This is a genomic window from Rouxiella silvae (genome assembly GCF_002093625.1).
Classification (GTDB): Bacteria; Pseudomonadota; Gammaproteobacteria; order Enterobacterales; family Enterobacteriaceae; genus Rouxiella; species Rouxiella silvae.
Genome location: NZ_MRWD01000025.1, coordinates 1 through 57,449 on the forward strand (window position 1 = coordinate 1; position 57,449 = coordinate 57,449).

The 57,449-nt window shown below is 51.8% G+C and carries 53 protein-coding genes, 1 tRNA gene and 1 pseudogene (1 of these 55 running past the window's edge); 31 read left to right on the forward strand and 24 right to left on the reverse strand.

From position 1 onward, the window contains the following. Positions 1 to 462: 462 nt before the first annotated feature. From cydA to nadA, 12 genes are all read left to right on the forward strand, one after another. Positions 463 to 2,031: a cytochrome ubiquinol oxidase subunit I gene (gene cydA / locus BS639_RS11715; RefSeq protein ID WP_055777332.1), complete on the forward strand. Its 1,569-nt coding sequence runs from the start codon at positions 463 to 465 to the stop codon at positions 2,029 to 2,031. Positions 2,032 to 2,045: 14 nt separating this feature from the next. Continuing rightward, positions 2,046 to 3,185, forward strand: a complete 1,140-nt coding sequence (gene cydB / locus BS639_RS11720) for a cytochrome d ubiquinol oxidase subunit II (protein WP_055777336.1) — start codon at positions 2,046 to 2,048, stop codon at positions 3,183 to 3,185. 27 nt (positions 3,186 to 3,212) lie between these two features. Then, the gene (cydX, locus tag BS639_RS11725; RefSeq protein WP_055777339.1) at positions 3,213 to 3,326 is read left to right on the forward strand and encodes a cytochrome bd-I oxidase subunit CydX; all 114 of its coding nucleotides are present in this window, start codon (positions 3,213 to 3,215) and stop codon (positions 3,324 to 3,326) included. A gap of 258 nt (positions 3,327 to 3,584) precedes the next feature. Then, complete coding sequence (gene ybgC, locus BS639_RS11730) at positions 3,585 to 3,989, forward strand: tol-pal system-associated acyl-CoA thioesterase (RefSeq protein WP_055777341.1); 405 nt, start codon at positions 3,585 to 3,587, stop codon at positions 3,987 to 3,989. Next, positions 3,986 to 4,672: a Tol-Pal system protein TolQ gene (gene tolQ, locus BS639_RS11735; protein WP_055777344.1), complete on the forward strand. Its 687-nt coding sequence runs from the start codon at positions 3,986 to 3,988 to the stop codon at positions 4,670 to 4,672. Before ybgC ends, tolQ begins: the two co-directional genes overlap by 4 nt. 11 nt (positions 4,673 to 4,683) lie before the next feature. Beyond that, on the forward strand, positions 4,684 to 5,112 hold the full coding sequence (gene tolR / locus BS639_RS11740; RefSeq protein WP_055777347.1) for a colicin uptake protein TolR: 429 nt from the start codon (positions 4,684 to 4,686) through the stop codon (positions 5,110 to 5,112). A 102-nt stretch (positions 5,113 to 5,214) separates the two neighbouring features. Then, on the forward strand, positions 5,215 to 6,570 hold the full coding sequence (gene tolA, locus BS639_RS11745; protein ID WP_084983154.1) for a cell envelope integrity protein TolA: 1,356 nt from the start codon (positions 5,215 to 5,217) through the stop codon (positions 6,568 to 6,570). A 315-nt stretch (positions 6,571 to 6,885) separates the two neighbouring features. Continuing rightward, positions 6,886 to 8,178, forward strand: coding sequence for a Tol-Pal system beta propeller repeat protein TolB (gene tolB, locus BS639_RS11750; RefSeq protein WP_084983155.1), 1,293 nt, complete (start codon positions 6,886 to 6,888; stop codon positions 8,176 to 8,178). A gap of 45 nt (positions 8,179 to 8,223) precedes the next feature. Beyond that, entirely contained in the window at positions 8,224 to 8,733 is a 510-nt protein-coding gene (gene pal, locus BS639_RS11755) for a peptidoglycan-associated lipoprotein Pal (protein ID WP_055777356.1), read from the forward strand. Positions 8,734 to 8,742: 9 nt separating this feature from the next. Further along, the gene (gene cpoB, locus BS639_RS11760) at positions 8,743 to 9,528 is read left to right on the forward strand and encodes a cell division protein CpoB (RefSeq protein WP_084983156.1); all 786 of its coding nucleotides are present in this window, start codon (positions 8,743 to 8,745) and stop codon (positions 9,526 to 9,528) included. Between the two features lie 186 nt (positions 9,529 to 9,714). Next, a tRNA-Lys gene (locus tag BS639_RS11765) sits at positions 9,715 to 9,790 on the forward strand. A 580-nt stretch (positions 9,791 to 10,370) separates the two neighbouring features. Beyond that, a complete protein-coding gene (gene nadA / locus BS639_RS11770) occupies positions 10,371 to 11,432 on the forward strand; it encodes a quinolinate synthase NadA (protein WP_084983157.1) in 1,062 nt (353 codons plus the stop codon). A gap of 42 nt (positions 11,433 to 11,474) precedes the next feature. Here nadA and zitB read toward each other — a convergent pair whose 3' ends face one another. The 4 genes from zitB to BS639_RS11790 all read right to left on the reverse strand — a co-directional run bounded on the left by zitB (position 11,475) and on the right by BS639_RS11790 (position 16,744). After that, on the reverse strand, positions 11,475 to 12,440 hold the full coding sequence (gene zitB / locus BS639_RS11775; protein ID WP_055777366.1) for a CDF family zinc transporter ZitB: 966 nt from the start codon (positions 12,438 to 12,440) through the stop codon (positions 11,475 to 11,477). A 23-nt stretch (positions 12,441 to 12,463) separates the two neighbouring features. Next, the gene (locus BS639_RS11780) at positions 12,464 to 15,652 is read right to left on the reverse strand and encodes an ATP-binding protein (protein ID WP_233427660.1); all 3,189 of its coding nucleotides are present in this window, start codon (positions 15,650 to 15,652) and stop codon (positions 12,464 to 12,466) included. Beyond that, a complete protein-coding gene (locus BS639_RS11785; RefSeq protein WP_055777374.1) occupies positions 15,652 to 16,263 on the reverse strand; it encodes a response regulator transcription factor in 612 nt (203 codons plus the stop codon). The genes BS639_RS11780 and BS639_RS11785 overlap by 1 nt, the downstream gene beginning before the upstream one ends. 148 nt (positions 16,264 to 16,411) lie before the next feature. Beyond that, positions 16,412 to 16,744 carry a protein YbgS gene (locus BS639_RS11790; protein ID WP_055777377.1) on the reverse strand — a complete coding sequence of 111 codons (333 nt, stop codon included), beginning with the start codon at positions 16,742 to 16,744 and terminating at the stop codon, positions 16,412 to 16,414. A gap of 233 nt (positions 16,745 to 16,977) precedes the next feature. On the opposite strand from BS639_RS11790, the gene aroG reads away from it, so the two are divergent. Beyond that, positions 16,978 to 18,030 carry a 3-deoxy-7-phosphoheptulonate synthase AroG gene (gene aroG / locus BS639_RS11795; RefSeq protein WP_055777380.1) on the forward strand — a complete coding sequence of 351 codons (1,053 nt, stop codon included), beginning with the start codon at positions 16,978 to 16,980 and terminating at the stop codon, positions 18,028 to 18,030. Positions 18,031 to 18,107: 77 nt separating this feature from the next. Here aroG and gpmA read toward each other — a convergent pair whose 3' ends face one another. Both gpmA and BS639_RS11805 read right to left on the reverse strand, forming a co-directional pair. Continuing rightward, complete coding sequence (gene gpmA / locus BS639_RS11800; RefSeq protein ID WP_055777383.1) at positions 18,108 to 18,860, reverse strand: 2,3-diphosphoglycerate-dependent phosphoglycerate mutase; 753 nt, start codon at positions 18,858 to 18,860, stop codon at positions 18,108 to 18,110. Positions 18,861 to 19,001: 141 nt separating this feature from the next. Next, positions 19,002 to 19,325 carry a PsiF family protein gene (locus tag BS639_RS11805; RefSeq protein ID WP_055777386.1) on the reverse strand — a complete coding sequence of 108 codons (324 nt, stop codon included), beginning with the start codon at positions 19,323 to 19,325 and terminating at the stop codon, positions 19,002 to 19,004. A 427-nt stretch (positions 19,326 to 19,752) separates the two neighbouring features. Between BS639_RS11805 and BS639_RS11810 the strand changes: the two genes are divergently transcribed. Next, positions 19,753 to 22,119, forward strand: coding sequence for a TonB-dependent receptor domain-containing protein (locus BS639_RS11810; protein WP_084983159.1), 2,367 nt, complete (start codon positions 19,753 to 19,755; stop codon positions 22,117 to 22,119). A gap of 225 nt (positions 22,120 to 22,344) precedes the next feature. Here the strand turns inward: BS639_RS11810 and BS639_RS11815 are convergent. Both BS639_RS11815 and BS639_RS25280 read right to left on the reverse strand, forming a co-directional pair. Beyond that, positions 22,345 to 22,428, reverse strand: a pseudogene (locus BS639_RS11815) (IS1 family transposase); the annotation flags it as partial. Then, the gene (locus BS639_RS25280) at positions 22,398 to 22,478 is read right to left on the reverse strand and encodes an IS1-like element transposase (protein WP_072156452.1); all 81 of its coding nucleotides are present in this window, start codon (positions 22,476 to 22,478) and stop codon (positions 22,398 to 22,400) included. The gene BS639_RS25280 and the pseudogene BS639_RS11815, both read right to left, overlap by 31 nt. Positions 22,479 to 22,716: 238 nt before the next feature. Here BS639_RS25280 and BS639_RS11820 point away from each other — a divergent pair, with 238 nt between their 5' ends. Together BS639_RS11820 and BS639_RS11825 are read left to right on the forward strand one after the other, a co-directional pair. Next, positions 22,717 to 23,688, forward strand: coding sequence for a lytic polysaccharide monooxygenase (locus BS639_RS11820; protein WP_055777395.1), 972 nt, complete (start codon positions 22,717 to 22,719; stop codon positions 23,686 to 23,688). Between the two features lie 37 nt (positions 23,689 to 23,725). Further along, a complete protein-coding gene (locus BS639_RS11825) occupies positions 23,726 to 25,264 on the forward strand; it encodes a lytic polysaccharide monooxygenase (RefSeq protein ID WP_084983160.1) in 1,539 nt (512 codons plus the stop codon). Positions 25,265 to 25,344: 80 nt separating this feature from the next. On the opposite strand, the gene galM is transcribed toward BS639_RS11825, so the two are convergent. The 4 genes from galM to galE are packed head-to-tail and all read right to left on the reverse strand — an operon-like array spanning position 25,345 to position 29,608. After that, positions 25,345 to 26,391: a galactose-1-epimerase gene (gene galM, locus BS639_RS11830; protein WP_084983161.1), complete on the reverse strand. Its 1,047-nt coding sequence runs from the start codon at positions 26,389 to 26,391 to the stop codon at positions 25,345 to 25,347. Continuing rightward, the gene (gene galK, locus BS639_RS11835; protein WP_055777415.1) at positions 26,385 to 27,533 is read right to left on the reverse strand and encodes a galactokinase; all 1,149 of its coding nucleotides are present in this window, start codon (positions 27,531 to 27,533) and stop codon (positions 26,385 to 26,387) included. Before galK ends, galM begins: the two co-directional genes overlap by 7 nt. Continuing rightward, complete coding sequence (gene galT, locus BS639_RS11840) at positions 27,533 to 28,582, reverse strand: galactose-1-phosphate uridylyltransferase (protein ID WP_055777420.1); 1,050 nt, start codon at positions 28,580 to 28,582, stop codon at positions 27,533 to 27,535. Before galT ends, galK begins: the two co-directional genes overlap by 1 nt. A 9-nt stretch (positions 28,583 to 28,591) precedes the next feature. Next, positions 28,592 to 29,608, reverse strand: coding sequence for a UDP-glucose 4-epimerase GalE (gene galE / locus BS639_RS11845; RefSeq protein ID WP_055777422.1), 1,017 nt, complete (start codon positions 29,606 to 29,608; stop codon positions 28,592 to 28,594). Between the two features lie 322 nt (positions 29,609 to 29,930). Between galE and gcvA the strand changes: the two genes are divergently transcribed. From gcvA to BS639_RS11860, 3 genes are all read left to right on the forward strand, one after another. Continuing rightward, complete coding sequence (gene gcvA / locus BS639_RS11850) at positions 29,931 to 30,836, forward strand: transcriptional regulator GcvA (protein WP_084983162.1); 906 nt, start codon at positions 29,931 to 29,933, stop codon at positions 30,834 to 30,836. A gap of 74 nt (positions 30,837 to 30,910) precedes the next feature. Beyond that, complete coding sequence (locus BS639_RS11855) at positions 30,911 to 31,738, forward strand: DMT family transporter (protein WP_084983163.1); 828 nt, start codon at positions 30,911 to 30,913, stop codon at positions 31,736 to 31,738. A 38-nt stretch (positions 31,739 to 31,776) separates the two neighbouring features. Continuing rightward, positions 31,777 to 32,670: an oxidoreductase gene (locus BS639_RS11860; RefSeq protein ID WP_084983164.1), complete on the forward strand. Its 894-nt coding sequence runs from the start codon at positions 31,777 to 31,779 to the stop codon at positions 32,668 to 32,670. On the opposite strand, the gene modF is transcribed toward BS639_RS11860, so the two are convergent. Together modF and modE are read right to left on the reverse strand one after the other, a co-directional pair. Beyond that, positions 32,667 to 34,187, reverse strand: a complete 1,521-nt coding sequence (gene modF / locus BS639_RS11865) for a molybdate ABC transporter ATP-binding protein ModF (RefSeq protein WP_084983165.1) — start codon at positions 34,185 to 34,187, stop codon at positions 32,667 to 32,669. The two genes, BS639_RS11860 and modF, sit on opposite strands and share 4 nt — an antisense overlap. A 179-nt stretch (positions 34,188 to 34,366) precedes the next feature. Then, positions 34,367 to 35,149, reverse strand: a complete 783-nt coding sequence (gene modE, locus BS639_RS11870; RefSeq protein ID WP_084983166.1) for a molybdenum-dependent transcriptional regulator — start codon at positions 35,147 to 35,149, stop codon at positions 34,367 to 34,369. A 233-nt stretch (positions 35,150 to 35,382) separates the two neighbouring features. Here modE and BS639_RS11875 point away from each other — a divergent pair, with 233 nt between their 5' ends. The 4 genes from BS639_RS11875 to modC all read left to right on the forward strand — a co-directional run bounded on the left by BS639_RS11875 (position 35,383) and on the right by modC (position 38,228). Beyond that, on the forward strand, positions 35,383 to 35,538 hold the full coding sequence (locus tag BS639_RS11875) for an AcrZ family multidrug efflux pump-associated protein (RefSeq protein ID WP_072156453.1): 156 nt from the start codon (positions 35,383 to 35,385) through the stop codon (positions 35,536 to 35,538). Positions 35,539 to 35,686: 148 nt separating this feature from the next. Beyond that, positions 35,687 to 36,463 (forward strand): molybdate ABC transporter substrate-binding protein, encoded by a 777-nt coding sequence (gene modA / locus BS639_RS11880; RefSeq protein ID WP_084983167.1) that lies wholly within the window; start codon positions 35,687 to 35,689, stop codon positions 36,461 to 36,463. Further along, entirely contained in the window at positions 36,463 to 37,152 is a 690-nt protein-coding gene (gene modB / locus BS639_RS11885) for a molybdate ABC transporter permease subunit (protein WP_084983168.1), read from the forward strand. The genes modA and modB overlap by 1 nt, the downstream gene beginning before the upstream one ends. Next, positions 37,152 to 38,228, forward strand: coding sequence for a molybdenum ABC transporter ATP-binding protein ModC (modC, locus tag BS639_RS11890; RefSeq protein ID WP_084983169.1), 1,077 nt, complete (start codon positions 37,152 to 37,154; stop codon positions 38,226 to 38,228). The genes modB and modC overlap by 1 nt, the downstream gene beginning before the upstream one ends. A 34-nt stretch (positions 38,229 to 38,262) precedes the next feature. On the opposite strand, the gene BS639_RS11895 is transcribed toward modC, so the two are convergent. Further along, positions 38,263 to 39,081, reverse strand: coding sequence for a pyridoxal phosphatase (locus BS639_RS11895; protein ID WP_055777448.1), 819 nt, complete (start codon positions 39,079 to 39,081; stop codon positions 38,263 to 38,265). A 197-nt stretch (positions 39,082 to 39,278) separates the two neighbouring features. Between BS639_RS11895 and pgl the strand changes: the two genes are divergently transcribed. Next, a complete protein-coding gene (gene pgl / locus BS639_RS11900) occupies positions 39,279 to 40,280 on the forward strand; it encodes a 6-phosphogluconolactonase (protein ID WP_055777450.1) in 1,002 nt (333 codons plus the stop codon). Positions 40,281 to 40,417: 137 nt separating this feature from the next. Here pgl and BS639_RS11905 read toward each other — a convergent pair whose 3' ends face one another. The 6 genes from BS639_RS11905 to BS639_RS11930 form a co-directional block, all read right to left on the reverse strand. After that, complete coding sequence (locus BS639_RS11905) at positions 40,418 to 41,722, reverse strand: putative acyl-CoA thioester hydrolase (RefSeq protein WP_055777453.1); 1,305 nt, start codon at positions 41,720 to 41,722, stop codon at positions 40,418 to 40,420. Positions 41,723 to 41,915: 193 nt separating this feature from the next. After that, positions 41,916 to 42,398, reverse strand: a complete 483-nt coding sequence (locus BS639_RS11910; protein WP_084983170.1) for a kinase inhibitor — start codon at positions 42,396 to 42,398, stop codon at positions 41,916 to 41,918. Between the two features lie 28 nt (positions 42,399 to 42,426). Continuing rightward, positions 42,427 to 43,107, reverse strand: coding sequence for a type 1 glutamine amidotransferase domain-containing protein (locus tag BS639_RS11915; RefSeq protein WP_055777460.1), 681 nt, complete (start codon positions 43,105 to 43,107; stop codon positions 42,427 to 42,429). A 43-nt stretch (positions 43,108 to 43,150) separates the two neighbouring features. Further along, positions 43,151 to 44,194, reverse strand: a complete 1,044-nt coding sequence (locus tag BS639_RS11920) for an NADP-dependent oxidoreductase (protein ID WP_084983171.1) — start codon at positions 44,192 to 44,194, stop codon at positions 43,151 to 43,153. Between the two features lie 209 nt (positions 44,195 to 44,403). Next, positions 44,404 to 45,183, reverse strand: coding sequence for an ABC transporter substrate-binding protein (locus BS639_RS11925; protein ID WP_055777465.1), 780 nt, complete (start codon positions 45,181 to 45,183; stop codon positions 44,404 to 44,406). A gap of 25 nt (positions 45,184 to 45,208) precedes the next feature. Then, on the reverse strand, positions 45,209 to 46,363 hold the full coding sequence (locus tag BS639_RS11930) for a methionine aminotransferase (protein ID WP_084983172.1): 1,155 nt from the start codon (positions 46,361 to 46,363) through the stop codon (positions 45,209 to 45,211). Between the two features lie 130 nt (positions 46,364 to 46,493). On the opposite strand from BS639_RS11930, the gene BS639_RS11935 reads away from it, so the two are divergent. Continuing rightward, a complete protein-coding gene (locus BS639_RS11935; protein WP_084983173.1) occupies positions 46,494 to 47,480 on the forward strand; it encodes a LysR substrate-binding domain-containing protein in 987 nt (328 codons plus the stop codon). Here BS639_RS11935 and bioA read toward each other — a convergent pair. Then, on the reverse strand, positions 47,474 to 48,751 hold the full coding sequence (gene bioA, locus BS639_RS11940; RefSeq protein ID WP_055777474.1) for an adenosylmethionine--8-amino-7-oxononanoate transaminase: 1,278 nt from the start codon (positions 48,749 to 48,751) through the stop codon (positions 47,474 to 47,476). The genes BS639_RS11935 and bioA overlap by 7 nt on opposite strands. A gap of 124 nt (positions 48,752 to 48,875) precedes the next feature. Between bioA and bioB the strand changes: the two genes are divergently transcribed. The 4 genes from bioB to bioD are packed head-to-tail and all read left to right on the forward strand — an operon-like array spanning position 48,876 to position 52,552. Further along, positions 48,876 to 49,913: a biotin synthase BioB gene (gene bioB, locus BS639_RS11945; protein ID WP_084983174.1), complete on the forward strand. Its 1,038-nt coding sequence runs from the start codon at positions 48,876 to 48,878 to the stop codon at positions 49,911 to 49,913. 24 nt (positions 49,914 to 49,937) lie between these two features. Continuing rightward, on the forward strand, positions 49,938 to 51,101 hold the full coding sequence (gene bioF, locus BS639_RS11950; protein ID WP_084983175.1) for an 8-amino-7-oxononanoate synthase: 1,164 nt from the start codon (positions 49,938 to 49,940) through the stop codon (positions 51,099 to 51,101). Further along, the gene (bioC, locus tag BS639_RS11955; protein WP_084983176.1) at positions 51,073 to 51,855 is read left to right on the forward strand and encodes a malonyl-ACP O-methyltransferase BioC; all 783 of its coding nucleotides are present in this window, start codon (positions 51,073 to 51,075) and stop codon (positions 51,853 to 51,855) included. The genes bioF and bioC overlap by 29 nt, the downstream gene beginning before the upstream one ends. 1 nt (position 51,856) lies before the next feature. Next, complete coding sequence (bioD, locus tag BS639_RS11960) at positions 51,857 to 52,552, forward strand: dethiobiotin synthase (RefSeq protein WP_084983177.1); 696 nt, start codon at positions 51,857 to 51,859, stop codon at positions 52,550 to 52,552. Positions 52,553 to 52,573: 21 nt separating this feature from the next. Here bioD and BS639_RS11965 read toward each other — a convergent pair whose 3' ends face one another. Continuing rightward, positions 52,574 to 53,284 carry an ABC transporter ATP-binding protein gene (locus BS639_RS11965; RefSeq protein WP_084983178.1) on the reverse strand — a complete coding sequence of 237 codons (711 nt, stop codon included), beginning with the start codon at positions 53,282 to 53,284 and terminating at the stop codon, positions 52,574 to 52,576. A gap of 1,097 nt (positions 53,285 to 54,381) precedes the next feature. On the opposite strand from BS639_RS11965, the gene uvrB reads away from it, so the two are divergent. After that, positions 54,382 to 56,388: an excinuclease ABC subunit UvrB gene (gene uvrB / locus BS639_RS11970; RefSeq protein ID WP_055777490.1), complete on the forward strand. Its 2,007-nt coding sequence runs from the start codon at positions 54,382 to 54,384 to the stop codon at positions 56,386 to 56,388. Between the two features lie 124 nt (positions 56,389 to 56,512). Then, a complete protein-coding gene (locus tag BS639_RS11975; RefSeq protein ID WP_055777492.1) occupies positions 56,513 to 56,908 on the forward strand; it encodes a VF530 family protein in 396 nt (131 codons plus the stop codon). A gap of 1 nt (position 56,909) precedes the next feature. Here BS639_RS11975 and BS639_RS11980 read toward each other — a convergent pair whose 3' ends face one another. After that, on the reverse strand, positions 56,910 to 57,449 hold the 3' portion of the coding sequence (locus tag BS639_RS11980) for a gluconeogenesis factor YvcK family protein (RefSeq protein WP_055777495.1). The gene runs 375 nt beyond the window's last position; the window shows 540 of its 915 coding nt (coding positions 376-915); the start codon falls outside the window, past its right edge; it ends in the stop codon at positions 56,910 to 56,912.

A 57,449-nucleotide genomic window follows, 5' to 3' on the forward strand; every position in this document is an offset into this window, starting at 1 on the left:
ATTAAACCTACAGTCAAGCTGAGTAATTTAACTTTTATAAAATTTATCTTAAATTACTAGAAATAAACCGAACAAAGCCTTAGATTGCTCGAGTTCAGGTAATGCTGTCTTGGTGTGTATGTGAAAAATTGATCTGCATTCAAAAAATGAGAATCAATTACCAAAAAGCCTATTTATTGTAGGGTTTTATTGGCGTAATATCATTTGAAGCACAAAGCATGCTTGATTTATTCAATTTGGAGCACCTTGTCTCCCCAAAGTTATGTGGGTTTTAGCTGGTTTATTTCAGTTCAATCATGACGTTAGAGGGCGGTAAGGTTCTGCTGCTTGACTGAGATATTAACACCTAATTAATTTGTGATGTTTTTAAAACGGAAAGTTAAATAACAGTAATTGTGAGGCGTATTTACCGGTACGTCAGTTTTGCAATTTGGGGTCTTCCTCCGAGGCCTAGGGACTAAGATGTTTGATATCGTTGAGCTGTCGCGTTTGCAGTTTGCTTTAACGGCCATGTACCATTTTCTTTTTGTTCCATTAACGCTGGGTATGGCGTTTTTGTTGGCAATTATGGAAACGGTATACGTTTTATCGGGCAAACAAATCTATAAGGACATGACCAAATTCTGGGGCAAGTTATTTGCAGTTAACTTTGCACTGGGTGTGGCCACTGGCTTGACCATGGAGTTCCAGTTCGGAACCAACTGGTCATATTTCTCCCACTACGTCGGGGACATCTTTGGCGCACCACTTGCCATTGAAGGCCTGATGGCATTCTTCCTTGAGTCAACTCTCGTCGGGTTATTCTTCTTCGGCTGGGATCGTTTATCCAAAGTCCAGCACATGACGGTAACCTGGTTCGTGGCGCTTGGCTCCAACCTTTCCGCGCTGTGGATACTGGTCGCTAATGGTTGGATGCAAAACCCGATAGCCTCCGAGTTCAACTATGAAACGATGCGTATGGAGATGGTCAGTTTCTCCGAGCTGGTTTTCAACCCAGTAGCGCAGGTGAAATTCGTTCATACCGTGGCCGCAGGTTACGTGACCGGTGCTATGTTCGTTTTAGCTATCAGCTCATACTATCTGCTTAAAGGTCGTGACACTGCTTTTGCCAAGCGTTCCTTTGCGATTGCAGCCAGTTTTGGTTTGGCCGCCACGCTTTCCGTTATTGTTCTCGGCGACGAGTCCGGCTACGAGATGGGTGACGTGCAGAAAACCAAGCTTGCAGCCATTGAAGCAGAGTGGGAAACGCAACCAGCACCGGCAAACTTTACGCTGATCGGTCTGCCAAATCAGGACAAAATGGAGAACCAATACTCCATCCAAATTCCTTATTTGCTCGGCCTTATTGCCACTCGCTCCGTCGATAAGCCGGTAATCGGTCTCAAAGAGCTGATGGCGCAGCATGAAGTGCGTATTAGAAACGGTATTAAAGCCTACACGTTGCTTGAAGAACTGCGCTCGGGTAATACCAATCCTGAAGTACGTAGCGACTTTGAGAAAACCAAGGTTGACCTTGGGTATGGCATGCTGTTGAAACGCTATACCGAGAAAGTATCCGACGCGAGCGAAGCGCAAATCCAGCAGGCGACCAAGGATTCAATTCCGCGCGTGCTGCCGCTGTACTTTGCTTTCCGCATCATGGTGGCATGTGGCTTCCTTATTCTACTGATTATTGGTCTGTCATTCTTTACCGTCCTTCGCGGACAGATTGGCAAGCGTCGATGGTTACATCGCCTAGCACTGTATGGATTACCGCTGCCGTGGATTGCAGTAGAAGCAGGGTGGTTTGTCGCCGAGTATGGTCGTCAGCCTTGGGCAATCGGCGAGATTTTACCTACCGCAGTGGCAAACTCCTCGTTAACCACTGGCGACGTGCTTACCTCAATGATCCTTATCTGCGGGCTGTATACGCTGTTCTTGGTGGCTGAAATGTTCCTGATGTTCAAGTTCGCACGACTGGGACCGAGCAGCCTGAAAACCGGCCGTTATCATTTTGAACAGCCTGCCGCCTCAATTGAGCAAGCACAGTAAAGGAGAGAACCCTTATGTTCGACTATGAAGTATTAAGGTTTATCTGGTGGGCGCTGATAGGTGTGCTGTTTATCGGCTTCGCGGTCACCGACGGATTCGATATGGGTGTCGGCATTCTGGTGCGGATTATTGGTAAAACGGATACCGAGCGTAGGATAATGATTAACTCGATTGCTCCCCACTGGGACGGTAATCAGGTTTGGCTCATTACCGCCGGTGGCGCTCTGTTTGCCGCCTGGCCAATGGTCTATGCGGCGGCTTTTTCCGGCTTTTATGCCGCGATGATCCTAGTCCTTTGCGCGCTGTTCTTCCGTCCGCTGGGCTTTGACTACCGCGCTAAAGTGGATGACAGACGCTGGCGCAACATGTGGGACTGGGGCATTTTTATCGGCAGCTTCGTTCCCGCGCTGGTATTTGGCGTAGCGTTTGGCAACCTGCTATTGGGTGTGCCTTTCCACATCGACGAATATCTGCGTCTTTATTACACCGGTAACCTACTGCAGTTGCTCAACCCGTTTGGCTTACTGGCCGGAATTGTCAGCCTGACCATGCTGATAGCGCAGGGCGCGACCTATTTGCAGATGCGTACTAGCGGCGAGCTTCATCTTCGCACCCGTGCTGCTTCGCAAATTTCGGCGCTGGTGATGATGGTGTGTTTCCTGGTGGCTGGCATCTGGCTGGTGAAGGGGATCGACGGCTACGTGATTACTTCGGCAATCAACACCGCCGCTGAATCAAATCCGCTGCGTAAAACGGTGGCACATGAGGCGGGTGCCTGGTTGCTTAACTATAATCGCATGCCGATTCTGTGGGCGATCCCGGCGTTGGGCGTAATTTTACCTTTATTTACCATTCTGCTTTCCAGGTTTAATAAAGGTGCATGGGCGTTCCTGACATCATCTTTGACTATTGCCTGTGTGATTCTCACTGCTGGCGTAACTATGTTTCCGTTTGTTATGCCATCGAGCACCATGCCGAGCATGAGCCTGACCATGTGGGATGCAACGTCTAGCCCATTAACGTTGAAAGTGATGACCATCGTAGCCTGTATTTTCGTCCCGATTATCCTTCTTTATACCAGTTGGGCGTACTACAAGATGTTTGGTCGTCTGGATAAAAACTACATCGAAAACAACAAGCATTCGCTGTATTAACTTCAACGGCAACAGGAGCCTGAAACTATGTGGTATTTTGCCTGGATTCTCGGAACACTTCTTGCCTGCTCTTTTGGGATAATCACCGCCCTAGCGTTTGAGCACAGCGAAGAAAGCAAAGCAGCAAAAGAGAACAAATAAAACACGCGGGGTAGGGGAATTTTCCGCCGCGATGGCAGGGGCTCTTAATGGGCCCCTTTTATCAACTTGCTCATTCACACAGCTAAATCGGGTAAGTAAAAACCTTTCTTTTATTTACATGATTTACAAAGCACTGACACTCTCATTTCATTGGCACATTGTGGCCGATAATTATTTTCATTCCAGCCTAGCAACCCATTCCCAAGCTGAAATCAGTTGCGTATAGTAGGGCCGTCAAATTGCAACACGGGATGTAGAGTGAGTAATTCGTTGTTCCGATGGCCTGTCCGTGTCTATTACGAAGACACCGATGCAGGTGGTGTGGTGTACCACGCCCGTTACGTCGCCTTTTTTGAAAGGGCTCGCACAGAGATGTTGCGCCAACGCAACTTTCACCAGCATCAGTTGCTGGAAGACCATGTCGCTTTTGCAGTTCGCCGTATGACGGTTGACTATCTGGCCCCGGCACGACTTGACGACTTGCTGGATGTCCAGAGTGAAATAACCGAAATTCGGGGAGCTTCACTTACCTTTGCACAACGAATTCTTGATTCGCATGGAAACCTTCTGTGTAGTGCAGACGTGTTAATTGCATGCATCGATCCACATCAAATGAAGCCACGAGCGCTTCCTAAGTCTATTGTCGCGGAGTTCAAGCAGTGACTGACATGAACATTTTTGATTTATTTTTAAAGGCCAGCATCTTGGTTAAGCTGATCATGCTTATCCTGATCTGTTTTTCCATTGCCTCTTGGGCCATCATCATTCAGCGCACAAAAGTGTTGAATGCGGCAACCCGTGAAGCAGAAGCGTTTGAAGATAAATTCTGGTCCGGTATTGAGCTTTCTCGTTTATATCAGGAAAGCCAAGGCCGTCGTGACACCTTGAGTGGTGCCGAGCAGATTTTCCATTCTGGCTTTAAAGAGTTTGCCCGTTTGCATCGTGCAAACAGCCATGCCCCAGAGTCGGTTATTGAAGGCTCATCGCGCGCGATGCGCATCTCTTTCAACCGTGAACTTGAGTCACTTGAAACCCATATTCCTTTCCTTGGCACCGTAGGTTCAATCAGCCCGTACATCGGTCTGTTCGGGACTGTTTGGGGTATCATGCACGCGTTTATCGGTTTGGGTTCAGTTAAGCAAGCTACGCTGCAAATGGTTGCCCCAGGTATTGCCGAGGCACTGATCGCCACTGCTATCGGTTTGTTCGCCGCAATTCCTGCCGTTATGGCCTATAACCGTCTGAATCAGCGCGTTAATAAACTCGAACAAAATTACGATAACTTCATGGAAGAGTTCACGGCTATCCTGCACCGTCAGGCTTTCTCTCGCGAAAGCAGTAATTAAGGGAGGAAAGCATGGCTCGAGTACGAGGTCGTCATCGTCGCGAACTGAAGTCTGAGATCAACATCGTCCCGCTGCTTGACGTTCTGTTGGTGCTGTTGCTTATTTTTATGGCAACGGCGCCCATCATTACTCAGAGTGTTGAAGTGGACCTGCCAGACGCGACAGACTCTAAAACTGTGTCCACCGATGATAACCCGCCGGTTATCGTTGAAGTGTCTGGCGTAGGCCAATACACCATTGTTATTGACCATCAAAGAATGGAACAACTGCCGGAGCAGCAGGTTATTGCGGAAGCAACAAAACGCATACAGGCCAATCCGAAGACTGTTTTCCTGATCGGTGGAGCAAAAGAAGTGCCCTATGACGAGATCATAAAGGCGCTCAACTTGCTGCATCAGGCTGGTGTGAAATCTGTAGGTCTGATGACACAGCCAATCTGATCCAAGGGTAATGGGTGACATTTATTTTAAACCTGGCCAGTGTACGTTAATAAAGAACGTGTGCTGACCGGGCTTTAGCAATCCTGTGTTGGGAAATCTATTTTGGTAAAGGCAACTGCAACTGAACAAAACGATAAGCTCAAACGCGCCGTTATTGTTTCGGTCGTTCTGCATATCATATTGATAGCCCTGTTGGTCTGGAGCTCTCTCGAAGAGGACACCAGCATGAGCGGCGGCGGTGGCGGTACGGATATTTCAGCCGTAATGGTCGATTCCGGTGCCGTGGTTGATCAATATAATCGTGAGCAACAGCAGCAGGCTGACGCTAATCGCGCTCAGCAATCGCACCAGAAAAAATCTGAGCAGCAGGCTGAAGAGTTGCAACAGAAGCAGGCTGAACAACAGCAGCAACTGAAAGAGCTTGAAAAAGAACGTTTAGCAGCCCAGCAGGCGGCACAGCAACAGAAGGCCGATCAGGCCAAAGAAGCTGCCGAATCCGCAAAGCAGGCTGCACAGGAACAAAAACAGGCTGCTGCAGCGCAGGCTAAACAGGCCGCAGAGCAGCAGAAGCAGGCTGCCGCCGAACAGGCGAAAGAGGCTGCAGAAGATGCGAAACAGGCTGCTGCAGACGCCAAGGCTGCCGCAGTAAAAGAACAGCAAAAGCAGGCAGCCGATGCTGCTGCAAAAGCCAAGGCCGAAGCCGACAAAGTCGCTAAATCTCAGGCTGATGCACAGAAAAAAGCCGAAAGCGAGGCCAAGAAACAGGCCGACGCCGACGCAGCAGCTGCCGCCAGTGCCAAGAAACAGGCTCAGGCTGACGCGAAGAAGCAGGCAGATGCCGAAGCTAAAAAAGCCGCAGCCGATGCAGAGAAGAAAGCCGCGGCCGAAGAAGCTAAACAGGCTGCTGCCGATGCGAAAGCTGCTGCTGCCAAAGAAGCTGCCGAAGCGAAAGCTACAGCCGCCAAAGAGGCCGCTGCCGAGAAGGCTGCCGCCGCTAAGGAAGCTGCCGCCGAGAAAGCCGCCGCCGCCAAGTCTGCTGCGGATGCTAAGAAGAAAGCCGCTGCTGCTGCAGCGAAAGAATCTTCTGACGTTAACGATTTGTTTGGTGGTTTAGCATCGTCTAAAAACGCGCCGAAAGGTGGCGGTGGAGCTGCTGGCGTAGGTAAAAATAAGAAGAGCGGGGCATCGGGTGCGGACATTTCCAACTATGCTGGTCAGGTTGAAGCCGCAATAAAGAGCCGTTTCTATGACTACCAGTCATACATTGGCAAAACCTGTTCGTTACGCATTAAGCTCGCACCAAATGGAACGTTGCTAGATATTCAGTCTGAGGGCGGCGATCCGGCTCTGTGTCAGGCCGCGATTACAGCGGCTCGACAGGCAAGGATCCCGAAACCACCGTCTCAGGATGTTTATGAAGTGTTTAAAAATGCACCGGTAGACTTTAAGCCTCAGTAATGGGGCCTAAAATGGCCAAGGTTATTGAAGTCGCAGTTGAAAATATTCTTGTTTAGGATATTTGCGATGGCTTATCTGGTGTTTATGTAGTTTTGTGTGCATTGGTTTGTTAAAATTCTGCTAGTTTATCGCGGAAAGAATAAGCCGGTCAGACTTCATGGCCCGCAGGCGTCTGAGCAGTATAAAACAGCGGTAAACCGTGCATTCCCAACATGGAAATCGGGAAGGTCATGCGCGGTTCTTTTGCTGTTTATGACGATGTTTGGCGGGGCGTAAGATTTCTTTCGGGCTCAGAGTCCAGATAAGGGAGATACAATGAAACAGGCAATTCGAGTAGCGTTCGGCCTATTGATGATGTTGGCGACGGCCGCGCATGCTGAAGTTCGCATCGAGATAACCCAGGGTGTTGATTCGGCACGTCCTATCGCAGTGGTGCCTTTCAAATGGGCGGGTCCGGGGACTCCTCCGCAGGATATCGGCGGCATCGTTGCGGCTGACCTGCGTAATAGCGGTAAATTTAACCCGATCGACACTGCGCGTATGCCACAACAACCGACTACAGCGGCTGAAGTGACGCCCGCTGCCTGGAGCGCGTTGGGTATTAACGACGTTGTCGTAGGACAAATTCAGCCCGGCGGTGACGGCAGCTATCTGGTTTCTTACCAGTTGGTCGACACTTCTGGTGCATCTGGTACGGTTATTTCTCAGAATCAATACAAAATCACCAAGGAATGGCTGCGCTATGCAGGCCACACCGCGAGTGATGAAGTATTCCAGAAACTGACCGGAATAAAAGGGGCTTTCCGCACCCGTATCGCGTACGTCGTGCAGACCAACGGTGGAAAATTCCCGTATGAACTGCAAGTATCGGACTATGACGGCTACAATCAGTTTGTCGTGCATCGTTCGACTGAGCCTTTGATGTCACCGGCTTGGTCTCCAGACGGCAGCAAACTGGCGTATGTTACTTTTGAAAGCGGGCGTTCTGCACTGGTGGTACAGACGTTAGCTAACGGTGCTATCCGTCAAGTTGCCGATTTCCCGCGTCACAACGGTGCACCGGCATTTTCTCCGGACGGTACAAAACTGGCGATGGCCCTGTCTAAATCAGGCAGCCTGAACCTGTATGTTATGAATTTATCCTCTGGTCAAATGAGCCAGGTTACTGACGGACGCAGCAACAGCACTGAGCCAGCCTGGTACCCAGACAGTCAAAATCTGGCATTTACCTCGGATCAGGGCGGTCGTCCTCAGGTGTATAAAGTAAATATTAATGGCGGTGCGCCACAGCGTCTGACGTGGGAAGGTTCTCAGAATCAAAACTCAGATGTTAGCTCCGATGGAAAATTCCTTGTAATGGTTAGTTCCGCAAGCGGCAGCCAACACATCGCCAAACAAGATCTGGAAACGGGAGCCGTTCAAGTATTAACGGACACGTACCTGGATGAAACGCCTAGTATCGCGCCGAATGGCACCATGATTATTTACAGCTCCTCACAGGGACTGGGTAAGGTGTTGCAGTTGGTTTCGACTGATGGGCGTTTCAAAGCGCGTCTTCCGGCTACCGAGGGTCAGGTATCTTCTCCTGCCTGGTCGCCGTACCTGTGATGCATGTTTAGATATGTATGGCAAATTATAAAAAGGATTATCGGAATGCAACTTAATAAAGTGCTGAAAGGCCTGCTGCTGGCTCTGCCAGTTATGGCAATCGCTGCTTGTAGTTCACACAAAACCGCAGACAACGGCCAAGCTGGTTACGGCGCTGGCACGGGTACCGGTACTGAAAACGGCAATATGTCTTCAGAAGAACAAGCTCGTCAGCAGATGCAAGAACTGCAGAAGAACAACATCGTTTACTTCGGTCTGGACAAGTATGATGTTTCTTCTGATTACGCTCAGATGCTGGATGCACACGCTGCATTCCTGCGTAGCAACCCGTCTTACAAAGTGACTGTTGAAGGTAACGCCGACGAACGTGGCACACCTGAATACAACATCGCATTGGGCGAGCGTCGTGCTACTGCAGTTAAAATGTATCTGCAAGGCAAAGGCGTTTCTGCTGACCAAATCTCTATCGTTTCTTACGGTAAAGAAAAACCAGCTGTACTGGGTCATGACGAAGCGGCTTACGCTAAAAACCGTCGTGCCGTACTGGTATACTAAGAGAATCGCATGAGCAGTAACTTCAGACATCACCTGTTGAGTCTGTCGTTATTGGTTGGCGTAGCGGCCCCCTGGGCCGCTACTGCCTCGGCGCCAATCAGTAATGTCGGCTCTGGCTCGATAGAAGATCGAGTCACCACTCTTGAGCGTATCTCCAACGGTCAAGGTCAGCTATTAAACCAACTCCAACAGCAAGTCTCTGACAACCAGAGCGATATTGCGAATCTTCGTGGTCAAATACAAGATAACCAATATCAGCTGAAACAGATTACCGATCGTCAAAATCAGATCCTTCAGCAGATAGCATCAATGCAAAGCTCAGGTGGCGCTCCTGCGGCCGCAGCGGGCTCTTCTGCCGGTGCAGCAACTGCTGATACGGGTTCTGACTCGGCGCCTGCCAGCAGCGCGCCAGCGAGCTCAGGGAATCCTGATACCGACTACAATGCTGCCGTTTCGTTAGCACTGGAAAAGAAACAGTTCGATCAGGCTATTTCTGCATTCCAGGCGTTCATCAAGCAGTATCCAGATTCGACTTACCAGCCTAATGCCAATTACTGGTTAGGCCAGTTGTATTACAACAAGGGTAAGAAAGATGATGCGGCATATTATTATGCTGTCGTGGTCAAAAACTATCCGAAGTCACCGAAAAGCCCAGATGCAATGTACAAGGTCGGGATCATCATGCAGGAAAAAGGCCAGAGCGATAAAGCAAAAGCCGTGTTCCAGCAGGTGGTTAAACTCTACCCGAACAGTGAATCTGCCAAGCAGGCTCAAAAACGTTTGTCTTCAAAATAGTGCGTCATTCAGGCCCGAAAAATAACCATATCGACTATTTTTCGGGCTCGAATGTATGAAGAACAAGCAGTCAGCAGCTTATCTCCAAATTAGGGTTGCGCTGTCGAGATAAATCAGTAATATATGCCGCCGTTGCCCAGACAAACTGAAACAAGTTATTCAGGCAAGCAAATTAAGCAGATTAGTGGGCCGTTAGCTCAGTTGGTAGAGCAGTTGACTTTTAATCAATTGGTCGCAGGTTCGAATCCCGCACGACCCACCACTTCTAAGAAAAAAGCGCCTAACGGGCGTTTTTTGCGTTTCAGGGGCACTGAGAATTCACTCATCCTCACGCCCACGATTTAACTCATTCCGGTACCACGACTCCCGCAAACCACGCAGAACGCGTCCCTTCACCCTTTGGGGGAAGGATAGGATGGGGGAGCAAGCAGCTGATTACACATCATTTTAACGCAGAATGTAGAAGGGGAGTTCCCCCACCCTAACCCTCCCCCTTTGGGCGAGGGGATAAACCCTAGGCGCTTACGAGTAGGCTTGTGCGAATTCACTCATCCTCACGCCCACGATTTAACTCATTCCGGTACCACGACTCCCGCAAACCACGCAGAACGCGTCCCTTCACCTGATGGTGAGGGGATATGAACCCTAGGAAAGGCTGATTTATACAGCGCAATGATTTGTTAAATTTTAAGCCGCTTAAACAAAATTCTTTTTTAGCGCAAAATTACAGCGACTTTTTTACTGCATCAGAGTATTTTGTTTAGCATATAAAACAAATGAGCCGTCAAAGGCTCGATTCGCTTCCTTGCCTGATTGTTGACGGCTGACTGAGATGATGAGTAATGAGTGAGACTCTAGACCTGAATGCGGCGGTTTACCCTTTCCCTCCAAAACCGGCACCCTTGAACGACGATGAGAAAACCTTTTATAAAGAAAAAATTAAAAGGTTACTTAAACAGCGTGACGCGGTAATGGTGGCACATTATTACACCGATCCTGAAATTCAGGCGCTGGCCGAGGAAACCGGAGGCTGCGTTGCAGACTCGCTAGAGATGGCTCGTTTCGGCAGTCAGCATAAAGCCTCGACGCTGCTGGTCGCCGGTGTGCGCTTTATGGGCGAAACCGCCAAAATCCTCAGTCCTGAGAAAACTGTGCTGATGCCCACGCTGCACGCCGAGTGCTCACTGGATTTGGGCTGCCCTGAACAGGCTTTCTCTGATTTTTGCGACAGTCATCCGGATAGAACGGTAGTGGTTTACGCCAATACCTCAGCGGCAGTCAAAGCGCGGGCCGATTGGGTGGTCACCTCAAGTATTGCGGTCGAACTGATTGAACATCTTGATAGTCTGGGTGAAAAAATCATCTGGGCACCAGACAGACACCTCGGGAACTATGTGCGCAAGCAGACGGGGGCCGACATCCTTTGCTGGCAAGGCGCCTGTATCGTCCATGACGAGTTTAAAACCCAGGCACTAGCCCGCATGAAGGCATTGTACCCCGAGGCGGCTGTACTGGTGCACCCAGAGTCTCCTCAGGCTATTGTTGATATGGCCGACGCCGTCGGTTCTACCAGTCAACTGATTCAGGCCGCAAAAACGTTGCCAAACCCGAAGCTGATTGTCGCCACCGATCGCGGTATTTTTTACAAGATGCAGCAAGCCTGCCCGGATAAAGAGCTGTTTGCGGCACCTACAGCGGGAGAAGGGGCGAGCTGTCGCACCTGCGCGCACTGTCCGTGGATGGCGATGAATGGCCTAAAGGCGATAGCCGAAGGGTTGGAGCAGGGGGGAAGTCAGCACGCGATAGAAGTGGATGAGGCTCTGAGGGTGAAGTCGTTGATCCCACTGAACCGTATGCTGAATTTTGCCGCACAGCTTAAACTGCGGGTGCAGGGTAACGCATAAATAAAGGGCCAGCTTCCTCGCCGGCCCTGTTGCTTTTGCCCGTTAGTGTTGATGGTCGTGGTCATGCCCGTGATGATGATGACCATGCCCCGAAGCCGCCGAACTGGCGGCAACCTCGCTGATAGTGCAGTCCGGCATGTCGCACACGCCGTACTCCATCTGAATAGTCGCATGGCCAATTTTGTATTTCTCGGACAGATGATGCTGGATCCTTTCCAGTAATGCATCGTGATCGTGCGGGGGAATAACCTGCGTATGCAGTGTCATCAAACGCTGTTCGCCAATCTGCCAGACATGCACGTGATGCACATTGCGCACCTCCGGGATGGCCAGGCATAAATCCTTGCGCAGTTTGTCGATGTCAATTTCCTGCGGCGTACCTTCAAGCAGCTCGTGAAAACTCTCGCGCAGCAGGCCCCAGGCATTGCGCAGCACCAGACATGACACCAGCACCGATAAAATCGGGTCAATGGGCGTCCAGCCGGTATTCATGATAATTAGCGCTGCCACCACGGCACCCACGGAACCCAGCAGGTCACCCATTACGTGCAAAGCCGCTGCTCTGACATTAATATTCTCTTTTTCTTCCCCCTGATGCAGAAGCCAAAAGGCCAGCAGGTTGGCAAAAAGACCGGCAATTGCGATCGCCAGCATGGTACCGCCCAGCACCGGCTCCGGAGTCATAAAGCGCTGCACCGCCTCCCATAGAATAAGTATGACGATAAGCAACAGGGCCGAGGCATTGACAAACGCGGCCATGGTGGTCAGGCGCAAATAGCCAAACGTATGTCGGGAGTTAGGTTTGCGACGAGCAAAACGCACTGCCAGCAGTGCCATGAGCAGAGCCGCCGCGTCTGTCAGCATATGCCCCGCATCCGCAAGCAGAGCAAGGGAGCCGGAGATCAGTCCACCAATGACTTCAATCACCATAAAGACCACGGTGACTAAAAAGGCCAGCAGTAAACGACGGCTGTTTCTATCCTCAGGTAATAAAGACTGCACTGACATGTTTTTCCCTATTTGTGTAAAAACTAATTATTGATAACAAAAAGCTTATGCAGCAACTCATGCACAAGATTGATGACTCTATTATAGGCCTGCTGCGATAACTTGCCTTGCTTGCATTGTTCAATCAGTCGTTGGCATTGCTGCGCCCGTATCTCGTCTCCCAAGATAAGCAGGCTGCCTTTCAGCCGATGTGCTGCTCTGGCAATACCGGGTAAATCATCGGCTTCATGTGCGTTCTTCAGCCTCTGTTGATCCTGATGCAGGGTCTGCAGCAAGGTGTCGCACAGGCGTTTAACCAACGCAGGGCTGTGATTACCCCGCGTCTGAAGCTGGTTTTCCAGCGCGGAGAGGTCTCGCCGCTGTGCAACGCGTATTTTATTTAAAAGGGTCTGAATGGCCGCGAGTGGCACCGGTTTGGTCAGAAAATCCTCCACGCCAAGATGATGCATCGGCAGGCGGGTAAACTCCTGTACGTCGGCCGAACACAAAATGATATGGCAGGGCGAGCGGCTCAGTTGACGCTCCCGACGCCGAATAATGCGGCTCAGCTGCATGCCGTCGGGGCGCGGCATGTTGTAGTCGATAAACAGCACGTCAAATGCCTGCTCAGTGCTTGCCTGAAGGAACGACTTACCGCTGTTGAACGTGGTCGCCACAACGCCACAGCTCAGCAACTGGCGCTGCATCAGCAGCAGATTGGTAGGATGGTCGTCGATAACAGCCACCCGCAGCGGCGTTATATCATGCGCTTGCGCCGTCGGCATTTCCTCGGGCGTTGCAAACTCGAGCTGGCCCAGCGTCAGCGCCACCGCAGGCAGGGTGACAGAAACGTGAGTGCCCACTCCGAGGGTCGACGTCAGGCTGATGCGGCCAGACATCTTCTCGGCTATCTCTTTACAAACCGATAACCCTAGGCCGCTGCCCTGAACCGAAATGCGCTGTGCGCCCGCTGCGCGATAAAAAGGCTCGAACAGTCTCGCGTGTTCATCCTCGGCAATTCCGCAGCCAGTATCGACAACGTCAAGCTGCAACTCTCCGCTTCCCCTCTCGGTTTCTCGCCAACTCAGCGTGATACTGATTTCCCCTGCGGCTGTAAATTTGATGGCGTTGCCGACCAAGTTATTGATTATCTGCATAAGACGATCGGTATCGATCACCATAACGTCGGGCAGAGGGCCGTGACGGTGCAGAGCGAACGCAATCGGCCGCTGGCCAATCAGCGGTATAAACAGTTTGCCCAGTTGGTGTAGCCAAGGCTCGATGAGCAGAGGTTTGGGATTAAACGTCAGCGTACCGGTCTCAAGTCGCGCATAGTCCTGCAGGTCATTAAGCAGGTTCATCAACGAAGAGGCCGAGCTATAAACCAGGGGGATATTTTCCCCCAGTGCCGATGAGTCTTTCATCTCAAGCTCCAGCAGACCAAGAATGGCGTGCATCGGCGTGCGCAACTCATGGCTGATGGTGGCCAGAAAGCGGCTTTTCGACTGGTTGGCTTCTTCTGCCTGAAGACGCGCCAACTCCAGCCGCTGGCGCTCCTGCCGGTCTTTACGCTGCAGATAAAAACGACGGGCCAGCAGCAGCAGGAGTACAACAACAATCGCCGCCAGCAGGCCAAGGAGCCAGGTCATTTGCGGCTGCATGCGGTTATCGTTAACGGCGTCAATCACGTTTTTTCGGTCGCTCACCCATTCATCGCGCAGTGTTTGCAGAGTCTGTGGCGGAATTTGTTGCAAGCTTTTATCCAGAATACTCAGCAACAGCGGCGCGTCTTTAGGTACGCCGAACGCAATCGGGTAGGAGATATTGTTGGCGGCGAAGGCCAGCTTAAGCACGCCCGAATAGCGCGACAGAGCTGTGAAGTTAGCGGTCACTATATTATCGACCAATGCGTCTATTTGGCGATTGGCCAGTGCGTCATACAGGGTTTTGCTGTCGCTAAATATCTGCACTTTTTGATTCGGCGGAATAATTGACAGCGACAGATCGCCACGCAGCGCACCAATCCGCTTGCCGTTCAGCGCCTGCCAGGTCGAGATATTCCCAGTGTCTTGTGCAACATACACCCCCCACAGCGAGCGGTGATAGGGCATGCTGCTCTCATATTGCTCTCTTGCCTGCTCGTACAAAGGCAATACCGCGCGAAATGCGGCCTTGCCCGTGGCGACGTCAAGGTCTGACTGCTGTGCATTATCAGACCACACCGGCGCGAACGTTATTCCACTATTTTGTGAAATGATATTTAGAATATCAACCACATAACCGTGAGGCTGACCGTCGAGTCCTCGATACACAAACGGATAGTCATTCTGTGTAGCGGCGTAATGCACCTGCGGATTTTGTTTTACCCAGTCAGCCTCCATCGGCGTTAACGAGGCATTTCCCGCGTCAAGATAGGTGGGGATTGGCTTATTCCAACGTCCCTGCAGTTGGTTCATTACCTCCATCGGCGTGCCGCTGATCGTCTGATTGAGCAATGTTAATAGGGCAGGACGTTGGCCGTTGAACACAAACGACAGATTGCCAAAGCTGAGCGCCGTGGTCTCAACCTGATAAATCTGCCCCAGTTGCAGTTGATCAATAATAAAACTGGCGCTGGCTTCATCGGCAATCATGTAGTCACTTTTGCCATTTAGCAGTGAGTAAATTGCCTGCAGGTTATTGTCAAAGGAGGTAATGTTGGCCGTAAGCTTGCGAATACGACTGTAGGCCTGCATGCCGGTCATTTTACTGATAGCAATTTCAGAACCCTGTGAATTCACCATAATTTGGCGAGCATTTTGACGGCTGCGCAACACCCGAAGCGGGCTGACATAGTAAGGCTTGCTGGCCCAAACGCCTTTGGGCAGCTGATTTTCCGGCAGGCCAAAGATAAGATCTATCTGCTGCATTTTTAGCGCCTGCTGCAAAGCCTGAGGACTGTTGTAGCCACTTAGAAAAAAATGAATGCCGGTAACCTGCTCGACGTAATTGAGATAGTCTGCATTGAGGCCGTAATAGTCGCTGCCGATGAGGATATTGTACGGACTGGTATTATCACTCAGTATGCCGATGCGCAGCGTTTTTCCTCGCCAGGGATTTTGCAGGCCGTTAAGCAATACCTCGGTAGGCAGGGAAAGGTTACTGACCAGGTGATAAGCCGGCGGGGGAGTAGCGTAACAGAAAGGCAGCGTCCAGAAGGCAATGATAATAATAAGCAGCTTAAGGAATTTCATCAGTTCTGCATTTCTTTATAAACAGCAGCCAATTCAAATAAATTATTGGCACCGGTTTTACGCAATATATTTTTCTTGTGCGTACTGACCGTTTTATTACTTATATTTAACATGCTGGCAATTTGCAGATTGGAATATCCCTGCGCCAACAGGCCAATTATTTGCAACTCTTTCAGCGTTAATGTGGAGGTTGACTCCACCCCCGCCGTTTCTGTGTCGTGCTCTATCCCCTCGGGAAAGAACTGCTCTCCCTGAGTCACCGCTTCAAAGGCCTCAACCAGCACCGCCATCGGCTGTCCCTTATTAATAAACCCGCTGGCACCGCCCGCCATTGCTAACCGCGCATACACTTCTTCTTCCTGGGCGGTATAAATCAGTACCGCCTGAGCAGGATAGTGGCGAAGTATGCGTTTCAGCAGTTGCAGGCCGTCAACCTCAGGGAGACCAATATCGAGTACGACCAGCTGATAGGCGTTTGTCGCCAGTCTAGACATCGCCAATTGGTCGTCGTCGACGCTGTCGAGCACCCAGTCGCCGCCCGAGCGCTGGAGCGCCGCCTCGATAGCAACTTCAACAAGAGGATGGTCGTCGACTAACAGTAACCTTGGCATGGGGCGCTCACAAAGATAAGGAGCTTTAGAATAGCTCAACCTTGAAGGGTTGAAAACGTTAATGGAAAGCGCATGGCGGCCAGTTTCGGGGCAAAAAAAAGGGGAGCCGTAGCTCCCCGTTGCTTTAACCTTACAGCGTTAAGCGACCTTAGTTACCCGTTGCCTTGGACTGCTTGGTGCCCGGAGTTTGGTTTGGGCAGCGGCCGTCTTTACACATCGTTATTTTATGGTCAGCATTTTTGCTGGTTTTTTTGTGCATTTTGGTGGTTTTTTTATGGTGCTTTTCTTGCGCTGTGTTGGTATTAGAGGTGTTGATCTTGTTGTTATCTACACCGTTTGGCGCAAGCTTTTGAACCGATCCCGGACCGCCCGTCTGATTGGCGTTGCCGTTATTGGAACCCGCATCAGTACCTTCTGCAAATACTGCACCACTGCTCAAGGCTAAACCAGCGGCAAGAAGTAACGTTGCGAACTTTTTCATAACCCATTCTCCATTTCCGGTTTGTCGTAGAAATCCACTATGTCTTTAGAATGAACGTACTCTGTAAATATTTTTATCTTGTCGTGTAAAGACTAGTTGATGATGAGAACCTCGCAATGAGATAAATGCCCATTAATGACTTAAAGTCGATTTACAGCTGTTCACAATGCGGCTAGATTGGTCGCGTTTAGAATTTAGATCAGACCTTTTTTGAAATACCCAATGGAATAGTTATGAATTATCAAAACGACGATTTACGTATCAAAGAAATTAAGGAACTTTTGCCGCCGGTTGCCCTGCTGGAAAAATTTCCGGCAACGGACAAGGCCGCAAAAACGGTTTCCCAGGCACGCAATGCTATCCATAAGATATTGAAGGGTAATGACGATCGTCTGTTGGTGGTAATTGGTCCCTGTTCCATTCATGACCCCAAGGCGGCCAAAGAGTATGCAGCCCGTCTGCTGACCCTGCGCGACGAGCTGCGCGGCGAGCTTGAAGTGGTTATGCGCGTGTATTTTGAAAAGCCGCGTACTACCGTAGGTTGGAAAGGGCTGATTAACGATCCGCAGATGAACAACAGTTTTCAGATTAATGACGGCCTGAGAATTGCGCGTAAATTGTTGCTGGATATTAATGACATCGGGTTGCCGGCGGCGGGCGAGTTCCTCGACATGATAACGCCACAGTATCTGGCCGACCTGATGAGCTGGGGTGCAATCGGCGCGCGTACCACGGAGTCTCAGGTTCACCGTGAGCTGGCGTCTGGCTTGTCATGCCCTGTCGGTTTCAAAAACGGTACCGACGGCACCATCAAAGTGGCTATCGATGCTATTAACGCGGCGGGCGCTCCTCACTGCTTCCTGTCAGTGACCAAGTGGGGCCATTCGGCTATCGTGACTACTGCGGGTAACGGCGACTGCCACATTATTTTACGCGGCGGCAAAAAGCCAAACTACAGCGCTGAAGATGTGAAAGAAGTGAAAGACGGCCTGAAAAAGGGCGGTCTGCCTGCACAAATCATGATCGACTTCAGCCATGCCAACAGCAGCAAGCAGTTTAAAAAGCAGATGGAAGTCTGTGAGGACGTTTGCGGTCAGTTGGCCAACGGTGAACAGGCGATTATGGGCGTAATGGTGGAAAGTAATCTGATTGAGGGTAATCAGAGCCTAGACACCGGCGAACCTTTGGTTTACGGACAAAGTGTGACTGATGCCTGCATCGGCTGGGAAGATACTGAAACCCTGCTGCGTAATCTGGCGAATTCAGTGAAACAGCGTCGCGGCTAACGTTTATTCATCAACATATTATCGCCAATAAAAAAGAACGCCGAGGCGTTCTTTTTTTGTCTTCAGCAGATACTGAATTACTTGGCTTTACCCTGATTAGCAACCGCCGCCGCTTTGGCAGCGATTTCTTCAGCGTTGCCCAGATAGTAATGCTTGATAGGTTTAAAGTTTTCATCAAACTCATAAACCAGCGGAACACCGGTAGGGATGTTCAGCTCAAGGATTTCGTCTTCGCTGAGGTCATCGAGGTATTTAACCAGCGCACGCAGTGAGTTACCGTGCGCAGCAACGATAACGCGCTCGCCGCTTTCAAGGCGTGGCTTGATAACGTCAGTCCAGTAAGGAATAACGCGCTCAATGGTCAGAGCCAGGCTTTCGGTCGTTGGCAGTTCTTCAGGGCGCAGTTTCACATAACGCGGGTCGTGGCCAGGGAAGCGCTCGTCAGTTTTTTCAAGCTCTGGAGGTGTAACGCGGAAGCCGCGGCGCCACTGCTTAACCTGCTCGTCACCGTATTTGGCCGCGGTTTCAGCTTTGTCGAGACCCTGCAACGCACCGTAATGGCGTTCGTTCAGTTTCCAAGACTTTTCAACCGGCAGCCACGGCTGGTCCAATTCGTCCAGAACACTCCAAAGAGTGTGGATGGCACGTTTCAGTACAGACGTGTAAGCGAAATCAAACTGGAAGCCTTCATCTTTAAGCAGTTGACCTGCCTGTTTTGCTTCAGTACGACCTTTGTCCGAAAGATCAACATCATGCCAACCCGTAAAACGGTTCTCTTGGTTCCATTGACTTTCGCCGTGTCTTACAAGAACCAGCTTGGTTACAGCCATAGCTAAACTCCTCAATTTACTGAAATTCAAATGACAACTGAGTTCATTATATGGCCTCAGCCCCCGTTCCGGCAATCTTTAAACGAAACGCGCAGCCTGACCGGCAGGCTGCGCGTTAATGGGAGTTTGCTTCACTGCTAATTACGCAGCTTTTTTCAAACACGTGCTCATAAACGTTTTACGTGCATCACCTTTCAGATCCTTTTTCGCAGCATCCGCGTTACAGGTCTTCATTTTATTCTGCTGTGGCGTCATAGATTTGGTTTCGGCTTTCAGGCAATGACTCATGAAAGTCTTGCGCTCATCTCCTTTGAGACTTTGCGTCGTAGCCTGTTGGTTACAGTCGGTCATTTTCTGACGCTGTGCTGTCTGTGCCGCAGAGGGTTGCTTCACAGCTTCAGCGGCCAGTGCATTACCCCCAACAAAAAGCGTTGCTAATAAAGACAACAAAATTGGTAAACGCATAGCTCATTCCTTTTTAAGACGTCCTGCTCACCAGGACACTCTGTAAGCGTAGATGGATCAGTTCGTTTTGGCTGAGTAAATCCTCACCCAGAGAGGATAGATATCACATTTTTCGCTAAATGATCGACAAAACCTGCGTAGAAATCCTCTGATTCATAAACCGTGCAAAAACTTACTTAAAAATTACATCCGATCGATGAACTTAACGGTTATTGTGTATTGACAGGAATGTTTATGATAATTATTATCATTTTCATTACATTCATTATCATATAAAGCCCTGATAAATAACAGGGTATTGTTGCGCTTATTATCTGCGTTTCAGTCAGTGTTTGTTTTTTGAACTGTATTTATTCGCCAGACTGCCTTAATTAGCGAGAAGTATTGCTGAGCAAAATAATAATCCTAAACTTCCTAAGGCCTTTTTATGTCTACACATAAGGGAAAGCGTCACCTTAAGACCTTGCTGTCTTTAAGCCTGGTCGCCAGCTCCGTAATGAGCGCCGTCGCAGCGGAAACTGCCAACACTGCACCTGTGGTAAAAAATTCAGATAATAAAGCCGATGCTGGCGACGTTATGACCGTTATCTCTCCAAAAGTGGTGAGAAAGGCCGGTGACGAGACCAAGCTAACGGCAAAAGATATGCAAAAAGACGGCGGTAACGATTTTGGCACCATTATGCGTTACCAGCCATTGATTAGCGCAACAGGGTCGGCGGGCGGTTCATCGGTCGGTAAAAGCGGTTTCGACCGCGGCGGTTATACCGGTTACAACGTGCGCGGTCTGGAATCAAACCGCGTTGCCATCGACGTAGACGGCATTGCCCAACCCAATGCCACGGGCCGACCTTACGTCGGGCGAGCGGGGCAGGACACCTTTGGTATTGGCCGTGACTTTATCGACCCGTATATGTACGGCAACGTCGATATTCAATCGGGCGCAACCCATGTTTCCTACGCCAATACCTCAATCGGCGGATCGGTTTCTTTCAAACCTAAGTCAGCCGACGACTACCTAAGCGAAAACAAGCACAGCTATTTTGGTTATCAGAGTGACTATGACTCTTCAAACCGCAGCTGGCATAATGGATTTACCGTGGCCGGTGGCGATCGCGACCTGAGCGGCATTGTGGTACTCAGCCGTCGTGACGGTCAGGAAACCCGCAACAACAGCGGCACGCTGGATGCCTATCCGGCTAACTGGCATTCTGATTCGTTGATGGCATCCGGCACGTGGGCGGCAACCGATACCCACACGCTGACCGGCACCGTTGATCTTTTCACCAAGACTAACCATACCCATTTTGACTCATGGAACACCGCCGGCTCTGCCACTAATGGCACTAACGACCAAACCAGCGAAACCCGTCGTCTGACCGCCAGCCTGCTCGACCATTGGACGCCGTATTCACTGCTGGTGGACACCGTTGATACCAAGCTGTTCTATCAAAAAACGCAGGCCCACGACAACACCTTTGGCCCAAGCTCAACCACGGGTACCAGCCTGGTTCGCACCTTCTCCGACTCCAATACCCACACCTTTGGATTCGATAACAAGATGGCCAAATCCTGGGGCATCCACGAATTTCGCTGGGGCCTGAATGGCAACATCTCCGAGACGGATCGCCCGTTCAGCCAGTCGCCTGCACAAAGTATTTACAGCTATATCATGCCGCCAACGGCCAACAGCCGTACCTACGTGTTTGGCGCATTTGCCGAAGACACCATGACTTGGGACTTGGCTGGCCATAACTTCTCGGTAGTACCCGGTTTGAGATTGGCTTATCAGAAGTCTGAGCCACAGGATCTCTCGACGCTGGCCAATAGCTCTCTGTCCGAGTCGGCGCTATCTACGCTCTACAGTTCTAACAGTGATACACAGTTACTGCCTTCACTGGCTTTCATCTACGACATTACGCCGAAGGTGCAGACTTACCTGCAATACAAACGAGGCGCTCAGTTCCCGGATGCCAGCCAGCTTTATGGTTCATGGAACCTGAGCTCAAGCTATGCTGGCTCGGCGCAGTACGCGTTGATCGGTAACTCGAATCTGAAGACAGAAACCAGCAACAACTATGAGTGGGGCCTTAAGGGGGAGGCGACGGAGGGGATTACCTTTAACCTCAACGCGTTCTATAGCCAATATTCTAACTTTATTGCCTACACCCGCTACACGCGCGCAGGCAGTCCGGGGATTTTCGCTAACATTCCGAGCAACATTTACACCGCATATGAAGCAGAAAACCGCGATAAAGCCTATATCTACGGCACCAGTCTGAGCGCCAGGTTTAACTTTGGTACCTGGTATCAAGAGGTCAACGGCCTGAGTGCACGACTGGCGTTTGGCTATGCTAAGGGCGCGTCCAAGTCGAGCTACAACGGCGATAAATACGTTGATCTCGACAGCGTTCCACCGATGAAACTGGTGACTGGTCTGGCGTGGGATGACCCATCAGGTCTCTACGGCGTGGCGGCAACGGCGACCTTTAACAAAGGTAAGCAGGCTACGGCGACTAATCGTCAGACTTACACCAATACCGGGACGGCAATTACTGATTCTTCTACCGAATATGCCCGGATTCCGGGCTATGGCATTGTAGATTTGACCGGTTACTGGCAGGTTGCTAAAAACGTTAAACTCAGCGGCGGTATTTATAACCTGACCGACCGTAAATACTGGGATTACTTGAGTACTCGCAACAATGAAGTCTCAACCGCTCAGGATAAAGCAGATCTTGCATTGGCGACGATGCCAGGCAGAACCTTCCAACTTGGGGTGAATGTTGATTTCTAATAACGACCAATATTAAAATTATTAAAAGAAGCCGAGTAATAGCTCGGCTTCTTTTTTAATTCTCTATTGATAATAAAACCCTCAAATACTTAATAATAGAAGAAAGGTTTTTTCTGGGTTAAATACTGTTGTGTGGAATTTCACCGCCTCTTAATGACAACAATAATACCCCCGAGATGACTCTCGGTATTCTATAGAACCCTCTCATTTTGGTGATGACTCCAATCAATAGAACATGCGCTTTTCGATAAAGGCCCCCATAACCTTTTCATGCAGTTCTACAGAGCGTGAGAAGCAGAGGGTTCTGCGTGTCTGAGTGTTCTGGCGGTATCACGAACACCAGCCCCGTTGAAAGACATCTCAACACTGGATACAGGCTCGCCCCGATTCTAGGACAACTTGAGTATTCTCTTGTGCGCTGGGCTACTCGACCCCTTATCTTTTTCTTATCAAAAATAGAAATTTCTTAGGCTTTTACTCATTTGTCTCACCGCCTTATGTGTCATTTTGTTTCTTAGAAATTCAATTTGTAACTTAAATATTGAGTGACGGATTGGATTTATTTAAGGACGTAGTTTTTTCTTTAAGGATAAATAAATGGCACTTACACCCGTAAAAACTCTGGCTGTGCTTGTCGCTCTAGCGCCGCTTGGTCTGATGTCTATCAATGGCGCATCCGCCAGTGGATATGTTAGTTCACCTACTGCGAGAGCCCAGCTGTGTAAAACTGGGGAAAATATTAACTGTGGTGATTTTGCCAAATTTCAGTCGGAATTGATCCAGTCAGAAACGACTGAGTCTGGCTTTCCACGCTTATTGCTGGCCAGCGCCGGTCTGGAACGCTATCAGGCACTGGATACTGAAAGTGCTGCACAATGGCATAAAAACCCGATAACTCAGGGTAAATTGGATATCAGCTGGCAGATTACGTCCCCTTCCAATATTTCCAACTGGAAATATTACATGACTAAACCTGACTGGCAGCAGACTCTTGATAAGCAGAAGCGTCTGACAGCGGCCAGCTTTGAGGCCACTCCTTTCTGCGAGATAGCCAACGATGCAACCCAGGTTCAGCAAGGCGTTATTTCTCATCAATGCCAGTTGCCAGTACGTGATGGTTACCAGTTGATCTATGCCGTTGCAAATCTTGCCGATAAACAAGAGGGTAAAGCATCAAGTATTTATAACGTTATCGACGTTGACTTTGAGAGTAGCAATGTCCAAGTCACAGCATCCATTAACGGTGAGTGGACTAAGCAAATTGCCACCATCGATCGCCTTGTCGTCGACTCTCCGGTCGTAGTCAAAGCAGGTGATGTCGTTCGTGCACGTTTCTTTGCTGAAAACAGCGGTGAAATAATCAATAAGGAAGTAGAAGTCACCATGTTACCGGGTGAAGAATCCAGTTGGTCCTATTACATGGCTCAGGCAATCAATAGTAAGCACAGCGATGTTCGTGCTGGCGTATTGCATGCCAACGGAGAGGTCTACCCGGAAAAACATAGCATTAATAGTGTTTATGCTCATTCAGACAGTCGTTTGAATCATGCAGAATTCACTATTAACTGATTGACTCGCATATAACATGGATGATGGGCGATAAAAAATGAAAAATACGAAAGTTAAGATTCTTCCTTACGCGATTGCACTTGTTTTAGGTGGTCTCTATTCCACAGTTGCCGGAGCGCATGGATATATAGAAAACCCCAAGAGCCGTTCTTTTAATTATTATGCTTCACCCTGGCCTGCTGATGAAATTGAAGCCCATAAATTACCGGCGGGTGGTTTAATGGAGAATGACACTTCCTACGAGAATGCATTCAACTTTCCACCTGATGGTAAATTAGCCAGCGGTGGGAATGCCAATCGTACCCCTCTGGACAATGAAAGTTATAATTGGCCGGTGAATTCGATGAAATCTGGGACGCAGGATTTCACTTGGTATATTCCGGCTCAGCACAGGACAACCTATTTCACCTACTACATCACCAAGCAGGACTGGAAATCTAAACCGGGTTACGGTCAAAAACTGACAAAAGAGATGTTTGAAGACAAACCATTCTGTCATAAGGTTTATCCTTACCCGGCATCTAATGATATTTCGTTTCCAAAGCTGAAAACAGTTCATACCTGTACTGTTCCTCAACGTACTGGCGATCAAAAGATTTACTCAGTATGGCGGATTCGTGATACGGCAATGGCCTTTTACCAAATGGTTGACGTCAAATTTGATGGCAGCAGTGGTCCAGAAGATGAAGTCGTCAAGCCAGTTGCTGATATCCGTGCAAGCAGCAGTGACTTGTCAACCAGTAATCTAACTCTGGATGCCAGCGCCTCTTCGGGTAAATCTCTGCGCTATTCGTGGCAAGTGATGAGCAACAGCGACAAAGTTACCTTGTCAGGAAGCACTAGCAGCACGGCGACTCTTCGTCTGAAAAACCAGGCAACCAGCAACTTTAACGTGCAGGTTAAACTCACGGTAACCAACGGTCAGAATGTTTCTAATTCTAAAACCATCACCTTAAAGGCATCCAAGCCAGCTGAGGTCAACAAGCCTGTTGCAGTAGTACCAGCAGACTTTACGGTTACTGAATCGTCCAATTCAGCAGGCTACGAGCTGGATGGTTCCAGGAGCAAAAATGCACAATCTTACAGCTGGAAAATTGTGCAGGGTGCGGGTAATTTCTGGCTGCAAGAAAAGCAGGGCGGAGGTTGGGTAAAAGAAGTGAAACTGGCCAAGGCTCGCGCTTTGGTCCCAGCCAATAAAGTCGGAAAAGCCGTGTATGAATTGACCGTTATCGGGAAAGATGGCAGTAAAGACGCGCGTCGTGTGACCGTGACGGTGAAGCCGGTTGCTGACAACGGCAATGATAATGACAACGGCAACGGCAACGGCAATGATAATGACAACGGCAACGGCAACGGCAACGACAATGGGAATGACAACGGCCAAGCGCATCCAAAGTTCGAGTTTGGTAAGGCTTATAAGGGCGGTGACAAAGTGACAGGTACTGACGGCGGCGTCTACGAATGTAGAGGTTGGCCTGCAACGGGCTGGTGCAATGTCGCAAAAGGCACCGCTCAGGAAACGCATTACACCCCAGGTTCTGGTATCAACTGGATTAACGCCTGGATCAAAATATAATTATAAACAGGTTTAATTAACCTTTTATAACGTCAAAAAGCCATCGGCATGAGTCGATGGCTTTTTTTATGCCGTTTTACCTACATCGCAAAAAACTGATAGACCGTAGCCGAACGATAAATTTGCCCCGGCTTTGTCCAGCAGCTTGGCTGTGGCCAGGTTGAGTGGTTCGGGCTGTCGGGAAGAAACTCACTCTCAAGTGCCACGCCGCTGTAGTTGGCATACTGCCCACCGCTGCGGTTTGGCGTACCGTTAAGGAAGTTGCCGCTGTATAACTGCAACGCAGGGGCTGAAGTAAATACCGACATTTTTACTTTTTCATCGGCAGACCAAAGGTGAGCCGCCGGATTGTCATTGGCATTGCAGGTAGCAAACAGCAGATAAGCGTGGTCGTAGCCCTTAACGCGCTGCTGATCGCGGTCCTTGAGGAAATCCTGCGCCAGCGTTTTTGGCGTGCGGAAGTCCATGCCGGTTTGCTGAACGGAGGTGAGATCCGCACAGGGGATCCCGTCGCTGTCGATCGGCAGAAAGCGCTCGGCAAACAGCTGCAGCTTTTGCTTGCGCGCGTCGTGACCTTCACCGTCGAGATTAAAATAGGCGTGATTGGTCAGGTTGACCGGACACAGTTTGTCAACTTGCGCCTTGTAGCTGATTTCAAGGCGATTATCGTCGGTAAGCTGATAGTGCACTTCTGCTGTTAATTCGCCAGGATACCCCTGATCGCCATCGGGAGAAACCAACTGAAAGCTGACTTTCTGCTGAGTGTAATTAAGTATTTTCCAACGACGCGCGTTGAAGCCTTCAGGCCCACCGTGCAACTGATGTACGCCCTGATTGGCGACCAGCAGATGCGGTTTACAGTCGATTTGAAACTGCGAACGTGCAATCCTGTTAGCGTAACGGCCGACGGTAGCACCCAAATAGGCGCTCTGGTTGACGTAATCTTCCGGCCCCTTGCAACCCAGCACCAGTTCGCGGTTTTCACCGCCCCGCAGTGGCAAAACTAATGACAACCATGTCGCACCCCAATCCATAAAGGTAGCCGTTGTCCCCGCAGGGTTTTTTAGCGTAACCAACTGAAAAGGCGAGCCGTCTGGGGCTCGCTGGGCTTGGACTGGAGTTAACATATGCTGGCACCTTCTGAAGCCTGGCAGACGTAAAATGTCTCTTTAATACCGGTTTTGGCGTGATATTCATGCGCCACGGTTTTGCGAACCTGCTCGACCAGTTCGCTAGGGATCAGGGCGACAATACAGCCACCAAAACCTCCACCGGTCATACGCACACCGCCTTGTTCACCAATCACTGATTTAACAATTTCAACCAGAGTATCAATCGGCGGCACGGTGATTTCGAAGTCGTCACGCATTGAGGCATGAGATTCGGCCATCAGCACGCCCATTGTTTTCAGGTCGCCGTGACTCAAGGCAATGGCGGCGGCCTCGGTACGGTCATTTTCGCTAATAACGTGGCGAGCACGACGTGCGGTGAGCGGATCGAGGCCCTGTTGCTTGGCGGCAAACTGTGCCATGTCAACGTCGCGCAGCGCTTTCACGCCGAAGAAGCGTGCCGCCTCCTCACACTGTTTACGGCGGGTGTTGTATTCGCTGTCAACCAAACCCCGTTTTACGTTGGAGTTGATGATAACCACCGACGCGTTTTCAGGCATGGAAACGGCTTTGGTTTCCAGCGAACGGCAGTCAATCAGCAGTGCGTGGTTTTCTTTACCCAGCGCCGAAATCAGCTGGTCCATAATGCCGCAGTTGCAGCCCACGAACTGGTTTTCGGCTTCCTGACCGTTTAAAGCTAACTCAACGCCGTCTATCGGCAGGTCATACAGGCTTTTTAACGCCTGACCTACGGCAACTTCAAGCGAGGCCGACGAGCTGAGACCTGCGCCCTGCGGCACATTGCCACTAATAACCATGTCTGCGCCGGAAAAGTCCCCGTTGCGCAGCATGAGATGTTTAACCACCCCGCGCACGTAGTTAGCCCACGGCAGCGCGTTGGTGCTGAGGATCGGCTCATCGAGTGAGAACTCATCCTGCTGGTTGTCGTAGTCGGCGGCAATCACGCGAATTGTGCGGTCATTGCGCTGGCCACAGGCAATGACCGTTTCGTAGTCAATCGCGCAGGGCAGAACGAAGCCGTCGTTATAATCAGTGTGCTCGCCAATCAGGTTGACGCGGCCCGGAGCTTTAATCGTGATGGTAGCCGGATAGCCAAATTTTTCTTCAAAGATTTTTAATGTTTTGTCTTTTAATTCCATCATTTCACTCCGGCCTCACGATAATGAACATCACTGACTGCACGCAGACGCTCTGCGGCCTGTTCGGCAGTCAAGTCTCTTTGGGTCTCAGCCAGCATTTCATAGCCAACCATAAATTTTCTCACCGTCGCGGAACGCAGCAGCGGCGGATAAAAGTGTGCGTGCAACTGCCAGTGGGAATAGTCACCTTCGCTGAAAGGCGCGCCATGCCAACCCATAGAGTAAGGGAAAGAGCACTGGAACAAATTATCGTAGCGGCTGGTCAGCTTTTTCAGTGCCAGCGCCAAGTCACTGCTTTGCGCCTCGCTCAGTTCCGTGATTCGCAACACTTTCGCTTTTGGAAGCAGCAAGGTTTCGAACGGCCACGCGGCCCAATAAGGCACCACGGCAAGCCAGTGCTCAGTTTCGACCACCGTACGGCTGCCGTCGGCTAACTCGCGTTGTGCATAATCCACCAGCATTGAAGAGCCATACTGCGTCAGATACTGACGCTGAAGTTGGTCTTCGCGCTCGGCTTCGTTGGGTAAAAAACTGTTGGCCCAAATTTGACCGTGCGGGTGCGGGTTGGAACATCCCATTGCCGCACCCTTGTTTTCAAACACCTGAACCCAGGGATACGTTTTGCCCAAATCTGCACTCTGTTCCTGCCAGGTGGTGACCACTTTTTCCAAAGCCTCAAGTGAAAGCTGCGGCAGTGTTTTGCTGTGGTCTGGCGAGAAACAGATAACCCGACTGGTGCCACGCGCGCTTTGGCAACGCATCAGCGGATCGTCACTTTCTGGAGCAAATGGCGTATCCGGCATCAGCGCGGCAAAATCGTTGGTAAAGACGTGGGTGCCTTGATAGTCAGGATTCACGTCACCGGTCACTCGGGTATTGCCCGGGCACAGGAAACAGTCAGGATCGTGCGCGGGGAGTGTTTCCTGAGACGGTGTTTCCTGCTGGCCCTGCCACGGGCGTTTGGCCCGGTGCGGACTGACCAGTACCCACTGATCGCTCAGTGGGTTATAGCGGCGGTGCGGGTGCTCGATTGGGTCAAAACTTGACATTACTTTTCCTTAGTCTGGATAGCCCTGTGGGTTGTTTGATTGCCACAGCCAGGTATCAGCAGCCATATCTTCCAGAGTACGGCTGACTCGCCAATTCAGTTCGTTGGCAGCTTTGGTTGGATCGGCCCAGTAAGCAGGCAGATCGCCAGCGCGGCGTGGTGCAAAGTGATAGTTAACCGGTTTGCCACAGGCGTCGCTGAACGCGTTAACCACTTCCAAAACACTCTTGCCGAGGCCGGCGCCGAGGTTGTAGATGTGTACGCCCGGTTTGTTATGCAGCGTTTTCATGGCGGCCAAATGACCGTCGGCCAGGTCAACCACGTGAATGTAGTCGCGCAGGCAGGTACCGTCCGGGGTGTCGTAGTCATTGCCAAAGATTGACAGTGATTCGCGGCGACCCACGGCAACCTGGGCGATAAACGGCATCAGGTTATTCGGGATACCCTGCGGGTCTTCACCCATCAGGCCTGACGGATGGGCACCGACCGGGTTGAAGTAGCGCAGCAGTGAAATGCTCCAGTTGGGTTCAGCGCGCTGTAGGTCTTGCAGAACCTGTTCTACCATCAGCTTGCTGCGGCCGTAAGGACTGGAAGGTGTACCGGTCGGGAAGTCTTCGACGTAAGGCGTTTTGGGCTGATCGCCATAGACGGTGGCCGACGAGCTGAAAATCAGGTTAGTCACGCCAGCTGCGCGCATGGCTTCAACCAGCACCAGAGAGCCGTAAACGTTGTTATCGTAGTATTCCATCGGCTTGTTGACTGACTCGCCAACCGCTTTCAATCCAGCAAAATGGATAACCGAGTGAACCTTATGTTCCTGGAAAATTTTGTCCAGCAGGGCGCGATCGCGGATATCGCCCTGATAAAGGAGAGGAGTCTGACCCGTCAGAGTATTAATACGCTCTAAAACGCTGGCTTTGCTGTTGCAAAGATTATCCAGAATGATTGGCGTATAGCCCGCTTTGATTAATTGAACGCATGTATGACTGCCAATGTAACCGCTACCACCGGTAACTAGAACGTACATATCGACTCCTTAAAGGTATTGATGTTGACCACAATATCATGCTGTGGCAGGTAAAAAGGTGATCCATCTTATAAAATGAAATCGCTTACACCCCTTAGTTTACCATCCCAGCAATGTGCGCACCAACTGCCCCAAAGGCAGGTTTTTCATCAATACAAGCCTTATAATACCTAATGTGTAATCGGTTACACCTACTTTTTTCAAATGGAAACTGTCTTATAAGCTTAATTTTAAGATTAAGACTAGGCGGGAGTAGAATGCACTATCATGAGCTTTCAGTCATAACAGGCGCGTTTAGTATGTATACCGAGGAAATAATGCAATGAGAAATCTGCCGCCGAGTTCCACGCTACGCGCCTTCGAGGTTGCCACTCGACATGCAACCTTTACCGCCGCCGCCGAAGAGTTGCACATCACGCAAAGCGCGGTCAGCCATCAGTTGAAAAATCTCGAAGAACTCTGGGGATTGCAGCTATTTCAGCGTGGTAAATCATTGACCCTGACGCCAGCCGGCGCTGCATTGGTGCCGATCGTGCGTGAGTTTTTCATCAATCTGGAGGCCACTCTTACGGATCTAAGAGATCAAAAAGGAAGGGTCAGGGTAAAGGTCAGTACGACTTACTCCTTTGCGCTAAAATGGCTGCTGCCAAGATTACCTCACCTCTCCCTACAGCATCCCGAAATTTTAGTTACGCTAGAAACCAGCGACAAGTCGATTAATTTCTCAAGCACGGAATCGGACGTGGCGATACGTTTTGGCAATGGTAACTACCCAGGGCTGCATGCGGAATTTATGTTTAGAGAACACATTTTTCCCGTCGCCAGTCCGGCCCTGTTACACCGCCTTGGCCCCCCTAATACCCCGGCTGAATTACTGAATTATCCGCTGCTCACGCGTGACGGTGCCGATCTGGTCCCAAAATGGGCGCTGTGGTTCCAACACGTCGGCGTTACTGCCTCTGCACTTAAGGAGAGCGTGAGATTTGCCGACACCAACATGACTATCGAGGCGGCGCTGCTGGGGCAAGGAATAGCCCTGGCTCGAAGCGGCCATGTCGAAACTGAAATAGGTGAAGGCACCCTGATCAGACTGTTTGATGTGCCATTTGCATCCCCGGTTGCTTACTATTTTGTTTGCCCAAAGGGGACAGAATCTCAGCCGCATATCATCAGTTTTCGAAATTGGCTGCTGGCAGAATCAAACAACGCTCAACAATATTATCGATGAAGCATGAGGATTGACTCATGCTTCGATGAGGAGACTTCGCTTTAGTCTAGACGTACAGTTGCTTACGATGACGTATGCCTATTCAGATCATTTTACTCATACTTTTCGCTGCGCTCTTGCATGCAAGCTGGAATGCGCTCCTGCGCGGCGGAGTCGACAGACTGTGGTCGATGACGGTCATGTGCATGGCGGTTGCGGTTGCCAGCACCATTATCGCGATTTTCGTGACACCGCCGGCCAAAGCCAGTTGGAAATATGCCGTGCTGTCGGCGATGCTGCACGTTGGCTACAACCTGTTTCTCGTCAGGAGCTATAAGGCGGGCGACCTCGGACAAACGTATCCAATTTCACGAGGTTCTTCTCCGATACTGATTACCTTGGCGGCAGCGATTTTCGCCGGGGAAAGCGTGAGGGTCAGTGCTTTGCTAGGCATAGCTTTGGTGTCGGGAGGCATTATTTCACTGGCTTTCAAAGGGCGAAAACTCGCGGTTCCGAGTCTGCCTTATGCGCTTGGAACGGGATGTTTTATTGCGGCTTACAGCGTGGCAGACGGTATCGGTGTTCGCTTGTCTGGTGATCCGATGGCCTATACGGTTTGGATGAGTGCGCTGTGGGGCGTGTTGATGCCTCCGGTCTATATCTTTTTACGCGGCCCCAAAAGTTTATTCACGCTGCGGCCCGGTTTTATCATCGCTTTCATCGGTGGACTGGTCTCTCTTATGGCCTACGGCATCATCATCTACGCCATGTCTCGCGTGCCAATGGGAGCCGTTTCGGCACTGCGCGAAACCAGTGTGTTATTTGCGGCAATGATAGGCTATTTTTTCCTCGGAGAAACGCTGACTGTGCGAAAAGTAGTGGCCTGTACCGTCATTGTCATCGGTATTATTGTCATCGGCTAAAGGGCCCCAAAATGACCATCAAGACAGGAGATATGAAGATGAAATCTGAAAATCCAGCCGTCGCGCTTATAGGGCCGGGGGCAATCGGCACCACTATTGCGGCGGCACTGCATGAGGTTGGACGTACGCCGATGATATACGGGCGCTCGGCTCACAGCCGCCTGGAACTGCGTTTTGAGGGTGGCAATATTGTAGTACCTGGACCGGTGCAGACATCGCCAGCCGAAATCAAGAACCCTGTTGACCTGGTTTTTATTGCGGTCAAATCTACGCAAATTGAGGCGATAGCCCCTTGGCTTGCCGCATTGTGCGGTGCAAATACGGTGGTCTGTGTGCTGCAAAATGGCGTTGAGCAACAGGCGCTGGTCGCCCCGTATGTGTCCGGCAGCCCGATATTGCCCGCAGTCGTATGGTTTCCTGCGCAACGCGAACCTGATGCCTCGGTGTGGTTACGTGCCAAACCGCGTCTAACGTTGCCTGATACCGCTGAAGCCCGCAGGGTGCTTGACGCTTTACACGGCACCCGCTGTGCGGTGGATCTTGCGGCGGACTTCACGTCTATCGCATGGCGCAAGTTGCTGCAGAATGCGGTTGCCGGTTTAATGGTGCTTTCTGGACGTCGAGCGGGAATGTATTCGCGAGCTGACATTACCGCGTTATCGCTGGCTTACCTGCGTGAGTGCCTGACAGTTGCGCGTGCCGAGGGCGCGATACTGGGCGACGAAATCCCACAGGAGATTATCGATGGATTTCAGCGCGCCCCCGCCGATTTAGGTACCTCAATCCTTGCCGACAGGGTGGCAGGTTTTCCTCTCGAATGGGATATTCGCAACGGCGTGGTGCAGCGAATGGGGCGAGCGCACGGTATTCCCACGCCCATCAGCGACGTCGTGGTGCCGCTTCTCGCTGCTGCTAGCGATGGGCCAGGCTAAAGGCCGTTATTTTCCGCCGCCAGCATGCGGTAACGAGGCAGTGCGGTCTTGAGGGCATCAATCTGATAGTGATAAATCTCCCCATCGGGTACAAAACTTAACCGGTGAGTAATACACTGTGGGGCATCCTCGGCATGATGGGAAACGAACAGCAGTTGGGTTTTTCCCTCGCCAATCAGCACGTCAATCCAGCGGCGTACCAGTTGGCGATTGATCGGGTCGAGACCCTGTAGAGGTTCGTCAAGTATAAGGAGTGCCGGATGCTTCACCAGCGCGCGAGCAATCAGCGCCAGACGCTGTTGCCCCCACGACAAACTGTGGAAAGGCGTATCAGCAGTGCTGCCGCCGAGGCCCAGCAGGTCAAGCCATTGGGTGGTCAACTGTTGCTGGCGGTCGGACACGGCCTGATAAATACCAATCGAGTCAAAGAATCCCGATAAAATTACGGTACGTACGCTGGAGCTCACGCGGTAGTCAAGATGCAGACTGCTGCTGACGTAGCCGATGTGGCGCTTGATGTCCCAAATGGTTTCTCCACTACCACGACGGCGGCCAAAAAGCGTCAAATCGTTGCTGTAGCCCTGTGCGTGATCGCCAGTAATCAGGCTGAGCAGGGTAGATTTCCCCGCGCCGTTCTGCCCCACAATTTGCCAGTGCTGTCCCGGCTCAACCCGCCAAGTCAGCCCGTGCAGAATGGGCTTGTCGTTGTATTCCACCACGCCGTTGCGCAGCACGATAAGCGGCTGGTCCTGCGGAGGAGAAACTTTTTGGGTCGGATCTTCGTTTTCAGGAAGCTGCATACCGTCGAGCGTTTCACTGTGCGCCAACTGGGCAATCAGCGCTTCACGCAGCACCTGCTCGCGCGGGCCAACGGAGGCCAGCGTGCAGTCTGCCAGTACGCCAACGTGTTGAACAAAATCAGGAATATCATCAAAACGGTTTAACACCAGCACCATTGTCTGGCCCTGAGCGGCCAGCTCCTCAAGCATGGCGGCCAACTGCTGGCGGGCGTTAACGTCTAGCCCGTCGAACGGCTCGTCAAGCACCAACAGGTCCGGCTGCTGCATCAACACCTGACAGAGCAGCGTCTTGCGTGTTTCACCGGTAGAGAGATACTTGAAGCGGCGCGAGAGTAGGTGAGCAATGCCAAACTGTGCGGCCAGTTTTTCGCAGCGCACGGCATCATGCACCTGTTCCTGAATAATTTCAGCCGTGGTGCGGCCAGTATCATCTTCATCAGCGCTGAGCAAGTCGGTGTTATTGCGCTGCCATTCTTCGGAGACCAATTTTTGTAATTGTTCGAAGGAGAGACGCACCACGCGTGAAAAATCGCTGTGACGCTCGCCATTTAACAGCACAAGATTGCCGGCAATCGCCCGCGCCAGTGCCGATTTTCCGCTGCCGTTAGATCCGACAAATGCCCACGACTCCCCTTGATTTAGGGTAAGTTCATCCAGCGATAAAGTGCGCGTATCGCTGAGTCGGAAAATGGCCTGTGAAATAGTTAATGATGACATCTTGCTCCTGCCTGTCTTATGACTTGGGGGGATGCCTGTTTCAGGCAACGCTCCGCCTATTCTTGTTAATAATAAATCATTAAGAATTTCAGGGATAAGCTCATCGCATCCCCAAGTCAATTGACAAATCTGCAAACTGTCAGCGCTTAAAATGCAAGATAATGAATACTAATAATTTATTAGCACAGGGTGGCGATAATCACTTTATCAGCATCGAACTGCGCAAACACCTCGGCGCCTTGTACCAAGGCCATTTCCTCCAGTTGCGCAGTCGGTATCGTGGCGCACAGTGTCTCGCTCGCATTCAGCGCGATCAGCACTTCGCAGTTGTCGTGACCTTGCTGAATACTGTGCACTTTTCCAGCCAGCGCATTGTCGGCATTGGTGGCCTGATAGCTCAGCGTTATCCACGGTGCTTTGATTAAGGCCAGGATCTCTTTGCCGGGTAGCAGAGAAAGACGATCGGCGCTTTGCTGGGTGAGAGCGGCGCGAATGCGCGTTTTTCCGTCGGTCAGCAAGACGTTGATATGCTGTTGAACTTCTTCATTATCGCGCTCAATGACGGTGCCAAAAAGTTGGTTTCTTGCGCTGGTCTGCAGAGAGAATCGCGAAATCGCCGCCAGTAAACTGTCGAGCGGCAGGCCGTCGTCTTTGAGTACGTCAAAGGCCTTTTGCTGGATCTGCGCCAGCAGGTCATAGAGTTGTATCAAACGCTCGCCGTAGCGAGTCAATTTCGCACCGCCGCCGCCTTTGCCGCCGGTGTTACGTTCTACCAGGGTTTGGTCAGCCAATTGATTCATTTCATTAATAGCGTCCCAGGCGCTTTTATAACTGATGCCAGCCAGTTTGGCGCCCTGACTAATCGAACCGGTAATCTTTACCTGTTTGAGCAGCTCGATACGGCGAGGATCGGCAAAAATTCGCTGCTGCAATTTTAATGTGAGGAGGATTTCAGCTTGCATAAAATAGGGGTCCAGTCTCGGCGGAGGCAAAAGTCATGCGGTAAGACATTACTTGATAATAGAGCATTGTCGCCGATCGCCGGGATTTCTCAAACCGCCGATGCCGCGTAAAAGCCGCTAGTTTGCGTCCAGTTGGCGAAAAGCTAAAGTAATTCCTAAGATTCACTGTTAAGATTGGTAACAGATTTTTGCTTTCGCCCTAGTGCGATTTAAGTCAGCAGAGTGAGGCCATCATGTTAGAACTATTAGAGAGTTTGCTTTTCGCGGTAATAATGGTGCCTATTTTTATCGCCGTTGTTCTGGGTTTAATTTACGGTATGGGCGAGTTATTTAACGTTATTTCCAAAGTTGGCCACCCGAAAGAATCTCGCAACGAGCCTAGGGCGTAAGCCTTTCACGTTCGTTTGCCACAGCCCGACCTCAGCGTCGGGTTTTTTTTGCCTAAATTTTAATGCAGATGTTTATGTAACGGAGTGTTTCTACGCTATATTGCACCCTATACAACGGTGGGCACTATAACAATACAAGGAAAACTCAATGCGTATAACTCTGGGTAAAGGTTTGGCAGTAGCCGTACTGGCTGCGGGCGTGTTTACACAGTTACAGGCTCAGGCGGCAGAAAAAATTACCGTCTTTGCCGCCGCTTCATTGACCAACGCGCTGCAGAAAATATCTGAACAGTACCAGCAGGGAAAAGACGTGCAGGTCGTCTCTTCTTTTGCCTCGTCCTCAACGCTTGCCAAGCAAATTGAGCAGGGCGCACCGGCTGACCTGTTTATCTCTGCCGACCAGCAGTGGATGGACTACACCGTGGGTAAGCAGCTGATGGTCGATAACACTCGCTATACGCTGCTCGGCAACGATTTGGTGCTGGTGGCGGCTCAAGAGAGCAAGCAGCAAAAAATTGATATCAACAAGGATACGCCTTGGCTGAAGCTGCTTAAAGGTGGTCTTTTGGCAGTGGGCGACCCTGCTCACGTTCCGGCCGGTATCTATGCCAAAGAGGCGCTGCAAAATCTCGGAGCATGGACGGCGCTTGAGCCAAAACTTGCGCCTTCAAGCGACGTACGCAGCGCGTTGGCACTGGTCGAGCGCGAGGAATCGCCGCTGGGTATCGTTTACGGTTCTGATGCCGTGGCCAGCACCAAGGTAAAAGTCGTCGGCATTTTTCCTGAATCGAGCCACAAGCCGGTCGAGTATCCGATGGCCGTCGTAAAAGGTCATGAAAGTGCCGCACTGACGGCGTTCTATGATTATCTTAAAACGCCTGCCGCCGCCGCCATCTTCAAACAATACGGATTTACACCACGCTGATGATACTGAGTGAATACGAGTGGCAGGCGGTGGTGCTGAGCATCAAAATCGCCAGCCTGGCCGCCGTTATCAGCCTGCCGCTGGGTATTCTTATGGCGTGGATACTGGTTCGCTGCCGCTTTCCCGGCAAGTCATTGCTCGACAGCGTGATCCATTTGCCGCTGGTGCTGCCGCCGGTGGTGATCGGTTATTTGCTGCTGGTGGTGATGGGGCGCAGGGGCATTATCGGGGAATGGCTGTATGACTGGTTCGGATTCAGCGTCAGTTTTAGCTGGAAAGGTGCTGTGCTGGCCTCGGCAGTCATGGCCTTTCCGTTGATGGTGCGCGCCATTCGCCAGTCGCTTGAGGCGATTGATACTCGCCTCGAGCAGGCGGCGAAAACGCTGGGGGCATCAGTGTGGAAGGTGTTTTTCACTATCACGTTGCCGCTGTCATTGCCGGGAATTATCGTTGGCATCGTGCTGTCGTTTGCCCGTTCGCTCGGCGAATTTGGTGCCACGATTACCTTTGTCTCTAACATTCCCGGGGAAACGCGCACTATCCCGCTGGCAATGTATACGCTAATTCAAACGCCGGGTGCGGAAGGGGCGGCGGCCAGGCTTTGCACCTTGGCTATTTTGTTGTCGCTGGCGGCTCTGCTGATTTCTGACCTGCTTGCTCGGCGCAGCCGTAAGCATTTGGGGGGCTGATGCTCACACTGGATTTCTCCCAGCAGTTGGGCGACCTGTCGCTAGAGGTGAAAGTGGCGCTGCCAGAAAGTGGGATAACCGCTATTTTCGGCCTTTCCGGCGCAGGTAAAACCTCGCTGATTAATGCGATTGCCGGATTGACCCGTCCCGACAGTGGTTCAATTGTTCTCAATGGAAGGGTGCTTTCACAGCGTGGTTCGGCGTCTGCCAACGCGCTTTTTCTGCCGCCTGAAAAACGCCGTATTGGGTATGTTTTTCAAGATGCGCGCCTTTTCCCGCACTATAAAGTGCGCGGTAATCTGCAATATGGCATGGGGCCTGCCATGCGTGAACAGTTTGACGACATTGTAAAACTGCTCGGCATCGAAGCGTTGCTCAATCGCTATCCTTTAACGCTTTCAGGGGGCGAAAAGCAGCGCGTTGCCATTGGTCGCGCTCTGCTCAGCGGACCGGAGCTGTTGCTGATGGACGAACCGCTGGCGGCGCTGGACTTGCCGCGCAAGCGCGAGCTGATGCCGTATCTCGAGCGGCTGGCTCAGCAAATTAATATCCCTATTTTATACGTCACGCACAGTTTGGACGAGATCCTCAGCCTGGCTGAAAAAGTGCTGATACTTGATAACGGAAAAGTGCTGGCCTTTGGTGACGTCGAAGAAGTGTGGGCTAGTAACGTGATGCGCCCGTGGTTGCCGCGTGAAGAGCAAAGCAGTGTGCTGAACGTTAAGGTGCTGGAGCAGCATCCTCATTATGCGATGACCGCGCTTTCCCTGGGTGACAAGCGACTGTGGACGAGTAAAATCGAGGCGGCGATGGGTTCACCACTGCGCATTCGCGTGCAGGCTTCAGACGTGTCGCTGGTGCTGCAACCGTCCGTTGGCAACAGCAGTATCCGTAATATCTTACCGGCGCAGGTGGTTGAACTGCTGGTCACCGACGCCGCGGTTGACGTCAAACTTGACGTCGGCGGCCACATTATCTGGGCAAAAATTACCCCTTGGGCCTGCGATGAGCTGGATATCAAACCCGGCCAACAGCTTTATGCCCAGATCAAAAGCGTGTCGCTGAGTCGCCGTTAAATGACGTCCTCCTGATGAAAAGAGGACGTGTTAATTAAAGTACTTTACGGCGAATAACGTCGGCAATGCCTGGCTGCTCGTTGTCGGCAATAACCAGGCCGGCGCGGGCTTTTATCGCATCATCGGCGTTGCCCATTGCGACACCTAAACCGACATTTTCCAACATGCTGAGGTCGTTGTAATTATCACCGAAGGCGACCACGTCGGACATGCTTAGCCCTTGAGACTCAACCCACTCCTGCAGGCGTCGGCCTTTGCTGTTGCCGCCTTTGGCGACGTCAACCTGATCGTGCCATGACCATTCGCAGGCTAGCCCCAACTCATTCTCCGCCTGTTTCGCGAAGGCGTGCAGGGCATCGAGGTCGTGGTGAGAGGTGGCAAATTTCCAGATAGACTGCGCCTCATCCGCCGCTTCACGCAGACTGTTAACCTTAATAATCGTTGGTCGTTGGCCTTCCGGCAGCGAGTTGCCCCAGATAATTGAGCGCTCAACGTGACCGCTTGACTGCTGATAAAGCATGGCATTATCGACGTACAGCAAACCATGAATGCCGTAGAACTCAAGCAGATCGACGACTTTTTTGGCTTTGGTTTTATCTAGCGGATCGGAAGAGAGAACTTTTTTCTCATGAAAGTCGTAGAGGTAGGTTCCGTTACAGCAAATCGCGGGCGTATCCAGTTCAAGTCCCTGATAAAACGGGTGAATAGCAACGTGGTGACGTCCGGTGGCGATAATAACTTTAATCCCTGCGGCGCGTGCGTCAGCCAGTGCAGAAAGTGATTCGGGCAGAATACGTTTTTGACGGTCAAGCAGCGTGCCGTCGAGATCGAGCGCGATTACGCGATAAGTCATGAGCGGTTCCAGCAGAGTGTCAGAGAATAAATGTCAGTGCATAAAATTAAGGCTATTAATGTTACACCTTTAATCCAAATGTTAAAACCTCGCATCCAGGGCTAATGCCTTAGCACCGGGTTAGGCTATGCTGTTATTCTGACGATCGCTAAGATGAAAAATAACGTACCCTATTTGAGTTTTAATAAGGAGATATGATGAAACAAGTCGTTTATGTTGCCAGCCCAGACAGTCAGCAGATCCACGCTTTTAACCTGCATGAAGATGGCGAACTGTCGCTGTTGCAAACGGTAGAAGTCCCGGGGCAGGTACAGCCGATGGTGGCTTCGCCGGACTCGCGCCATCTGTACGTGGGGGTTCGTCCGGAATTTGCGGTGCTGACCTATCATATCCACCACGATGGCCGCCTGGAACAGGGCGGTATGGCACCGTTGCCGGGTAGCCCGACACACTTGGGCATTGATTTACAGGGCCGCTACGTATTCAGTGCCTCATACAGCTATAACAACGTCAGTATTCACGCCATCGGCGATGACGGTGTAGCGCTGGCACCTCATCAGGTTCTCGAAGATCTTCAGGCTCCCCACTCGGCCAACATCAATCCGACCAATCAGCTGTTGATGATCCCGGCGCTGAAAGAGGACCACATCCGTCTGTATGATTTCAGCCTGAAAGGCGAAGCTACCGCGCATGATCCGGTTCAACTGAGCACCGCACCGGGCGCAGGCCCGCGCCATATGGCGTTCCATCCAAATCAGCATTTCGTTTACTGCGCCAATGAGCTGAACGGCACCGTCGATGTTTATCAAAAAGACGTCACCCGCGGTGAATATCATGCGGTACAAACGCTGGATATTATTCCTGCCGACTTCACCGGCGATCGTTGGACTGCCGACATTCATATCACCCCGGACGGCCAGTACCTCTATGCCTCCGAGCGTACGTCAAGCCTGCTGGCGATTATCAAGGTTTCAAAAGACGGCAGCGAGCTGGAGCTGGTAGGGCATCACGCGACCCAAACGCAGCCGCGCGGCTTTAACATCGACCACAGCGGTCAATACGTCATCACTGCCGGTCAAAAGTCTGATGAAATTGAAGTCGCTAGCATCGATAAAGCGACCGGTAAACTCACTACGCTGAAGCATTATCCCGTGGGTAAAGGCGCGATGTGGGTCACTATCATTGAGCTGCACGCTTAATTATTGCTAAGTACTGACTCGGCAACGCGTCTCACGCCGTTGATTGCCCTATTGCATAAAAAATGCATAAAAAAACGCCAGGCTAAAAAGTCTGGCGTTTTATTGACGACCATTACTGAAGGGTTAGCGCAAAGGCGTTATTTCAGGCCAGCAATCACGTTGTTGAACTGCCACAGGCGGTTAAAGCCGGTGTCATTCAGGTCACGATTAGGGGCGATATTGCCGCTGAACGGACGCTCGGAGAAGGCTGCGTCACCCCAAGGCTGCTGAAGGTTGTAACTTCCGTCAATCTGGCTGTCGCGGATGACCAACTGACCGTTTGGCGTTTGACCTGCGCTGTAACCGCCTTTATCTGCACCCAAGTCAACGGAGCGACCAAGTTGTGCTTTCTGTGCCGCACCTTGGCCGTTAAAGCCTTTGTCGCCGGTCAGATTGCTGTCAATCACCAGGTAGCCGTAAGGCACGTTAGCAGGGGTGATTGGGGCAAAAATGCTGGCCTGCTTCACGCCGCGGCTCGAGAGAGTATGGAATTCGACGTGGTCGAACACGGCGTTCGCCATCCCGGTAACATAATCGCTGTCACCCGCAATCAGACTGTTGTGGACGTATACGCGGGTATAGCGTGACGTGACGGGCTTGCTGTTAATGTCGCTGGTGTTAAGCAGCAGGGTATTTTCGCGACCCAGCACGTGAACGTTTTCTAGCAACGTTTGGTCACCGTCAACACGCAGCGCGACCGCCGGATGCTCACCAGCGTCTGTGCTGTCTTCAAGGCTGTTCGCCACGGTCAGGTTTTGCAACTGTAGGCCGTTACCCTGAGACCACACGGTGGCCGAGCAGCCCGCGCCGATGCTTTCGTTCTGCTGGCTGGCGCACTGATTGAACATATACCATGCACGGTCGCCCGGCAGGAATTCACCGTTCGAGCTCACGGCTTTACGGTACGCAGCGGGCGCAACGCTGGCTTCCAGGCCCTGCTGCAACACCACCTCATCAGCGCTGTTACCGGCACCAAACAGGCTGATAGGCGCAGAACCGGCAGGAATATAAACCGCACCGACGTAGGTACCTGGCAGGATCTTGATGAATTCACGTTCGCCGTGATTATGCTGACTCAGCGCGGCGTTAATTGCCTGCTGAACGTGGGTGTACTGCGCGCCGTCAACGCCTTTTTTAGGGCCGACCACGTAAGGCGTATTCACACCGTCGGTTTTAGCCAGCACTGGCGTCCAGCCCTGTTGTTGAACCTGAACGGACGGTCCGCCGAAAGCCAGATAAGATTTAGCCGTGTAGTTAGCCGCTTCATCAGCATTGAGAATCGGCAAAGCCGCAGTGCCAGGAGCAACCTGAGTCGAAAGGCCTTCCTGGCTATGGCTACAGGCCGCTAATACCAATGTGGCAGATAAGATTGCGCTGGCACGCGAAAGGGTAGAAATTTTCACTATGTCTGACTCCTTGATACACAAAAAAAGTGGCCAGCACCGCTGACCACTTCGCTGTTATAAGCATTCGCGGTTATTTTTTAATTCGGTTTCGATAGAGTACAAATATCCGAGCTAAAAGCATCATGGTTTTGTATCACAAACCCGATTTTATCATTAGAAAATATTTAATGTGTCGGCAAAAAGTGGTGATTTAGCTATAAATAACCGTCAATGACGCTTTTCCCAGCGTGTGAAAATGCAGGTTGAAACCGAGATAGGCTCCGCTGGACTCTTCACTCACGTCGAGCTGGTCGACATCGAGCGCATACACCGTGAACTGATAGCGGTGATGTTCTCCCTCTGGAGGCGCTGCGCCGCCATAGCCTGCTTTACCAAAATCAGTACGCGTTTGCACCGCGCTCGCCGGCAGTCCGCCTTTGCCAGAGCCTGCACCGGTGGGCAGTGCGCTGATGCTGGCAGGCAGGTTTGCCACGCCCCAGTGCCACCAACCGGAACCGGTCGGTGCATCCGGGTCATAGCAGGTGATAGCGAAGCTCTTGGTGCCAACGGGTGGATTTTCCCAGCTCAGCTGTGGTGATAGATTATCGCCCTCATAGCCCATGCCGTTAAACACTTGGCCGTTCGGCATTTTTTCGCCGTCTTTTAAGTCAGAACTCTTCAATATAAAAGCCATAATATCCTCGAGTAATCGCTAAAAATACTTACACCGAGCCTAGCATTTTCAATAACGCTTCGGCAACGGCGGCCGATGAGGCGGGGTTTTGGCCGGTGATAAGCTTGCCATCGACCTGCACATAGGGGCGCCAGTCGGCGGCTTTGCTGTATTCACCGCCATTTTTTTTCAGCTCATCTTCAACCAAAAACGGCACTATGTCGGTCAGTTGAACCGCTTCTTCTTCACTGTTGCTAAAGCCGGTGACGCGCTTGTCTTTAACCAGCGGCACGTCGTCTATCTCGACGTAACGAAATACCCCCGGGGCATGGCAGACGGCGGCAACCGGCTTGTCGGCACGCCAGAAGGCTTCAATAAGTGCGATGGAGTGGGGATCTTCCGCCAAATCCCACAGCGGACCGTGGCCACCGGGATAGAAAACGGCATCGAAATCTTCAGCCTTGACCTCTTCAAGCCTGCGGGTTTCAGCCAACTGCTTTTGCCCAGCCTTGTCATGACGGAATCTTTCAGTGCTTTGCGTTTGTGCGTCCGGCTCGTCACTTTTGGGGTCTAACGGCGGTTGACCGCCTTTCGGCGAGGCCAACACCACATCGGCACCGGCATCGAGCAATTCATAGTAAGGGGAGGTGAACTCCTCAAGCCAGAATCCCGTTTTCTTGCCGGTATCGCCCAATGTATCGTGAGAAGTTAATACAATGAGTACTTTCATATCATCTATCTCCAATGATCGCAGGAATCTATCCCGTAGAAAATTAATCGGTCTCTTTACCTACCTGGATAACCAATTTGCCGAAGTTTTTTCCCTCAAGTAGGCCAATCAGCGACTCGGGCGCATTTTCCAGGCCCTGAACGATTTGCTCGCGGAACTTGATTTTGTCGGCCGAGAACCATTCGCTCATCTGTTTAGCAAACTCGGGGTAGCGATGACCGTAATCATCGAAAATGATGAACCCTTGAATACGCAGGCGTTTTTTCAAAATAGTGCTGGTCAGCAGCGTCAGGCGATCTTCACCCTTTGGCAGCCCTTGTGCATTGTACTGAGACACCACGCCGCACAGCGGAACGCGGGCCTTGGTGTTGAGCAGCGGCAGTACCGCATCGAACACCGCCCCCCCGACGTTTTCAAAATAGACGTCGATACCGCGCGGGCAGGCTTCTTGTAAACGTTTATCAAGATGGGCTTCGCGGTGGTCCAGACACTCGTCAAAGCCGAAATGCTCAACCGCATAGCGACATTTTTCTTCACCACCGGCGATGCCGACCACTTTGCAGCCTTTGATTTTGGCAATTTGGCCTACCAGAGAGCCGACGGGGCCGGTTGCAGCAGCGACCACCACAGTTTCACCCGGTTTAGGTTCACCAATGTCAAGCAGGCCCATGAACGCCGTAAATCCCGGCATGCCCAGTACGCCCAGCGCCAGTGAAGGATGCTCTAGCGCCGCGCCTTCGAGTTTTTTGACCAATTTGGCGTCAATGGTGGCATAGTCCTGCCATCCGCTGCTGGCCACTACCCAGTCACCGGCCTTAAAGTTGGCATCTTTTGACTCAACCACCCGTGAAACGGCCCCGCCGGTCATCACGGCATCCAGTGCCACCGGCGGGGCGTACGAAGGCGCATCGCTCATTCTGCCGCGCATGTAGGGGTCGAGTGACAGATAAACGGTGCGTAATAACAGTTGGCCGTCGGCCAAGGCTGGCAGGCTGCTCTCTTCGTGACGAAAGTTTTCAGCCACCGGCGCGCCCTTGGGACGAGAGGCTAAAACGATGCGGCGATTGACTGTCGTGTTCTGAGACATACTGACTCCTTAAGATAATTAAAATTCTTCCACCGGGAACAAGTATAGAACGCCGGACGGTATCGTAAGGGGACAGTAACAGGGATGGTTACCTAAGGTACAGAATCTTAAGGACTTGTTTTGTTAATAGATAAAAATACTAAAGGCGTGAACAAAGAGGAAAAAGGCAGTGGCCTGCGGCGACCGAGCGGTGGCCGCAGGCAAGGGGGTTACTTGACGGACACGTCAATGTCACCAAAGTATTTTTTCGACAACTGGCTGACTACGCCGTCTTTTTTGATTTCGGCAATGGCTTTATCGAGACGGACTTTGTTGGCGGTATCGCCTTTGCGCAGGCCGAAAGCGATACCGCTGCCGAGGATTTTATCATCCTGCACTGAATCGCCGACGAAGCCGTAACCTTTGCCGTCTGGACGGTCAAGGAAGCCGCTCTGACCGGCCGCCGCCATCACCAACGTGCCGTCAAGACGACCCGAGGTCAAATCCAGATATACCTGATTCTGGTCCTGATACGACACCACGTCGACCCCTTTCGGTGCCCAATGCGCCTGCGCATACGTTTCCTGGATTGAGCCTTGGAGCACGCCGATGTGTTTACCTTTCAGCGACGCGGCATCAGGCAAAATGCCTGAATCCGTTTTAGCAATCAGCTTGGTCGGAACACGATAAATGACATCGGTGAAATCGATCGCCTGACGACGTTTGTCGGTCGCGTTCATTGCGGAGTTGATGGCATCGAATTTACGTGCCTGCAGTGCGGGGATCAGGCCGTCGAAGGAGGTTTCGCTCCACTCACACTTCACTTTTGCCGCCGCGCAAACCGCATTGCCGATATCAATATCAAAGCCCTGAAGTTCACCGCTGGCTGATTTGGACTCAAACGGCGGATACTGCGCCTCCAGTCCAAACTTAATGGTGGCACTGTCCGCCAGCGCGGAAAAAGAGGCTACGGCACAGCCTAACAGCAACAGGTTTTTCAGTTTTTTCATTTTTATGGCTCCAGGGAGGTGTTGTTTAAACGCCACAGAGACGGCGTGCGCCTTCGTAAAGTGTTTCATCGTCTTTTGCAAAGCTTAGGCGAATCAGCCCTGTAGGCTGATTGCTGCTGTAAAATGCCGACAGCGGAATGGTGGCTACCTGATGGTCGCGGATCAGGCTCAGTACAAATTCATCGTCGCTGAGCGGGCTGAAATGACTGAATCTGGCGAGCATAAAGAAGCTGCCTCGGCTTGGCATAATTTCAAAGCGTGAACCTTGCAGTGCGGTAGCCAGTAAATCACGTTTTTGCTGATAAAAATCGGCTAAACCTAAATAACTTTGCGGATTGGCTAACGCGTCGGCAAAGGCGTGCTGCATCGGTGTATCGGCGGAGAAAACCATAAACTGATGCACCTTGCGGATTTCATCCATCAGGGCTTCTGGGGCCAAGCAGTAACCCACGCGCCAGCCGGTAACGTGATAGGTTTTACCAAACGATGAAACGATCACGCTGCGCTCGGCCAGCTCTGGGTGGCAGGCCATGCTCTCATGGCGTTCACCGTCGAACACGACGTGCTCATAAACCTCATCGGATAAAATGACGATATCGGTGTGGCGGGTCAGTGCGGTCAGTCGGTCAATATCGTGTTGAGTAAAAATTGCGCCGGTCGGGTTGTGCGGGCTGTTGATAATAATCATGCGCGTGCGGCTGTTTATCGCACTGGCCACTTCGTCCCAGTCGATGCTGAAGTCTTCCAGCGACAGGTTTATCGCCACCGGTTTTGCGCCCTGTAGGCGGACAATGGGCGAATAACTGTCGAAAGCCGGTTCAAAATAAATCACTTCATCGCCCGGATGCACTAGGGCGCTGATGGCGGAATAGAGTCCTTCACTGGCGCTGGCAATCACGGTGACTTCGCTGTCGGCGTCGTAGCGACAGCCGTACAGGGCTTCAACCTTTTCTGACAGAGCACGACGCAGCGCCGCCACGCCGCTCATTGGCGCGTATTGGTTTTGACCCGCACGCATTGATTTGGCAACAGCGTCCACCAGCGCCGGTTGACATGAAAAGTTCGGCGCGCCCTGAGATAAATTCAGTGCGTTATGTTCGGCGCTCAACTGGCCAATAACGGTAAAAATCGTGGTGCCGACGTCGGGTAACTTCGACTGCGGGGACATGGCGCTTTTCATGCGAACTCCTGCGTAGCGTGGTGAAGAGGCGTATCATTGATTATCGATTAAGCAACAGTTTCACTGTGCCGACAATAGAAAGTTTGTCATACTTGCCATGATCTGACGTCATAGCTGGAGCCGTAATGTAATGAACTCATACGCTGATTTCTCGCCCCTTTCTGTGGCTAATTCCGCCCCAAATTTGCCATCACTGAATGTGTTGAAGACCTTTTCCGTGGTGGCACAAACCCTAAACTTGACCCGCGCGGCCGAACTTTTGCACATTACACAGGGCGCAGTAAGCCGTCAGATAACCGGCCTTGAGGCCAGCTTGGGGTATCCGCTGTTTGTTCGTCAGGCGAGGGGATTGACTCTGACGCCGCGCGGCGCGCAGCTTTTGCCGCCGATTGTGCAGGCGTTGGCGCAAATGAGCGAGGCATTGCAGCGGGTGGCGAGTCATCCCGATACGCTGCGCATCAAATGTCCAACCTGCTCAATGCGCTGGCTGCTGCCCAGAGTGATTCAACTGCAAAATGATCGACCGGATATGCAAATCGAGCTGACCGCTTCAATGGCGCACGGGGTTGATTTTAGCAGTGAACATTTTGATGCGGCGGTGGTGTTTGGCAGGCCGACTGACACCTCGGCGCAGTCGTTGCATTTGTTTGATGAAGTGCTGACCCCAGTTTGTGTGCCGGGACTTTTACCGCAACCTTTGCCAGAGGTGCAGGTATCCGATCTTGAACAGCAAACACTGCTGCACCCGACGCGTGACCGGCGTGATTGGCTGCTGTGGCTTAAATCGGCGGGGGAGCAGGGGCTGCCATCGAGTAAGTCACAGCATTTTGACACCCTCGACTTAGCCATTAACTCGGCGCTACAGGGTTATGGCGTGGCGATTGGCGACCTGACGTTGATTGAGGACGATTTGCGCGCTCATCGGGTGATTGCGCCTTTTACTCTTTGTGTCGCCAGCGGGGCTGCGTATCAACTGCTCTATCCCGACAATCCGAGTCCCGCGCTGCGGGTGGCGATTGATTTTCTGAATCAGGAAGCACAGCGCAGTAGAGAAAGGCTCGATACGCTGCTGGCGGCTTCCCGCCAGCTAGTCCATGTCGGCGGAAAATCTCAATAAAGGGCCGATAGCGCGCTGGCGATTCCCTGAGTTAACTGGGTAAGTTGTGCGGGACTTATAATGTACGGCGGCATCAGATAAATCAGTTTTCCAAACGGCCGTATCCACACACCTTGAGCCACAAAATGCTGTTGGAGTCTGGCCATATCGACCGGTTGGCACATTTCTACCACGCCAATTGCGCCGAGAACGCGCACCTCCGCCACTGCCGGATGTTCAAGCAGCGGCAGCAGCTCCCATTTTAGTTGCTGTTCAATGTTGGCAACCTGCTGCTGCCAGCGGTTCTCGGCCAGTAATGACAGGCTGGCACTGGCGACCGCGCAGGCCAAAGGATTGCCCATAAACGTGGGGCCATGCATAAAGCAGCCCGCCTCGCCGTTGCTGATGATGTTGGCCACCTCGCGGGTGGTCAAGGTGGCCGAAAGCGTCATATATCCGCCGGTCAGCGCCTTGCCGAGACAGAGAATATCTGGCGCAATTTCGGCGTGATCGCAGGCAAAAAGTTTGCCGGTACGGCCAAAACCGGTGGCGATTTCATCAGCAATCAGCAGCACGCCTGTTTCATCACACAGCCTGCGCACCTGCCGCAGGTATTCGGGGTGATACATGCGCATGCCGCCGGCCCCTTGAACCACCGGCTCGAGAATAACGGCTGCTATTTCAGCGCGGTGCTCGGCCAGGAGCGCCGCAAACGGCGCAATGTCCTCGGCGTTCCAAAACTCATCAAAACCACACTGCGGAGCGGCGGCAAAAAGATGCTCGGGCAAATAGCCCTGATACAGACTGTGCATTGAGTTCTGCGGGTCACAGACCGACATCGCCCCAAAGGTGTCACCATGATAACCGTGGCGCAGCGTCAGTAATTTTTGGCGCTTTTCGCCCCGCGCCTGCCAATACTGCATCGCCATTTTTATCGCCACTTCCACCGCCACCGAACCCGAATCGGCCAAAAATACACACTCCAACCCCGAGGGGGTCATTTCGACCAGCTGACGTGAGAGTGCGATAGCAGAAGGATGGGTAATGCCGCCAAACATCACGTGTGACATCTTGCCAATTTGCGCAATCGCCGCTTGATTCAACCGCGGATGATTGTAGCCGTGAATAGCCGCCCACCAGGATGACATGCCGTCCACCAGTTGACGCCCATCGGCCAGGTGCAGCATAACGCCGTCGGCAGAATCGACTGCGTACGTAGGGAGCGGGTGAGTCATGGAGGTGTAAGGGTGCCAGATGTGGCGTTGATCAAATTCGAGGTCGGCCGGAGTCATGAAAATTCCTTGCGGATGCGTTGGCTGAAAAATGTTGTAAACCAAAAATAAAATATTACGTTGACCGTAAACTAAAATAAATCAAAAATGGTTTACGGTATATCATTACTTTTGGAGATGTCTTATGACAGCCCGCACCCTTTGGACTTATGAGCAAACGAAAGCGCTATTCGAAAAACCTTTTCTGGAACTGATGTTTGAAGCCCAGCAGCTGCATCGTCAACATTTTGATCCGCGTCAGGTTCAGGTCAGCACGCTGCTGTCGATTAAAACCGGTGCTTGTCCTGAGGACTGTAAATACTGTCCGCAGAGCTCGCGCTATAAAACCGGTCTCGAGTCAGAAAAACTGATGGAGGTGGCGCAGGTGCTGGAATCGGCTCGTCAGGCTAAAGCGGCAGGCTCCACCCGATTCTGCATGGGGGCGGCGTGGAAAAATCCTCACGAGCGCGACATGCCGTATCTTGAAAAAATGGTGCAGGGCGTGAAAGAGTTGGGTATGGAAACCTGCATGACACTGGGCACGCTCAACACCACGCAGGCGCAGCGTTTGGCCACCGCAGGTTTGGATTTTTATAATCATAATCTCGACACCTCACCCGAGTTTTACGGCAGCATTATTACCACCCGCAGCTATCAGGAAAGGCTCGATACGCTGCAAGAGGTACGCGGCGCGGGCATCAAAGTGTGCTCTGGTGGCATTATTGGGCTGGGTGAAACGGTTAAAGACCGCGCCGGTTTGCTGATGCAGCTAGCCAACCTGCCGGTGCCGCCTGAAAGTGTGCCGATCAACATGCTGGTCAAGGTGAAGGGCACGCCGCTGGCCGATAATGACGACGTCGATCCGTTTGATTTCATTCGCACTATTGCCGTCGCACGCATCATGATGCCGCGCTCCTATGTACGCCTCTCTGCGGGTCGCGAGCAAATGAGTGAGCAAACGCAGGCCATGTGCTTTATGGCCGGTGCCAACTCTATTTTCTACGGCTGCAAATTGCTGACTACGCCAAATCCTGCCGAAGACAAGGACCTGATTCTGTTTGGCAAGCTCGGGCTTAACCCGCAGAATTTTGCCACCGACATGGGTGATGAAGAGCAGCAGCAGGCGCTGAGTGCACAATTGATGCACGCCGACAGTGAGCAATTTTATAATGCTGCGGTATAAAACGAGCGCGGCGGTGTAACCGACATGTCATGGAATGCACGCATTGAAATCGCGTTAGACCAACGCCGGCAGGCCAGCGCTTTCCGTCGACGCCAGCCCAATGCCGGTGGCAACGGCCGCTGGTTGGCACATGACGGACGCCGTTATCTGAACTTTTCGGGTAACGATTATCTCGGGCTTTCGCAGCATGCCGACCTGATTGCTGCCTGGCAGCAGGGAGCTGCACGATTTGGTGTGGGCAGCGGCGGTTCAGGCCATGTCACCGGATTTTCAGCCACGCATCAGCAGTTTGAAGCCCAACTGGCCGAGTGGCAGGGTTATCGGCGCGCGCTGCTGTTTATTTCTGGCTTTGCCGCCAATCAGGCACTGTTGGCCGCCATGTTGCAGGCGGAAGACAGAATTTTGGCCGATAAACTCAGCCATGCTTCGCTGCTGGAAGCGGCGGTACACTCACCGGCTCAGCTGCGGCGATTTGCGCATAATAATCCTGAATCGTTACGTCGCTTGCTGAATACACCGACTCAGGGTGAAACGCTGGTTGTCACCGAGGGCGTGTTCAGCATGGACGGAGACGCCGCGCCCTTGGCAGCGCTTCACCGTTTAACGCGCGAACATGGCGGTTGGCTGATGGTTGACGATGCGCACGGTGTCGGTGTTGTGGGCGAAAAGGGCCGTGGCAGCTGTTGGCAACAAGGCATCAGGCCAGAGCTGCTGGTGCTGACCTTTGGTAAAGCGTTCGGCTGCAGCGGTGCCGCCGTACTGTGTGACGAGGCCACCGCAGATTATCTGCTACAGTTCGCCCGCCATCTGATTTACAGCACCGCTATGCCCGCTGCACAGGTCTGTGCACTGCAAGCTTCGCTGACATGTATTCAGCAAGCTGATGACCTGCGTGATAAACTGGCGGCTAACGTTGCCCGTTTTAGGGCGGGCGCCGGGCAGATGGGATTGAGACTGACGACGTCATCGGGCGCGATTCAGCCGCTGATCGTCGGCGATAATCAGTCGGCGTTGACGTTGGCGCAGCGGTTGCGCGAGCAGGGTCTGTGGGTGAGCGCCATTCGTCCTCCAACGGTTCCTCCAGGCAGTGCGCGCCTGCGTTTGACGATTACGGCTGCCCATCAGCCTGAAGATATTGATATTTTGCTGGAGACCCTGAATGGGTGCAGTCACCGAATTAGTGAATAAAAAAGCGGTCGCCGATGCGTTCAGTCGTGCGGCCCACAGTTATGAAGGCGCCGCCGAACTGCAGCGTCAAACCGGCGAAACGCTGATGGCGCTAGCCGATGCGCAGGGTGCGACGCTTGGCAGACAGGTTCTGGATGCGGGATGTGGTACCGGCTATTTTAGTCGCCGCTGGCGTGATAAAGGTAAAAATGTGACCGCGCTGGACCTCTCCGAGGGTATGTTGCAACGCGCACGTGAACTGCATTCGGCCGACCAGTATCTGCCGGGTGACATCGAACGTTTGCCGCTTGGCGATAACTCAGTCGACTTAAGCTTTAGTAACCTAGCGGTACAGTGGTGCAATGCGCTGCCACGCGCTTTGCAGGAATTGGTGCGCGTGACCCGACCGGGCGGCATTGTGCTGTTTTCTACGCTGGCCGAAGGTTCGCTGCTGGAGCTGTCGCAGGCTTGGATGAGAGTCGATGGCCGGCCTCATGTTAACAAGTTTTTGACACCTGATAAAATTGCCGAAGCCTGCACGCCGTTCACTCATCACGTTGAGTTCAGTCAACACACTGCACTGTTTCCGGACGTGATGAGCCTGCTGCGTTCACTGAAAGGCATTGGCGCTACGCATATTAAAGGCGGTCGTTTGGGCGGGCTCGGCGGTCGCGAGCGTTTGGCGAGCCTGGATAAAAACTATGTTCGACAGGACGGTCAACTGCCGCTGACATACCGTCTGGTGTACGGACTTATCCACTGTGAAGAAGAGTAAAATGCACCTAGTCAGGTCCCAAAAGCGCTGGTTCATCACCGGCACCGACACCGAAGTTGGCAAAACCGTAGCAACCTGTGCCTTTTTGCAGGCTGCTGCGACAGCAGGATTAACCGCAGCCGGATACAAACCGGTGGCCTCAGGCAGTGAAATCACCGAGCACGGACCGCGCAACAGTGATGCGCTGGCTTTGCAGGCCAACAGCTCAGTGCCGCTAACCTATGCGCAGGTCAACCCATGCACCTTTATTGAGCCAACGTCACCGCACATCGTCAGCGAGCTGGAAGGGCGGCCTATCGACCTGAAGACGTTATCACAGGGACTGCGCGGGCTTGAACCCTTGGCCGATTGGGTGGTGGTTGAAGGGGCGGGGGGATGGTTTACGCCGTTAAATGCCCGGCAAACTTTTGCTGACTGGGTCGTTGAAGAGCAACTGCCGGTGATTTTAGTGGTAGGAATGCGTTTGGGCTGCATCAATCATGCGGTATTGACCGCGCAGGCCGTTTTGCAAAGTGGACTCAGGCTGGCAGGATGGATTGCTAATGACGTTGAGGAGACGGGGAAGCATCATCAGGCTTATCTCGCAACGTTAAAACGTATGCTGCCTGCGCCATTATTAGGCGAGATCCCGTATCTTCAAAATCATCAGTTTAGCGACCATGGCCGTTTCCTGGCGCTCGACTGCCTTCTTTCGTAAGGATGTGACGGTCTCTGGCTGTTAAACCGTAAGATAGGTTTTCACCAGATTGTCATCCAGCTCGGCCAGTGTGCCCTGTGCGACGTTGCGACCGCCGTCCAGCAGGCAGAAACGGTCGGCCACGCTGCGAATAAACGGCAGTTTATGCCCGACCAGCAGCAGCGTTAGCCCGAGGTCACGGTTGAGGCGATGGATGATGTTGCCCATATTGGCTTCCATGGCTTCGCTGGTGTGCTCCGTTGGTTCATCAAGAATCAGCAGCTCAGGCTCCTGCACCAGCGCACGGCTGATAGCCAGCTGCTGCTGCTTGCTTTCGTCCAGCTCACCGGCTTTGAGCGACCCCATTTCTTTCAGTGATGGAAACAGGTCATAAACCTGCGACGGTACGCGGCGAGTCTTGTTTCGTCCGGCCATCATGGCAATCTGCAAGTTTTCATCGACGCTCATCTGCGAGAAAATCTGACGCCCCTGCGGCACGTAGCCGATCCCCATCTGGGCGCGGGTTTCCACCGGCAGCATCAGCAGATTCTGCGGCTCATGATTGGCAGACTGCCAGATCATGGACCCACTTTTTACCGGCAAATGGCCCATAATGCAGTTGATCAGCGTTGTTTTACCTACGCCGTTACGGCCGATAAGACTGTTGCACTGACCACGATACAGCTCGAGATTGATATCCCACAGAGTATGATTTTGACCATAGTATTGGTTAATCGCTTTTACACTTAGCATCAGTTGTTCCTCACTTATTCGGCTTTCCGTTGAACACATCATTGACGACCCCTGTCATATTTCTGACATTTTTATGATGCCGTTAGTCTGTTAATACAGGATTAAATTCCGTTTAAGTCTCGCATTTAAACAGCATTAACAAGTGATAAACGGCTATCCCGCAGTGGTAAACGGCTAAAACTGACGTTTGTTTGCCTTAAAAGCATTCACTGTTGCTAAAAAAAGAGAGAATTAGTTTGTTTCGTGTGACTCGCAGATAATCTGTAAAGGTAACCTGTTGAACTAATGTTGCAACTCTTGGGCCAAGTCTAAAAAGATAACTCTTAAAGAGTAGGGATTGAGGCTGCGTGAGGCCGCGACAGGACCTAAATGCTCTAATGCATAACTTAATTTAATGTTTAAGCAGGAGAGGTAAGATCAACGTGCACTTTGCCAGTGCTGAGAACGGAAATTTTGGTGCAAGTCTGAAAGGGTGAGGAGCAGAAAAGTCCCGCTCGGATGCACATATCGATTTTGCAATCTAAAAGAACGACATTTTCTAGGTTAAATCCGAATAAATATAGAAATAAAAGTGTAAAAAAATAACTAAAAAAACGTCAAAAGAGGCGCTTTGGTGAAAATGTCCATTTTTGTCAACGCACAGCCTGAGCGGCGTGCTGAGACTTATCCACCATTCCTGTGGATAACCTTGTGCATGAGCGACCTAAAAGTTGCTGCGTGCGAGTCTAGACGCGGGTTGAGCTTAGTTTGTCCGCATTCTCGACTTTTTAAAGGAATCATTATTTATCAACACGTTAATTAAAATCAATAGCACGCTTGGTACGTTGTCAAGATTGTGTAAATATTCATCAGGTCCACGTTGAAAAGTTAATTCGTGACAGAATCTGGGGATAAATGTCATTTGATGGGGAAAATTCTTGCCCACAAATGCCCTAAAAAGAGCAGTCTGCACCCTCGGCGATAAAATCACCGCTTGAAGCTGTGTTTATATCCAGTATTATATATAGCAAAGTATCGTTGAGTTTGACAAGACGGAAGAGTCTTCCATACTGATCCTCCTCACCGGTCTCGCACGTTCTCATCTCAGGTAGCCCGCAATGAGCAAAGTTTTTAAACTACATTCCGATTTCAAACCTTCGGGCGATCAGCCTGAGGCTATTCGTCGCCTGGAAGAAGGGCTGGAAAACGGTCTGGCGCATCAGACATTGCTTGGTGTAACCGGTTCGGGCAAAACCTTTACCGTTGCCAACGTGATTGCCGATCTAAACCGCCCGACGATGGTGCTGGCGCCAAATAAAACGCTGGCCGCGCAGCTCTATGGCGAAATGAAAGAATTCTTTCCCGAGAATGCGGTTGAATATTTTGTCTCTTATTACGACTACTACCAGCCCGAAGCCTATGTGCCTAGCTCCGACACCTTTATCGAAAAAGATGCCTCGGTAAATGAACATATTGAGCAGATGCGTCTTTCCGCCACCAAGGCTTTGCTTGAGCGTAAAGACGTGATCGTGGTGGCGTCAGTGTCTGCTATCTACGGTCTGGGTGATCCTGACCTGTATCTTAAAATGATGCTGCACTTGACCAAGGGCATGATCATTGACCAACGCGCCATCCTTCGCCGACTGGCTGAATTACAATACGCGCGTAACGATCAGGCGTTTCAGCGCAGTACTTTCCGCGTGCGTGGTGAGGTAATCGACGTCTTCCCGGCCGAGTCTGACGACCTGGCGCTCCGTATTGAGCTGTTTGACCAGGAAGTGGAAAGGCTTTCGCTGTTCGATCCTTTAACCGGCCAAATTTCCACCGAAGTGCCGCGCTTCACCATCTACCCAAAAACGCACTACGTCACCCCGCGTGAGCGTATCGTGCAGGCGATGGAAGAGATCAAAGTTGAACTGGCCGATCGTCGCAAAAACCTGCTGGCCAATAATAAACTGCTGGAAGAGCAGCGGATCAGTCAGCGTACCCAGTTTGACCTAGAGATGATGAACGAGCTGGGCTACTGCTCGGGGATCGAAAACTATTCACGCTATCTCTCCGGGCGCGGCGAAGGCATGCCACCGCCGACGTTATTTGACTATTTACCCGCCGACGGCCTGCTGATTGTTGATGAATCGCATGTCACCATTCCGCAAATCGGCGGTATGTACAAAGGTGACCGTTCGCGTAAAGAAACGCTGGTTGAGTACGGTTTCCGACTGCCTTCGGCGCTGGATAACCGGCCAATGCGCTTTGAAGAATTTGAAGCTTCGGCGCCGCAGAGCATTTACGTTTCTGCTACGCCGGGCAATTACGAGCTTGAAAAGTCCGGCGGCGATATTGTTGAACAAGTTGTACGTCCGACCGGCCTGCTCGATCCGCTGATTGAAGTGCGTCCGGTGGGGACGCAGGTTGATGACCTGCTTTCAGAGATCCGCAAACGTGTTGCGGTCAACGAACGTGTGCTGGTGACTACGCTGACCAAGCGCATGGCGGAAGACCTCACCGAATACCTCACCGAGCACGGCGAGAAGGTGCGCTATCTGCACTCCGATATCGACACTGTAGAGCGCGTTGAAATCATTCGTGACCTGCGTCTGGGCGAGTTTGACGTGCTGGTCGGTATCAACCTGCTGCGAGAAGGCCTCGACATGCCTGAGGTCTCGCTGGTGGCGATTCTTGACGCTGATAAAGAGGGCTTCCTGCGTTCGGAACGTTCACTTATTCAGACCATTGGTCGTGCGGCGCGAAATCTCAACGGAAAAGCGATTCTGTACGGCGACAAAATTACCAAATCGATGGCAAGGGCAATAGAAGAAACCGAGCGCCGTCGTGCCAAGCAGGAAGCTTATAATCTGGAAAGAGGCATCACACCGCAGGGCCTGAACAAGAAAATCGGCGATATACTGCAACTGGGTCAGCCGAAGTTCAAAAAGAACAAAGAGATGCGCGAAGCACAGGCGGCCGCAACCTTCAAAACGCTTACGCCAAAAGCGTTGGAGCAGCGTATTCGCGAGCTGGAGGCCAAAATGTATCAGCACGCGCAGAATCTGGAGTTCGAAGATGCAGCCAATACGCGTGATGAGCTGCACGCTCTCAGAGACCAATTTATCGCGTTGTCTTAAATACCCCTCACTTTCACGCTGTGGGGGCGTTGGATGTCCTCGTTCAGCGCGAAATCTATAGGGTATTGCATTGCTGCCAGAAGTGATAAACTTCGCGCCCTGACTTTATCTGTGGCCGCTGCTCATGACCGACATTAAACCAAAAGATCCCCTCCACGGCGTCACGCTGGAAAAACTACTCACCGTTTTGGTGGAAAATTTTGGCTGGCTGACGTTGGCGGGGCAGGTGAACATCAACTGCTTCAAGAGTGATCCGAGCATCAAGTCCAGCCTCAAGTTTTTAAGGCGCACGCCGTGGGCGCGCACCGAAGTCGAGACGCTGTATCTTGATTTTGTCGAAGGATTATTAAAGCCGGATATGAGCCGCAAAGGCAAACGGCGCTCCGGACCTGATGCTGCCAATGTGGCTACGTCAGGCAAGGATGTGGCAGGCAAGAAGGTTAGCACCGCTAAGCCGGCCGCCGACAGCCCGTGGAATAATCATCCCATGCTGAAGAAAAACGACGCTGAAAAGGGCTGATTTAGACTTTTCCCATCTTCTGTAGCGCCTCCTCAAGTGCCAGCCTTAGCAGTTCTCTGTCGTGACGATAGGGGACGTCCTGTGCCTCTAGTGGACCCTGTATAATCAAGCGGTTGGCCGCTTCACCCAAATGAACGGCAGGCCCCACGATGGCTGCACTGATAGCCGAACGGCCAATCTGCTTTTCAATCATGTTGAGTTTGTCTTGCAGAGTCAGCGAGGCGGCGGCTACGCTAAGTTCTTTGCCGAGGTTGCTGATGTACACAATGTGGGCGCGGCTGCGGCGCAACGCGGTCGCCAAATCTTTGAGCAGCAGCAGCGGCATCAGGCTGGTGAAAAAGCTGCCAGGTCCAATAACAATCAAATCCGCTTCGGCGATGGCCTCTAATGCTTCCCGCGTGGTGCCAACCTCAGGTTCGAGCATCAATTGCTGCGGTATTTTGAGCATTTGATCGACATTCACTTCGCCGTGAATCAAATTGCCGTAATGATCGATAGCCGCCAGATCGACCGGATCTTCCGACATCGGGATCAGCTCGGC

Coding starts and splice junctions, on each gene's coding strand:
- cydA (WP_055777332.1), top strand. CDS start 463: ATGTTTGATATCGTTGAGCTGTCGCGTTTGCAGTTTGCTTTAACGGCC.
- cydB (WP_055777336.1), top strand. CDS start 2,046: ATGTTCGACTATGAAGTATTAAGGTTTATCTGGTGGGCGCTGATAGGT.
- cydX (WP_055777339.1), top strand. CDS start 3,213: ATGTGGTATTTTGCCTGGATTCTCGGAACACTTCTTGCCTGCTCTTTT.
- tolR (WP_055777347.1), top strand. CDS start 4,684: ATGGCTCGAGTACGAGGTCGTCATCGTCGCGAACTGAAGTCTGAGATC.
- tolB (WP_084983155.1), top strand. CDS start 6,886: ATGAAACAGGCAATTCGAGTAGCGTTCGGCCTATTGATGATGTTGGCG.
- pal (WP_055777356.1), top strand. CDS start 8,224: ATGCAACTTAATAAAGTGCTGAAAGGCCTGCTGCTGGCTCTGCCAGTT.
- cpoB (WP_084983156.1), top strand. CDS start 8,743: ATGAGCAGTAACTTCAGACATCACCTGTTGAGTCTGTCGTTATTGGTT.
- nadA (WP_084983157.1), top strand. CDS start 10,371: ATGAGTGAGACTCTAGACCTGAATGCGGCGGTTTACCCTTTCCCTCCA.
- zitB (WP_055777366.1), bottom strand. CDS start 12,440: ATGTCAGTGCAGTCTTTATTACCTGAGGATAGAAACAGCCGTCGTTTA.
- BS639_RS11780 (WP_233427660.1), bottom strand. CDS start 15,652: ATGAAATTCCTTAAGCTGCTTATTATTATCATTGCCTTCTGGACGCTG.
- BS639_RS11785 (WP_055777374.1), bottom strand. CDS start 16,263: ATGCCAAGGTTACTGTTAGTCGACGACCATCCTCTTGTTGAAGTTGCT.
- BS639_RS11790 (WP_055777377.1), bottom strand. CDS start 16,744: ATGAAAAAGTTCGCAACGTTACTTCTTGCCGCTGGTTTAGCCTTGAGC.
- aroG (WP_055777380.1), top strand. CDS start 16,978: ATGAATTATCAAAACGACGATTTACGTATCAAAGAAATTAAGGAACTT.
- gpmA (WP_055777383.1), bottom strand. CDS start 18,860: ATGGCTGTAACCAAGCTGGTTCTTGTAAGACACGGCGAAAGTCAATGG.
- BS639_RS11805 (WP_055777386.1), bottom strand. CDS start 19,325: ATGCGTTTACCAATTTTGTTGTCTTTATTAGCAACGCTTTTTGTTGGG.
- BS639_RS11810 (WP_084983159.1), top strand. CDS start 19,753: ATGTCTACACATAAGGGAAAGCGTCACCTTAAGACCTTGCTGTCTTTA.
- BS639_RS25280 (WP_072156452.1), bottom strand. CDS start 22,478: ATGTCTTTCAACGGGGCTGGTGTTCGTGATACCGCCAGAACACTCAGA.
- BS639_RS11820 (WP_055777395.1), top strand. CDS start 22,717: ATGGCACTTACACCCGTAAAAACTCTGGCTGTGCTTGTCGCTCTAGCG.
- BS639_RS11825 (WP_084983160.1), top strand. CDS start 23,726: ATGAAAAATACGAAAGTTAAGATTCTTCCTTACGCGATTGCACTTGTT.
- galM (WP_084983161.1), bottom strand. CDS start 26,391: ATGTTAACTCCAGTCCAAGCCCAGCGAGCCCCAGACGGCTCGCCTTTT.
- galK (WP_055777415.1), bottom strand. CDS start 27,533: ATGGAATTAAAAGACAAAACATTAAAAATCTTTGAAGAAAAATTTGGC.
- galT (WP_055777420.1), bottom strand. CDS start 28,582: ATGTCAAGTTTTGACCCAATCGAGCACCCGCACCGCCGCTATAACCCA.
- galE (WP_055777422.1), bottom strand. CDS start 29,608: ATGTACGTTCTAGTTACCGGTGGTAGCGGTTACATTGGCAGTCATACA.
- gcvA (WP_084983162.1), top strand. CDS start 29,931: ATGAGAAATCTGCCGCCGAGTTCCACGCTACGCGCCTTCGAGGTTGCC.
- BS639_RS11855 (WP_084983163.1), top strand. CDS start 30,911: ATGCCTATTCAGATCATTTTACTCATACTTTTCGCTGCGCTCTTGCAT.
- BS639_RS11860 (WP_084983164.1), top strand. CDS start 31,777: ATGAAATCTGAAAATCCAGCCGTCGCGCTTATAGGGCCGGGGGCAATC.
- modF (WP_084983165.1), bottom strand. CDS start 34,187: ATGTCATCATTAACTATTTCACAGGCCATTTTCCGACTCAGCGATACG.
- modE (WP_084983166.1), bottom strand. CDS start 35,149: ATGCAAGCTGAAATCCTCCTCACATTAAAATTGCAGCAGCGAATTTTT.
- BS639_RS11875 (WP_072156453.1), top strand. CDS start 35,383: ATGTTAGAACTATTAGAGAGTTTGCTTTTCGCGGTAATAATGGTGCCT.
- modA (WP_084983167.1), top strand. CDS start 35,687: ATGCGTATAACTCTGGGTAAAGGTTTGGCAGTAGCCGTACTGGCTGCG.
- modB (WP_084983168.1), top strand. CDS start 36,463: ATGATACTGAGTGAATACGAGTGGCAGGCGGTGGTGCTGAGCATCAAA.
- modC (WP_084983169.1), top strand. CDS start 37,152: ATGCTCACACTGGATTTCTCCCAGCAGTTGGGCGACCTGTCGCTAGAG.
- BS639_RS11895 (WP_055777448.1), bottom strand. CDS start 39,081: ATGACTTATCGCGTAATCGCGCTCGATCTCGACGGCACGCTGCTTGAC.
- pgl (WP_055777450.1), top strand. CDS start 39,279: ATGAAACAAGTCGTTTATGTTGCCAGCCCAGACAGTCAGCAGATCCAC.
- BS639_RS11910 (WP_084983170.1), bottom strand. CDS start 42,398: ATGGCTTTTATATTGAAGAGTTCTGACTTAAAAGACGGCGAAAAAATG.
- BS639_RS11915 (WP_055777460.1), bottom strand. CDS start 43,107: ATGAAAGTACTCATTGTATTAACTTCTCACGATACATTGGGCGATACC.
- BS639_RS11920 (WP_084983171.1), bottom strand. CDS start 44,194: ATGTCTCAGAACACGACAGTCAATCGCCGCATCGTTTTAGCCTCTCGT.
- BS639_RS11925 (WP_055777465.1), bottom strand. CDS start 45,183: ATGAAAAAACTGAAAAACCTGTTGCTGTTAGGCTGTGCCGTAGCCTCT.
- BS639_RS11930 (WP_084983172.1), bottom strand. CDS start 46,363: ATGAAAAGCGCCATGTCCCCGCAGTCGAAGTTACCCGACGTCGGCACC.
- BS639_RS11935 (WP_084983173.1), top strand. CDS start 46,494: ATGAACTCATACGCTGATTTCTCGCCCCTTTCTGTGGCTAATTCCGCC.
- bioA (WP_055777474.1), bottom strand. CDS start 48,751: ATGACTCCGGCCGACCTCGAATTTGATCAACGCCACATCTGGCACCCT.
- bioB (WP_084983174.1), top strand. CDS start 48,876: ATGACAGCCCGCACCCTTTGGACTTATGAGCAAACGAAAGCGCTATTC.
- bioF (WP_084983175.1), top strand. CDS start 49,938: ATGTCATGGAATGCACGCATTGAAATCGCGTTAGACCAACGCCGGCAG.
- bioC (WP_084983176.1), top strand. CDS start 51,073: ATGGGTGCAGTCACCGAATTAGTGAATAAAAAAGCGGTCGCCGATGCG.
- bioD (WP_084983177.1), top strand. CDS start 51,857: ATGCACCTAGTCAGGTCCCAAAAGCGCTGGTTCATCACCGGCACCGAC.
- BS639_RS11965 (WP_084983178.1), bottom strand. CDS start 53,284: ATGCTAAGTGTAAAAGCGATTAACCAATACTATGGTCAAAATCATACT.
- uvrB (WP_055777490.1), top strand. CDS start 54,382: ATGAGCAAAGTTTTTAAACTACATTCCGATTTCAAACCTTCGGGCGAT.
- BS639_RS11975 (WP_055777492.1), top strand. CDS start 56,513: ATGACCGACATTAAACCAAAAGATCCCCTCCACGGCGTCACGCTGGAA.